The following is a 57,671-nucleotide window of genomic DNA, read 5'->3' as shown; positions in this document are numbered from 1 at the left end:
ATCCCGGCGCTCGCAGGCTACGGTGAGACCACGGTCGTCACTGTCACGGTCCAGGCCACCGCGGATCTCGTCAACAGCGACTATCGCGCCGAAGCCGATGACAGTGTCAAGGCACAGGGGGACATCACAGTCACGACACGGCTCGTCAATGCACAGATCCTGCTCACCGCCGTCACGACCGCAACCCTGCGCTATGCGAACGAGGATCAGCAGAGCCAGATCGTCGTACCGGGCGGGGCCGTCGTTGACGACACGGTGCTGACCTATGTGGAGCGTGCGGCCCCACTTGACCTGGGCGAACTCACTTATGCCGGGCGCGCCTTCCGCCTCGCTGGGTATCAAAACAATCACCCGGTACATGACCCTCGCCTCTACGAAACCATCGTTGTCAGCCTCAGCTATGATCCGACCGCCATCGCAGGGCTTGACCCGGCGACCTTGACCCTGCGCGCCTGGAACGGCGATCGTTGGCAGCACGACGGCATCAGTTGCACCGTCAAGAGCGAGGCCCAGCAGCTCGACTGCACGCTCGCAACCCCGCTGCTGACCGACTATGTCCTAGTGAGCGCCTCAACGGGGGGCAGTCGCACCGTCTATCTCCCAATCATCCTTGATCGTGCAGGCACACTCAGCAAAACGGCGGCCATAACGAGCATCACGCAGAGCGGCAGTCAATACAACGTGGTCTTTCAAACCTTCGGCTTCACTGCCCAGTTGCCAGGGGATCATGTGCACTTCTTCTTCGACACCGTACCACCAGAAGAGGCCGGCATGCCTGGTAGCGGACCGTGGTATGTCTATGGCGGACCGAGCCCCTTCACCGGATATGGCATCGCCGATCGTCCCGTAGGCGCAACGCAAATGTGCATCCTCGTTGCCAACCCCGATCACAGCGTCATCCTTGGGTCAGGCAACTGTGTTGACCTACCATAATCATGATGGCTGCAAAGCCATGATCAGACGAAGAACCGTGCGATGCCCTGGGAGCGCGGGCAGGCCGCATCCGCTCTGGTTAATCAGCTTTTGAGGGAGGAGAGCGCTCGTATGCACAACGCGGAGTCAGGGCGCATCAGACACAGCTTGCTCATCCGCCTCTGGCGTGAAGAGACCGCCCAAGGCGAAGCTGAATGGCGAGGCCAGATTCAACATCTGCATAGCGGCGAAGTGCATTATGTGCGCGGGTTGCACGCCCTCACGCAGATTGTACAGACTATGATCGCAATGCCAGAACAGGATGAGAAAGCGGGAGAGAAATAAGATGGGAGTCGGTATGTTCAAACGTATAGTGCGTCATCCAGGTACGCTGCTCGCGATCTTAGCTAGTTGCTTGCTGCTCTTCGTCTGGCCCGTTCAGGCAGCGGAATGCACCTGGTCTCAAGCTACGGGCGACTGGAGCGACCCGGCCAACTGGAGCGGCTGCGGCGGCGGCGTACCGGGTGTGGGGGACACGGCCGTTATCAGCGCCGGTCAGGTCAATATCAGCAGCGACATCACCGTGTCTGGTCTCCACTTCTCCGGCGGCGTTCTCAACGGCCCCGGCGTCACCACGACCCTGACGGCGACCGATTCGCTGCTGCTGGACGGCGGCGAAAAATCAGTGGCGCATTTAACTCTGGTCAACGCGGGCAGCGGCCAATGGACGTCCGGTTCGTGGCGGCTGCGTCTGCCTAGCGGCGGCAGTACCTGGGGGCAGTTCCACAACGCCAGCGGCGCTACCTTCACGGTCTCCGGCGGGGTGGGATTGATCAACAGCAGCAACGAAACGCTCCGCATCGTCAATGACGGCACGCTAATCAAGATTGGCGGCGGCCTGGCTGACTTCAACAGCAGTTTCGTGCCGATGGTCAATCGCGGCGTCGTGGAGGTGCAGCAGGGGCAACTGCGCCTGCCGGGAGGCAATGCGACCGATCCCCATGAAGGCAGCTTTACAGTCACCGCCGGCGCCCGAATTGAATTTGCCGGTCATCGCCATCATTTCCACCCGGACTCGTCGGTAACGGGCGCGGGCGAAGTACGCTTCCCCGGCAATGGCGCCTGGACGTTGCAAGCTGGCATGACCTATGAGGTAGAAGGGTTGACCCGCGTCAGCGACGCCACCAGTTGCCCCTGCCGCTTGCGCATCAATACCGACGCTTTTACCGGCAGCTTGCATATGCAGAGCGGATCGGGCAAGTTCATTGAAGGGATAAACGGCAGCCTGACGGTCGCCGATACCTTCGACTGGCATACCGGCGCTATCGGCCAGCAATTTGCGACCGGAAACTTCACGCTGAACGTTTTAGGCGGTATCACGCTCCATTCTGGCCCATCGGTTATTGCCCAGAGGGGGATCGTCAACCATTATGGCACGGCCGTTTACGAAAGCGGCACCTTCTACATACGCCATCCCACCGCCCGCTTTGTCAACCATCCCGATGCGAACTTCGAGATTCAGGGCGAGCGGCTGCTGAGTTACCGGCTGGGCGGCTCAGATCCGGTGCATGGCGTCTTTGACAACCAGGGCAGCCTGATCAAAACCGGCACCGAAGCGGCGATCATCGAGGGCATCGCCATCGAAAACAGCGGCGTCATTGACGTCCAGGAAGGTAGCCTGCGCTTTACTCGCCACGCCAGCCTGAGCCAGCCCTGGGAGGGGGCGCGCCTGATCCTGAACGACGGCGTTGTCCACTCCCAGGCGCCGCTGATGTTTGAAAACAGCCGTATCTATGGGCACGGTGTGATCAACGCCGATGTTGAGATTGACAACGCCATTTTCCTCGGCTTTGGCGCAGACGGCAGCTACGAGGCCGGTATCGTCCAGATCAACGGCAACCTGACCCTGACCGATACCAGCCAGCTCTACGCCAGGCTGGTCAGCGCCGATCCGCAGCCGGGCGTGGGGTATGGCCAGTTGCGGATCAATGGCGATAGTCCGACCGAGCTGCGCGGCTACCTGGCCATTCATATTGACAGCGAGTTTGTGGATGCCATCCAGGTCGGCGACGAATTCGTCGTCATGACGTGCAGCCAGGGCTGCACCCGCTTTTTCGATCAGGTGCAGGTCACAGTTCCCGACCCCTCCGACATCTACTTTCAACCCTTCTACCAGGGCAACCAGGTGATGATTCGCGCCCTGGACGAGCCGCCGCCGCCCGAAGACGGCATTGTTGGCTTGCAGGCGGCCAACAGCGGCCCCGTATTTGCCGGGGAATCGATTCTCTTTTCGGCAGCCGTCAGCGAGGGCAGCAACGTCTTCTACTTCTGGCAGTTTGGCGACGGCGGCACCGCTAATGGCTCGCACGTGGATCATATCTACGCTGCGGCCGGGGTGTATACGGCGACGGTCACGGCCGTTAACCCCGCTAGCAGCGCCACCTTCAACATGCCCGTCACTATCTGGGAACGGCCGAATTTTGCCGGTCTGGTCTGGTACGACGGCGACGGCGACGGCCGTTTGGGGCTGGGTGAAACCGGTCTGGCGGGCGTATCGGTGACGGCCGTTGGCCCCGGCGGTAATTTACAAGATAGCAGCGATGGGGACGGCCGTTACCGCATTGATACCGAGACGTCCGGTTGGTACGATCTGAACGCCACGCTGGCCGGTCACCGCGCCACCAGCGAAGCGCCCCTCAGTCTACCGCTGCCCGCGCAGGGCAGCGCGGTGGCCGACTTCGGCCTGATTACCGCCCCCGCCGCCGGACAGGGACGCATCGTGGGCCGCGCCTGGGCCGACGCCGACGCCGACGACTTCCCCGACCTGGACGAAACCTCCTTCAACGGTCTGACCGTCACTCTCTGGCAAAATGGGGCGCAAATCGGTACAACCACAACGGATAGCAACGGCCTCTACGCCTTCAACAACCTGGCCCCCGGCAGCTACGCCGTGCAGTCCAACGCCCCCGGCGGCTACTTTCCAGCCACGCTGGTGGTAGATGCTGTGGCCGTCAGCGCCAACCAGGTCAGCAGCGCTCTGCTCGGCTTCCTGCCCGGCGGAACCATTGGCGGCAGCGTCGTCAACAGCAGCGGCCAGGGCCTCAACAACGTCGTCTTGCAGTTGGAGCAGCCGAACGGCACAGCGTTGACCACCACAACGACCAGCAGCAGCGGCGGCTACCAGTTCGGCCCCCTGCCGCCCGGCGATTATACGGTGCGCCTGCTGCCCCCAGCTCTCTATTTCCCAGCCGACGGCGAACTGACTCGTCAGCTAACAGTCGGCAGCGGCTTCCATACGCAAGATTGGACGCTCTACTTTCTGGGACGCTTGACGATCAACGCCCGCCACAGCTATTTCAGCCAGGCCACCGGCTTTCTGGAGACACCGGTCGGCGGCGTGGAATTCACCGTCAGCCACGAGAGTGGCAGCAGCGAAACCCACACCACCGGCCCCGATGGCTTGATCCAACTGGATGCGTTGACGCCCGGCCTATACACCATCACCCCCAACCTGACCACCCTGCCGCCGGAAACGACGGTCAACCCAGGCGAAAGAACGGCCGTTATCGCCGACAACACCGCCGCCTCGGTCATCTTTGGCATCAATCCGGATCAGGCTATGCGCACCATCTGCATTCGCGGCCTGCTCAACAACTTCAGCGACCGGTTCGACTGCGTGATTGAGATCCGCGTGTTGGAAGACGACCAGGGCACAGCGCCCGGCACGCTCGTTTATGAAGCGGCGGCTCGCGGCTACCATACCGTGATCGGTTTGGCGGCGGGTAGCTACGAAGTCCGCCTGATTCCCGACGAGGCCAGTTGGCCGGTCTATCAGGAAAATGTGATCTTGGCCGCTGAGACAACGACCGTTGTCAACTATCCCTACAACCCCACGCCCAACGTGTCCGACATGCGCGGCTACGCCTTTCTGGACGCCAACAGCAGCGGCACGCGCCAATGCAGCCTGGGCGAATGTAACGACCCGGAAGCCAACGGGCTGACCGTTACTTTGTACGATGCTGATTACAATCTGGTGGCCTCCACCGAAACAGAGCAGTTGAACAGCGCGGTCAGCGGCTATTTCCGCTTCCCCAACCTGGCGGCGGGCAACTACCGGGCCGTCATTGAGATGCCGTCCGGCTACTTCCCCACCACCGCTACCACGCAGGAGCGGCAGGTGACGCTGCAAGTAGGCGTGGAGGAGGTGCTCTTTGGCTACCGCCGTTTTGGCGACGCCTCGATTTCCGGCCGTGTTTATCTCGATTTGGATGGCGACGGCCGTTACAACCCCGAAATTGACACCCCCGTCGGCGGCCTGAGCGTGAGCCTGGAAACGCTGAACGGCGAGCCGGTGGCGACCAAAACCAGTTCGCCCCAGGGCAACTATCTCTTCTCTGAATTAAACAGCGGCCAATACCGGCTCATCCTCTCCCCGCCGCCCACCGGCTATACCGTCAATCTGGAGCAAATTGTCTCTGTGCCATTTAGCGATGTCAGCGTCACGGCCAATTATCCCCTGCTGCCCAACGACCAGCAGCCGCGCGTCCTCGTTTTCCTAGACAGCAACAGCAATGACGCGCCGGATGTGGCCGAACAACGACTCGGCGGCGTTACCGTGACTCTGTATGATGCGCCTTGCGGCGCGGCCCAAACGCCGGTGGCGACAGCCGTTACCAACAGCAGCGGTCTGGCAACGTTCCATTCTGTTCTGAATAACGCCGTCGGCTGCGCCAGGGTGAGCCAGTTGGCCCAGGGCACAGCGGCAGTGCATCCTAACGGTGTCTCTGTCTTACGCAGCGGCATCCCCGCCTGGTTGCCGGTACAAACGCTGGGCAGCCTCATCGTCCAACCCTTCCACGACCTCAACGGCAACGGGGGTTGGGATACGGGCGAGCCAATCTTGAGCAGTTTCACCGTGACCGCCAACGGGCAGCAGTTGACCACCGGGCCAAATGGGGCCGCCTTCAACCTGGGCGCGGGCACTGTTACGGTTAACGTGACCCCGGCCGCCGGTTATCAGGTGATGGTGGGGCTGCCGGTAACGACCGTTGTCAATCAGGGGGCGGCCACCACGCTGCGCCTGCCGGTACAGGTGAGCGGCGGCATTCACGGCCAAGTACAAACCAGCGGCAGCAGCGCCGGTTGGGCCGGCCTCACCGTTGAACTGCGCCACCTGACCAGCAACGAAACGCGGCTGGCCATTACCAGCAGCACCGGCTGCCAAAGCAGTACTTGCTGGACGGCTGGAAACTTCAGCTTCCACAATGTCAGTCCCGGCCCCTACCGGCTGCGCCTGCTCGATGTCCCGCCCGGCTATTTGCCCGGTGCAGAGCCGCTGGTCAACTACAGCGCGGGGCAAAGCGTGCAGCAAAATCTGGTCGTCTATCCGGCGGGCGCGGTCAACGGACTGGTCTATTACGACGCCAACTTCAACGGCGTAAAGGGCAGCGCTGAACAAGGGTCGAACGAATTCAGCCTGACCCTGATCAATGACGCCGGGCTGCCCACCGCAACCATCCAACCGGCCGCCAACGGCACGTTCAGCCTGTCCGGTTTACAGGCAAACGTGCAGTATGCCCTGGCTCTGAACAGCACCGCCGCCAGCGGCAACGTGGGCGTAGCCATCACCCAGTCACCGGGCTGGTTTACCCTCTCTAGTCAGCCGCTGAATCTACAAATTGGCTACTATCATGTGCCTGTCACCTCTGGCACCGAGACGAAAAACCGCTATTACGGCCAGGTCTTCACCGGCCCGCTCTACAACCGAACGCCGTTAGCCGGGGCGACGATCATCGCCTATCCATGGCAAAATACGACCCCGGCGGCCGCCGGCTGCAACCAGAGCAATCCGCCCATTTTTGGCGAAGGCTACAGCGACAACAGTGGCAACTATTGGCTCTTTGCCGGGCCGATTAGCTACAACACCTATTTCTGCCTGCGCGTGGTGGATACTCCCGGCGTGACGCAAGACCAGGTCTACATTGTGCCGGGCTACGGCGGCTGGCCGACCGCCGGTGGCTTTTTCCTGCAATCGGGGGTGGTGCAGAAAGACCTCCAACTAACCGTCAACAGTCAACCGTCAATGGTTAATCGTCAACAGCCAATCCCTCACGTTTCACTTACCTGGACCGCTTTCCGCGATGATAACGGCAATGGAACCTGGGACGCGGGCGAACTGGCGTTGAGCGGGGCCGAGCTTCGGATACATGGGTTAACGGCCGTTTCCGGCCCCAACGGTTTTGGCGAATTGAGCGGTCTGCCCGACGGCACGCATCTGCTGACGATTACGCCACCGCCAGGATATGCGGTGGTCGGATCGACTGAACGGACGCTGTTCGTGAATGGCGCGGACGTGATCCTGCCACCCATCGCTTTCCGTGTGAGCGGGGCCTTTATCGGGACAGTCTTTGCCGACAACGACGGCGACGGACGTCAAGGAAGCAGCGGCAACGAACGCGGCATCGGCGGGGTGACCGTCCAGATAAATGGCCCGGTTCTTGAAACTGTGGTCAGCGACCTGAGCGGTCGTTTCCACCTCCACGGCCTACCCGATGGTACATATACGCTCACCGTGACGCCATCAGACGGCTACGCCCCCCTGCCGCCGCAAACGGTCACCCTGACTGACGGTGGCCTCATCGGTCTGCCACTCCAGCCGGTTGGCCCAGTGGTGGGCGTTATCTACGAGGATTGGGATGGCGACGGCCGTCGCGGAGCCGACGAACCCCTGCTGCAAAGCGCCATCAGCGTCACCCTAGGCACTGCCGCTGAAACGGTTCTAACTGCCGGGCAGTTCCTCTTCTGGGAGCCAAACCCCGGCAGCTACGAAGTAGACGCCATCTGGACGGGCATTGCCCCGCAAACGATCACCGTTGGGCCAGACACTGGCAATGGGTTGGCTCTGGCCGCAGTTGACATCGGCACTGTGCGCGGCACCATCTGGCACGACACCAACGGCGACGGCATCCGTCAGCCGTGGGAAACACCCTTGACCGGCGTGACCGTGACCATCGAGGCGCAAACGGTTACCACCGACCCCCATGGACGCTTCCTGTTCATCAACGTGGCCCCAGGTCGTTACAGCTTCACCGTTACCCTGCCAGACGGTTTGACAACCGACGTGGCGACGGTTGTCGTTGAAGAAGATCGCGGAACAGCCGTTGGCATCGGTGCCATCGCTGAACTGAGTCAGCAAGACTTCAGGGTCTTGCTCCCACTGATCGCCCGATAAGCGGGGAAGGTTATCGTATAATATGAAGATGCTGTGTGGTTGCTCGCGGCTACGCCGCGAGCAACCACACCAACGCTTTGCCAAACCTATGAGGGTTTGCGCTAGGACGAGCCTTCCGTATGTCACGTCATCAATGGAGATCCTGGTCGTCTGATGAGCTTGCAGGCTGGCAACGTGCCGCCCCCACCGTCGCCGACGATCCCGCTGCACGCATTGTGCTCGTTGGGCCTGAGTTAACTTTTGCCGGTGCGCGTGAGCTGATTCCGTCGTGGGCCGCTGATACGCCTGAGCAGAGCTGGATTGAGGTGCAACTCGAGGTGACAGCAGCGCACGAGCCGCCCTCACTGTATCGCATGGGCCGCTGGGATGACGCACGCGCAGGTTCGCAACGCACCAGCTTTGCGGCCCAACGCACCCCCGTTGCTTCCGTTGCAACCGATACCTTGGTCATCACGGCCCCCGCAGTGACCGTGCGCCCGCGGATCGTGCTCGGTGGCAAGCCCGGGGCCGACATGCCCGACCTTGAGGCCCTGACGCTCTGTGTGACCTCGAACGCAACGCCTCCTTCGTCGCTTCCCGAGGCGCTCCCCGAGACTGCGCTGCCGATGCCGTTGCTTTTGCCGCAGTACGCCTACGTCGGCGGCGAAGGCTGGTGTAGCCCGGTTGCCCTTGCGATGGCCCTGGCATATTGGCACGAACAGACCGGTGACCCGCGCCTTGCACCCTTCCGCGACCCAGCCTGTGTCACCGAGTTGGTGGTACCAATGGTCAACGATCCCGCCTGGCAGGGTACCGGTAACTGGGCGTTCAATACCGCTTTTGCCGCCGCACACGGGCTGACCGCCTATGTCACCCGCCTCGAGAGCCTGGCGCAACTTGCCCGCTGGATCACCGCAGGTGTCCCGGTGATCGTCAGCCTCGGCTGGCACGAGGGCGAGCTCGAAGGTGCCCTCGTGCCGAGTAGTGGGCATCTCACGCTCGTACGCGGTTTTGCCCAGGGGCGCGTCTTGACCGCTGAACCAGCAAGTTATGAAGAAGGGCAAGTCTTGCGTTCCTACCGCGCCGATCAGTTCTTGACGTGCTGGCAACGGGCTTCAGCGGGAACCGTCTATCTTATCTATCCGCCGGGGTGGCCGCGGCCCGAGCCAGCGGCAGATGATGCCTGGGTGTAAGATCTGTGAGCCAAGAGTCACCTGATAAAATTATCGAACTGGCGCGTGAGCGCATTGCCGAACGCGAGCGCAGTGCGCAACAGCAGGCCCGTGAGGCGCGTGTCGAGCGCATCCAGGCGGGTGAACGCTTCTGGCAGGTGCTCTTTCTTGCCATGGTTGCGGCACTCTTGCTGGTGCTCTTCTTCTGGCCAGGCGCGACGCTCGAATGGAAGCTCTATGCGACGGTGCATGGCTTGGTTGCCCAGAAGCATACGATCGTCATCGACGGGCGTGCACTGCCCGTCTGTGCGCGCAATCTTGGCATCTACAGTACCTACCTCATCTCGCTCGCGTACCTCTTCGGACGAGGCCTCGGGCGCGCGGCGGCCCTACCCTCACGCCCGATCATGCTCATCCTGGGTCTCTTTATGCTGACCATGGTCGGCGATGGGGTCAACTCGCTGCTCGAAGATACCGGGCGCGTCTATTTCTATCCCCCCCGCAACGACCTGCGCACGATCACCGGGGCACTTTTTGGGCTGGCCCTGACGCCGATCATCCTCTTTGTCTTCAACCGGGTCTTGCGTGCGAATGCCGAGCCAACCCGTGCTGTACTTGACTGGAGTGATCTCATCGCCCTGCTTGGCCTCAACGGGATCTTTGTCGTCGCTGCCCACAGCGGGCTCAATTGGCTCTTCTGGCCGCTCGCGTTCCTTGGCGTCATCGGCATCCTCAGCGAACTCTTCACGATGCACCTGCTCGTCGCTGCCAGCGTGATGGGCTACCGCAATGCGATCACGCGGCTCACCCAACTCGCCCGCCCGGCCTGTGTCGCCTTGATTACCACCGGGCTCTTTACCGGCGGCCTCGCCTGGCTCCGTTTTGCCGGGGGCTAGGCACAATTGCACCATCACGCAATTGCGGGTACAATCAGCTTAGCCCTGAAGAACAATCGGCGGAATGAGCCACTTCACAGCGGCAGTGGTCTCAGGTCACTCACGGTTGACCTGGCATCCGTCGGTAGCATGGTGGCAGATCACTGGTGTGTCACAATGGAAGGGAAATTATGCGCGTCGTTGCAATGATCATGGCTGGCGGGGAAGGCACCCGGCTCAGTGTGCTTTCTGAGAAGCGAGCCAAACCTTCAGTCCCCTTTGCTGGCAAATATCGGATCATTGATTTCACCCTCTCAAACTGTGTCAATTCGGGCATTTTTGATGTTGGTGTCTTGACCCAGTATCGCCCTCATTCGCTCAACGACCATATTGGGATCGGCAAGCCCTGGGATCTCGACCGCGCCCGCGGTGGTGTCCGGTTGCTCCAACCCTACCAGGGACGCAATGAGCAGAGTTGGTACCGCGGAACGTCGGACGCGATCTATCAGAATCTGAACTTTATTACCGAGTGCCGCGCCGATCTGGTGCTCATCCTGTCGGGCGACCATATCTACAAGATGGACTACAATGCGATTCTTGAGACTCACCGCCGTCATCGCGCCGATCTGACCGTTGGGGTCATGGATGTGCCCCTCGACGAAACCGATCGTTTTGGCATTATGACGGTGGATGAAGAGGATTGCATTGTTGAGTTTAGTGAAAAACCGAAAGACCGCGATAAGGGCACGCTCGCCTCGATGGGCATCTATGTCTTCAATGCCGATGTCTTGATCAGCCGCCTCTCGGAAGGCCAGGAGAATCAGCCGCGCATTGATTTTGGCAAAAATGTTATCCCTGCGATGCTCGCCGAAGATCGCGTCTATGCCCACCGCTTCGATGGCTATTGGGTTGATGTCGGTACCATTCAGTCCTATTGGGAGACAAGTCTCCAGTTGCTTGATCCCGCCCTCGATTTCGATCTCTACGATCTCGACTGGCTGATCCGTACCCGCAGCGAAGAACGCCCGCCCGCCAAAATTGGGCCACAGGCCCAGGTCAACCAGGCCATTATCTGCAATGGGTGTACCATCCGCGGGACGGTGGAACGCTCGGTGCTCTCGCCAGGGGTCTATGTGTCACCAGGCGCGATTGTGCGCGATAGCGTCGTGATGAATGATACCTGGATTGGCCCCGGTGCGGTGCTTGACCGCGTGATTGTTGATAAGCAGGTCGTCGTGGGGGCCGGGGTGCATCTCGGAAGCGGGGACGATCTGACCGTGCCGAACCGCGCTCAACCCGATAAGATCAATACGGGCATTACCGTGGTTGGCAAGTCGTCCCATATCCCCCCAGGGACGATCGTCGGGCGCAATGTGGTGATCAATGCGGATCGCGACGAGGCTCACTTCCCCGGGCGCGAGGTGGCATCCGGCGAAACGATTTAGGAGGTAACTCTATGCTGCGCACACTCGCGCTGATCCTCGCTGGCGGTGACTCGCCCGCGCTTTCGATCTTGACCGCCGAGCGTACCGAGGCTGCGGTGCCGTTCGCGGGCAAGTATCGCATTATTGATTTTACGCTCTCGAATTGTATCAATTCGGGTATCTATAATGTCGGGGTGCTCACTCAGTATCGCCCCCGTTCGCTCCACGCCCACCTCGGCGTTGGACGCCCCTGGGATCTCGACCGCGCCCACGGTGGGCTCCGCGTGCTCCATCCTTCGCCTACCCCCGATGGCGGTGGCTGGCAACGCGGGACAGCTGATGCCGTTCGGTATAATCTCGATCTCATCGAAGATCAACAGGTTGATGCCGTCCTCTTGCTCGCCGGGGATCACATCTACAAGATGGATTACCGTCCGTTGCTCGAACTCCATAAAGAGCGTGAGGCCGATGTGACGATGGCTGTCCGTGGCGTCAGTCCTCACGAGGCCCGTCGCTATGGCATCGTTGCCGTCGGTGGCGATGGTCGCGTCGATCGCTTTGAAGAAAAGCCCCGCCGCGCTCAGTCAAACCTCGCTTCGATGGGTATCTATGTCTTCCGTAAGCAGTTTCTGCTCGATCTACTCAAGAATAGCCGTGATAATGATTTTGGGCGCCATATTTTGCCCAATATTGTCACTCGCTGCAATGCCTATGCCTACCATTTCCAGGGTTACTGGGCTGATGTCGGGACGCTCCAGGCTTTCTATGAGGCGAATATGGCCCTGCTCGCCGAGTCGCCCGCCCTCGATCTCTATGATCCCGAGTGGGTCATTCATACCGCCAGTACCTATCGCCCTGGCGTCGAGTTAGGCGCAACCGCGCAGGTCGAAAATGCCCTCTTGAGTGACGGCGCCCGTGTCTATGGCACCGTCGTGCGCTCGGTGCTCTCGCCTGGCGTCTATGTCGCCCCCGGTGCGATCGTACGCGATTCGGTTATTATGGGCGATGCCTGGATCGGCGAAGGCGCTGTGGTCGATCGCTGCATTATTGATGAGGAAGTTCGGATTAGCAAGGGCACGGTGGTTGGTGAAGGCAATGCGACAACGCCGAATCAACAGGCCCCCGAACGGTTGAATACCGGCCTGACGTTGATTGGTACCCATACGCACGTGCCCGAAGGTCTCACGATTGGACGCAATGTCGCGATCAGCCCGCGCTTAACGGCGCAGGCGTTTCCCAAAAACGGCACGGTGCCCAGTGGCGCGACCCTCTGAGATGAATCTACCTGAGGTTACGGTTGAAGCGAGCCTCCGGGCGCGCCTCGCCCAGGGCCATCCCTGGGTCTATCGCAATCATGTGCGCGGCGGCGACCGCTTGCCTTCGGGTACCTGGGTGCAGGTACGCTGTGGCAATCTGCTGGCCTATGGCCTCTGGGATGCGCAGAGCGCAATTGCTCTGCGCATCTTTAGCCTCGCTTCGTGCCCCGATGCTGCCTGGGTCGCCGATCGCGTCTGGGACGCCTGGACGCTGCGTGCGCCGCTCCGCGAGCAGAGCGCAACCACCGCCTATCGCTGGATCTATGGCGAAGGCGATGGCTTGCCCGGCCTCGTTGCCGATCGCTATGGCGATTATGTCGTGCTCCAAACCTATGCCGAAAGCGTGCAGACACTTGTTCCGCTCGTCGTATCGGCCCTCCTCACCTGCGATCGTGACCTGCGTGGCATTGTGTTACGTGAACGTGTGACCGAGGAAGGTACTGATGAGCCTTCTTCGGTACCCGATCACCCCCACCGGGTACGCCTACTCTGGGGCGAGATGCCACCAGATGAACTGGTGGTGCAAGAACACGGCCTCTTTCTCTCCGCCAATCTCTTGCGTGGGCAGAAGACCGGGCTCTTTCTCGATCATCGCGAAAATCGCCGTCTGGTCGAGAGCCTCGCCAGTGGACGCGAGGTCTTGAACTGTTTTGCCTATACCGGGGCTTTCTCGCTCTATGCTCTGCGTGGAGGGGCCGCCAGGGTCGTCAGTGTCGATAGTGGTCACGGCCTTGCCCAGGCTACCGATGCCAATCTTGCGCTGAATGGGATGGCCGCCGCAAACCATCGTTTTGTTACCGAAGATTGCTTTGCCCTCCTCGATCGCTATGCCAAAACGCGCCAGTTGTTCCAGGTGCTTATTCTTGACCCTCCCAGTTTCGCCCGCCAAAAGAGTAGCTCGCACGCAGCCTCACGCGCCTATACGCGCCTCAATAGTCTGGCCCTCCGCTGCCTTGAACCCGGAGGCTTGCTGGTCTCGGCCAGTTGTACGAGCCAGATGAGCCCTGAACATTTCCGGAGCATGCTCGCCGAAGCGGCGACCCAAACCCGCACACGCCTGCAAATCCTCCACGAGACCGGCCAACCGCTCGACCATCCCGTCCCGGCTGGGTTTCCAGAAGGGCGTTACCTGAAGTTTGTCGTGGCTCGCGCCTTGCCTGTATCCTGAAAAGGTTCGCTCACTCCTTGTGATACCGACACGGGGGTGCTATAATTCCCTATGCTATGCACGTGCTCCAGATTGCATGGGAGTATCCTCCCTACATCATCGGCGGCCTCGGGCGCCACGTCGCTGAACTCGTACCTGCCCTTGCCGCTCATGGGGTTCAGGTCACAGTGCTTGCCCCACGGTTGAGTGGGGGGGCACTCAACGAGACAAATCAGGGGATTACGATTCATCGGGTTGAGGTTCCCGAGATGCCGCGGGCTGATTTCCCTGGCTTTGTCGCCCATACCAATCAGTTGCTGATCCAGGCGGCGCTCGCGTTGCAGCCCTCCGCCGGACGCTTTGATCTCATTCATGCCCACGATTGGTTGGGGGCCGACGTCGGGACAGCCCTTAAACATCACTGGAAGATCCCTCTTGTCGCCACGATCCACGCGACGGAACGCGGTCGTGGGCGCGGCGGGCTCCATAGTCTCGCAGCCCATCGGATCAATGACCTGGAATGGCATCTCTCGTATGAGGCATGGCGGCTGATTGTCTGTTCTCATTTTATGGCTCGTCAGGTGCAAGACTATTTTCAGACCCCTGCCGATAAAATTGACATTGTGCCAAATGGGGTAAATATCGGTCGTTCTCCGTTTAATGATGCGGAACACTGGCTTGAATTTCGTCGCCGCTATGTTGCCGATGATGAACGAATGGTGTTTCATGTCGGGCGCATTGTCTTTGAAAAGGGTCTCCATACCCTGCTTGATGCCTGGCCCAATATTAGCCGTCGGATGCTGGCACGGCTCGTCATTGCAGGTACCGGTGATTATCTTGAAGCGTTGAAGGCCCGTGCCGCTGCCCTCGGCATCGGATCGACCGTACGCTTTGCCGGATTTATTACCAATGAAGATCGCGACCGGCTCTATCATGCAGCCGATCTGGCGATCTTTCCGTCACTCTATGAACCGTTTGGGATTGTGGCGCTTGAGGCACTCGCCAATGCCTGTCCGCTGATTGTCAGTGATGCAGGTGGCCTCGCCGAAGTGGTACAACACGGCATTACCGGCCTGATCGTGCCCGCTGACAACCCCGGTGCGCTGGCTGATGCGGTGATTGCGACCCTCGATCGACCTGAGATCGCACGTGCGCGTGCGGGGGCTGCACTCAATGAGATCCGCGACTATTATACCTGGTCACGCATTGCATGGCTGACCCTTGCGGTCTATCAGCAGGTTTTGAACGAATGGGATACCACGTCATGGGGAAAGGAGTTGCCTGTGACGTAAAGGATATTTGCAATGAAGCATACTGAACTCCTTGCGCAGGCTATTCTGGCGGCCCACGACGGCCAGATCGATGAAGCGAAAGCTCGCTTCCTCACTCTGCTTGAGACCGATGAACAGAACGAACAGGCATGGCTCTGGCTCGCAAAACTGGTTGATGAACCAGAAGAACGCCGGATTTGCCTCGAAAATGTTTTGATGATCAATCCAGCCAATGCCTATGCCCAGCGCAATCTGGCCGCTCTCCAGGGCACGTCGGCCATTCCTTCCTGGATTGAAGCTGAACCAGATGCCTCCTCTGCGCAATGGCTTGATCTCATGCTCTCTGATGTCAATCAGCGCTTGCCTGATTGGCTTGTTGACCAGAAGCTTGCGCCTCACTCAGTTCAGGTTGATCAGGGGCCGCGCCTTCCCAGCGCACGGGGCGAGGAGCCGACATTCCCCTTAAAGGCGCACCCTGTACCTCACCCCGACCACGATGAAACGCAGCCTTTTCAGCCTGACCGTGAGTTACTCGAGGTGTTCCCCGCTTGGTTGACGAGCGAGCAACTTACGACAACACCAATGGGTCAACGAACGACCCGTGATCATTCAGCACCCTTGGCCAGCCAGCAAGAACAGCTCGCCACATGGCTAGAAACCCTTGTCCCTGAGCCGCAAGACCCTGTTGAAGCCGATCCAGAGCCCGAGCCTGCACCGCAAGCCCAGCCACCTCGCGAACCAAAGACGCTCGCTGGAGCAGATCCGTTTGCCTCACGTCTAAGGAACGGTCACGCCGACGATATCTTTGTCTCCACCCCGGTCTCGTCCGAGCGTCCGCCAGCCGCTGCCTCCCCGGTGACGAATGATAATCGTCCAATTGTACTACTGCCAGCACCATCTTCGTTCTTGAGCATCCCCTCCAGCCATGCGGCAACCGACAAGGCCGATGCGGAAGAACCATGTCCCTTTTGTGGGGCAACTACCCGACTTGCGGATCGCGCTTGTCCATCATGCAACACGAACCTGATGATTCGGGAACGGCCCGAGACACGACGCTCAGTGGCGCTCAATCTTTTGATTGCACTGTATAGTATGAATACCCTGCTTGTGGTTGGTCAGGTCGTCTTGACGATTTTCTCAATTCTGATCATTGTGCTGCAGGCAAGTTTGGCTGAACGGGAACTTCCGGTGATCAATACGATCCCAATGGTTGCCAGGTTTCTCTTTACTGCGCTTACCCTTGGTATCATGATCGGGTTGTGGCGCAAACGCGCCTGGGCCTATCTGTTGCATATGGTTGGTACCGGCCTGGTTATTGCGAGCATCCTCGGCATGCTCGTCAGTCCCAATATGCGCTTCATGAGCGATGTGCTCCCACTCCTTGGGCTGGCACGTGCTGAAGTAGCCGGCTCATTCGGCGGGCTTAGCTTCATCGTGGCCCTCGTCGCGCTGACCCTCATCAGTTATGGCGATTTTTTTGGACGGCGTGTACGCATGACCACCGCAGGTTTGATGACGAGTAGCGATGCCTATAACCTCGGTCTGCTCTATCGCGATAATGGAATGTGGTTTATGGCGGCCCACGCCTGGGAACGTGCCGTGATGCAGAGCCCCCGTGATCCACAGGTGCGTCGCGCGCTTGGACTTGCCTATGCCCAGATTAAGCTTTATGATGCAGCTATTGATATCCTCAAGACAGCCATTGCGCTTGATCCTGAGAATAAACAGGTACGTGAAGATCTTGCTCTGGTGACGCGTCTGGCAAACAAGGCTAGGCGTGATCATTCGTTGTCACCCCACTAGCCTTGCCTCGCGATCCTTATGTAAGGAAGTGCCTCGATGAACATGCCCGATCTGTTGAACCAAGCAATTGAGGCAGCCCGCCATGGGCAAGCTCGTGAAGCTGAAGCGATGCTTCTGGAGATTGTTGAAGCGGACGAAACGAATGAGCTCGCGTGGCTCTGGCTGGCCGAAGTGGTGGCAGAGCCGGAAGAGCGCCGTACCTGTCTCGAAAATGTGCTGGCCCTTAATCCGGCGAATGCGGCAGCGCGCCATGATCTCCAGCGCCTCAATGCGGCCTATCCCCCAGATGCAGTGCTTCCCGCTTCGCCCATCAAGCCGGCAAGCAAAGCGCTTCGCCCCTCCCAACGTCCGGGTCTGCCGAAATGGCTTGTGAATGTCCCCTTGCCAACCGACCCTGCCATTTTTCGCGAGGCCCATACCCCCGCAGGTTCGGAACGGTTGGCACGCTGGCTTAATACGCCGCTCTCGACAAACAAGGGCTCGATGCCTCAGTCACCCGACGAAGAAGTGATGCCTGTCTCCTCACAGGATGAACTGCCCCTTCCTGGTTGGCTTGACATTGATACCCCTCCGGGTCTTCATGAACAGTCCCACGCACCGGCTGATGTCCCGGTGCCCGACTGGCTCAGCCTTGACCCACCCGCCACGCCCGCCGACCCTGAGCCGCCCCGCGAGCGCACGGACGACTCCCTTCCCGACTGGCTCAGCCTCGACCCGCCGGCCACACCCGCCGAGCCGGAGACGCCCCGTGAGCCCTCCGATGTCCCGGTGCCCGACTGGCTCAGTCTGGACCCGCCAACCACGCCCGTCGAACCTGAGCCGCCCCGTGAGCGCACGGAGGACTCCCTTCCCGACTGGCTCAGCCTGGACCCACCAGCCACACCCGCCGAGCCGGAGACGCCCCGTGAGCCCTCCGATGTCCCGGTGCCCGACTGGCTCAGTCTGGACCCACCCACTACCCCCGCCGAGCCGGAGACGCCCCGTGAGCGCACGGAGGACTCCCTTCCCGACTGGCTCAATCTTGGCCCGCCGGCCACGCCCGTCGAGCCGGAGACGCCCCGTGAGCCCTCCGATGTCCCGGTGCCCGACTGGCTCAGCCTTGACCCACCCACTACCCCCGCCGAGCCGGAGACGCCCCGTGAGCCCTCCGATGTCCCGGTGCCCGACTGGCTCAGTCTGGACCCGCCAACCACGCCCGTCGAACCTGAGCCGCCCCGTGAGCGCACGGAGGACTCCCTTCCCGACTGGCTCAGCCTTGACCCACCAGCCACGCCCGCCGAGCCGGAGACGCCCCGTGAGCCCTCCGATGTCCCGGTGCCCGACTGGCTCAGTCTGGACCCGCCGGCCACGCCCGTCGAACCTGAGCCGCCCCGCGCACCGGCCAATGTCCCGCCGCCCGACTGGCTCAATCTGGACCCGCCGGCCACGCCCGTCGAACCTGAGACGCCCCGCGCACCGGCTGATGTCCCGGTGCCCGACTGGCTCAATCTGGACCCGCCGGCCACGCCCACCGCGCCGGAAGCACCCCGCGAGCGCACGGAGGACTCCCTTCTCGACTGGCTCAGCCTGGAAGCCCAACCCATCCGTGATGAGCCTCGTGCATCTGAGATAGCGAACCAAGCCGAACCCATTCGCGATGAAGCCCCATCAAACACGTCTGATTGGCTCAGCCTTGATGCGATGACAGCGCAAGGCTCCTCAGCTTCTGAATGGCTCAGTCTTCCTCCCTCTTCATCGGATCAAGCCGCAGACTCAGCACAAGCCACCCCAGAGGATAGCGCGTGGCCGAGTATCGATGAGCGCATTGCAAGGGTTCAGCAACTACGAGCCGCCGCACCGAGCCCCGAAACGCTCAGCGACGCTGATGCTCCTGTACCTGAGGCAACCACGCCAGAACCCGTAGCCAAAGCATCGCCGAAAAAACGAGCGTTTGGGGTACCCTTAGCGCCAAAGCTTATTGATGATCCGTGCCCATTTTGTGGTACGCAAACCTACATTTCTGACCGAACATGTCGCCAATGCCAGAAGGATCTTGTACTCCGCAAAAGCCCACGCACAAAACGCTCGCTAGCGCTGAATATCCTCCTCGGGCTCTATGGCATCAATGGATTATTTGCGCTTGGCATCAGCCTCTTTGGTGGGCTCGCCCTGCTTGGCATTCCAGGCAATGGCGGTGAAGCAAGCGCTGCGATGCTATCACCAGCAAGCCTGGTCGGGCTGATCCTGGTAACAGGCATGTCACTGGTGATCATGGCTGGCCTCTGGCAACGACGCCCGTGGGCCTATATCGCGCATGGCATCGGGTTACTCTTCAGCATCATCACGGTCATGGTCGCGATCTTTGCCCCCACCCTCACTGGCATCGCGATCCTCGTTCCGCTGCTAGGCATGATCATCACGACCCTCGCAGGGGGCATCGGGGCGCTCGTGTTGCTCGTGCTAAGTGTCATGCTGAGCGTGCTCAGCATGGACGATTTTTTCGCACGGATGGTGCGGATCACAAGCACGGGTCTGACCATGCCGGGAGAGGGCTATCAACGTGGCCTTGAGTACCGCAAGCGAGGGATGTGGCACCTGGCGGCCCAAACCTGGGAAGAAGCCATCGTCGAAGAGCCGCGTGATGTAACGATCCGCCGTGCGCTCGGGTTCGTCTATGCCAAGATGCAACGCTATGACGACGCACGAGAATGCCTCCGCGTCGCGCTTGCCATTGAACCTGACAATGCCCGGTTACGCGAAGACCTCGCCGTCATCGAGCGTCTGCGCGTCTTAGAGCAACAGCGCTAACAACGCCTCTTCACTGAGAATGGGGATGCCGAGTTGTTCCGCACGGCTCAGTTTACTACCGGCACTCGCCCCGGCGACCACATAACTGGTCTTTTTGCTGACACTTTCACTGATCTTACCACCATGATTTTTGATCAACTCAGCCGCTGCTTCACGCGTCAGCGTCGGCAGCGTCCCGGTCAAGACGAAGGTTTTGCCAACAAGGCTATCGCTGGCGCGTTCACGTGGGGCAGCACCAGTCAATTGCAACCCGGCGCTCCGCAGTCGGTCAACAAGTTCCCGGTTTTCGGGGCGCTGAAAGAATTCGCTCACGCTGGCGGCAACCACTGGCCCCATCCCTTCAATGGCTTCAATCTCAGCCGGTTGCGCCTCCATCAAGGCCGCGAGACTCCCAAAATGGGTCGCAAGCGTCGTCGCGGCAACAATGCCCACAAAACGAATGCCGAGACCAACAATCACCCGCTCAAGCGGGCGTTGCTTTGAGGTTTCAATCGCCTGCAAGAGATTCGCGACCCGCTTCGCTCCATACCCCTCCACACCCGCAAAATGTTCGGGCGTCAGACGATAGAGGTCGGCGACATCACGAATCCAGCCGAGACTCACAAACTGTTCGGCCTGGCGCTCACCAATGCCGACGATATCCATCGCGCTCCGGCTGACAAAATGCTCGATCCGTCGCACCAGTTGCGCCGGACAAATGCCAAAATTCGGGCACCGCCACGCCGCTTCACCCTCCAGACGCTCAAGCGGGGTGCCGCAGGCCGGACAAACCTCAGGGAAGGCCCAGACCTGCTCATCGCCAGTTCGACTCGCCGTGACCGGGCCAACCACATACGGAATCACATCGCCAGCCCGTTTGACCATCACCTGATCGCCAAGCCGGATATCACGCTCACGAAGATACGCCTCGTTGTGCAGGCTCGCATTGCGCACCGTGACCCCACCAAGCTCAATCGGTTCAAGCTCGGCATTTGGCGTCACAACCCCGGTACGACCGACATTGACCACAATGTTAAGCAACCGCGTCACCGCCTCGCGGGCCGGAAATTTGAAGGCAATCGCCCACCGGGGATCGCGTTGCACCACCCCGAGTTCGCGCTGCTGAGCAAAATCATCTACCTTGACCACCACACCATCGGCTTCGTACGCCAGCTGATCGCGACGCTCCATCCAGGCGTTGCAATAGGTCACCACATCGGTAAAGCGTTCAAAATAGCGCACATCCTGGTTCACCGGAAAGCCAAGCCGACGCAAATACGACAATGTCTGCCACTGGCTCGCGAGTTCGACCCCTGTAAAGGGGCCAACGGCATAGGCAAAGAAACGCAACGGGCGGTCAGCCGTGATCGACGGATCTTTCTGGCGCAACGAACCAGCGGCGGCATTGCGGGCATTCGCAAACAGCTTCTCGCGACGACTCGCCAGCCGCTCATTCAACGCCTCAAAAGCGGCTGTACGCATATAGATCTCGCCGCGTACCTCGATCCGCGCGGGGATAGCGGAAGGGAGTCCCAGTGCATCACGCTCAGGCCCGCTTTGGCCAGGCTCATCCAGCAACGAGAGTTGGGTCGTCCCGCTCGCCGGGGGGCGCAAGTGCAACGGGATGCCTCTGACGGTGCGCAGATTCGCGGTGACATCCTCACCAATCTCGCCATCGCCACGGGTTGCCCCCTGCACAAACTGGCCGTGCTCATACGTTAGCGCAATCGCCAAGCCATCAATCTTTGGCTCAACCACAAACGAAACCGGTGTCTCGGGGCCAAGCAACTTCTGTACCCGATTGACATGCCACTCGTGCAACTCGTGCTCATTCATCGCATTTTCGAGCGAGAGCATCAACTGCGGATGGCGCACCTTGGCAAACTGGCTAGACGCCGGTGCGCCCACCCGCTGGGTCGGTGACGTCGGCGTCAACAGCTCAGGATACGTCGCTTCAAGCCCGCGCAACTCGCGCATCAGCGCATCATACGCTGCATCACTGAGCGTCGGATCGTCAAGCACATGGTAACGATAATTTGCCTCATCAAGCACCGAGCGTAACTCTTCAACCCGGTGGCGAGCTTCTGTGATCGTCATACTTGATCTTCCTGGTTATTGGTATATAGCAACCCTAACTCATTTGTGAAGGTGCTGTATGCTTGCTCGCGGCTACGCCGCGAGCAAGCATACAACCGCTTTTGCAAACCCGTTAGGGTTGCTATAGCACTCCTCAGCCGCACATTGTCTAGGACTGCTCTATTATAGTGCGAAAGCCCTTTGCGCCTTTGCGTCAAATCATCGAGAAACTTTGCCGCAGGCACTCCCCTCTAGTCTACACCAAAACCTGTACCCTGGATTGGGGCAAACTGGTGCGTAGGACTGATGCCATTGATTGTCTGTATGGTCTATCATACATCTAGTATGAACTGAAAGTGAAGGGATACCATACCTCATGCAAACCGCAAAATACCCGCTTGATTTGAAAGGGATCGTGAGCTTTCTTCTCCTCGCCAACGGCCTCGGCTGGCTCGTGGTTAGCCCACTCTGGTTGAGTGGGCAGGGCTTGCAGCATCCACTTGTCGGGCTGCTTCTCCCGCTCCTAATGTTCACGCCGGCCCTTGCGACCTTCGTTGTCACCAGGTGGATCAGTCGCCCCCCTCAAGGTATACGCACTGCCACCGGTTTGCGCCTAGGCAAAGGCTATCGCTGGGGCTGGTACTGGCTCTTTGCGTGGGTTGGCATTACCCTGATGGTCTTTGCCAGCCCCTTTGTTGCGGCGCTCTTTGGCGTCTATCAACTCGATCTGCGCGAGTTGTCTGGGTTTGCGACGAATGCCGAGCAGGCCGGCGGGCTACCCGCAGGCATGTCGGTGCAGACGATCGTGCTGATCCAGCTGGCGACCGTATTGATTGCGCCGATCCTCAATGGGCTCTTCACCTTTGGCGAAGAGTGGGGCTGGCGCGGCTATCTGCTCCCCCAACTCTTGCCCCTCGGCCAGTGGCCTGCCCTGTTGATCAGCGGGGTGATCTGGGGGCTCTGGCATGCCCCGGTGATCCTGCTTGGCTACAACTACCCTGATCATCTCGCCACCGGCTGGCTCATGATGGTCGTGATGACCACGGTCTGGGGCATTCTGCTCGGCTGGACCCGCCTAGCAACCGGGAGCGTCTGGCCTGCGGTGATTGGCCACGGTGCGCTGAACGGGGCGGCTGGCATTGTCTTTTTGCTGCACGCTGAAGGCACGACCTTTGATACCGCCCTCGTTGGCGTCACCGGGGTCACCGGCTGGATCATCCCCCTGCTCTTCATCGGGTTGTTGATCCTGACCCGACAACTCCCGGTACGCCATGCGCCGGATGAGGCGCTTATGGCCGCAGAACCGGCCCCCACGACGGCTCAGGCCGCCGCGTAGATCGCTTCGTGCTGGGCGGCAATGGTCGACCAATCGAAACTGGTTGCCAGTTGCCGCCCGGCCGCAGCCAGGCTGGCCTGTAAGGGTGCATCGCTCGCCAGGCGACGCAAAGCGTCAGCGAGCGCCGGCGCATCGCCAGGCGGAACAAAGAGCACTGCTTCGCGCAGCAGGGTTGCCGTCGCTGCGTCGGTTGGCGTCGTCGTAATGACAGGGCACGCATGCGCCAACGCCGCCAGCAAGCTCCCCCGGCGGAACGAAGCCCCATCGGCAAAAGGCAGCGCCATGCAATCAGCACTCAACAGGTGCGCCGAGACAAACTCGTTGCTGACATGACCGGTGAGAATGGTTCGCCGCGCAAACTCTTTCTGGCTCACCCGGATGCGGAGCGTCGAAGCATAGGTCACATCCTGAGGAGTCGTCGCCGCACCGCCGATCATGATCAAGCGCCAGGGAAGGTCAAACCCTTCCAGTGCATCGAGGAGCAGATGCGCTCCTTTGCTGGGCGAGAGCAACCCAAAAAAGGCGACGACAAATTCATCGGGCCTGATGCCCAACATCGCACGCCACTCTTCACGCAGGAACTCCGGCGGCGGAGCAACTGCGATATTCGAGCCAATTGGAACATGCACGGCCCGATAGCGGGCCAGCGCCTGTGCATCGGCACTGGTGGTGGCAAGAACCGCGTCGGCATCAGTCGCGAGCCGGTGATGAACCCAATCACGCAACGGGCCAGCTTTGGGCAGCAGATAGGGGCGCAAGAGATCGTGAAAGGTGACCGCGACGCGCAACCGGGGGCGCAAACCTCGCAGACGCCAGGGCAACAGGTTGATCCCGGCTTGCATCCCATAGGCCCCCGTCTGATACTGAATGTGCAACCAGTCGGGACGTAGAACATCAAGCGTCGCAATGAGGGCAGGCCAACAGCGGATCGACCAGTCGAGCCCTGTTCCCGCCGCCGTCAAGACTTCACGCTGATGGCCCTCTCCGCCCCGATAGAGCACGAGGAAGCCTCCTTCAATGGTAAGCACCGTGACCGTATAGCCACGGGCCTCAAGGGCCTGCGCAAGGCACCGGGTATAATCACCAACGCCCCCCGGTACCGGTGGATACTCGCCAGTCAACAAGAGAATGCTGCGCGCCTGCATACCTATCGTCCTCTCAATGTGCCATTCATTCAACAACCACGCTCAACGGCGTCGCCTACGACGCGCCTTCCTTAGTCGGTGAACTACGTTTTCTTATCTGCCTCTGGCAAAGCCAATCCGTCGCACGCTTGGCGTCCAGATGCGGTCTCAATACCCTTTGCGCCTTTGCGTCAAATCATCAGACAACGTCGTTGAGAGGCTATTCATGCCTGGCGTCCGATCAAGCCCTCGGCAAGGGCACGCAAATGGGCATGAGCGATCTCGGCGGGTGTTCCTGCGGCTGGTTCGATCTGCGCGAGGGCCGCAAAGGCAGCAGCATGATGGTCACGGGCCTGCGCCGCGCAAAAGGCTCGCGCATCAACCCCATCAAGCATCGCCAGCGCCTGCGCAACCGCAGCGTCGTCCATCGTTTCACCACGATAGATCCGAGCCAGTTCGTCGCGGTGCGGGCTATGCGCCAGCGCATACACGACCGGCAGACTGACCTTTTTCCTGACCAGATCCGCCGCAGGCGGCTTGCCAGTCAACGCTGGTGCCCCCCAGATCCCCAGGATATCATCCTCGATCTGGAAGGCGAGGCCGACGCTCCGCCCAAAATCATGCAGTGCCGCGACCGTCGTAGGCGAAGCTCCAGCCACCATCGCCCCGAGTTCACACGCGCCAGCAATTAAAATCGCTGTCTTGCGTGCAATCATCATCAAATACGCCTCGGGATCAATGCTCAGATCACCCTCGAAGCTCAGATCAAGAAACTGACCTTCGCAGATCTGCAAAATAACTTCATCAAAGCGATGCAAGATCGCAAGCACACGTTCGGGGGGCACCCCGGTCGCGGTCAGACCATGGATTGCCAGGTGCGCCAGGACAAACATCCCATCGCCGGCATTGATACCCTGGGCGAGCCCCCACAACGACCAGAGCGTGGGACGGCCACGCCGAGTCGCACTGTCGTCCTCGATATCATCGTGGATCAGCGTAAAGTCGTGCAGCAACTGAATCCCGGCCGCCAGCGGCAACGCCTGCGCCGGATCACCACCCGCCGCCTGGCATGCCAGCAAAACAAGGTGAGGACGGATCAGCTTGCCAGGATCAGACTCGGTGAGGGCCAGATGCTCATCGCGCCAACCAAGGTGATACTCCTGCATCTGATAAAACCGTGCTAGCCGGGCCTCGACCGATGGAAAGACGGCACGCATGGCCGCCTGAATGGCTCCTCGTGTATCAGGTTGCATCAGGTTTCTCTCAGCTAAAGCCCTTACAGGCTACCGTTTTCTATAGTACGAGTAACACTAGTAGATACCGCATTCTAACGCATTGGATAGCTCATAACGACCGCGACAAAGATGATGGGTGACTGTAATGTGGGCGTAATGCATTTGCATTGTCTGCGCAGAGCGCGACTAGTACACTGCATCATATGTAAGGCGGTAGGAGCACGGGCCAACGAGATCAAACAAGCGAATGTTGACCCCAAGATAACCAGCCTTGAGCCACAAATTTTGCTCTAGGGAAAGGATTGCGTTCATGCCACTGAATATGCGCTTTCGTTTCAGCCCAGCCAAAGATGGTCTGGTCAAAGTCCTCGGCCCACTTGAAACTGACATTATGCAAATTGTCTGGCAAGAAGACCGTAGTACTGTCAAGCATGTTCACCGAAGCTTATCACAGAACCGTGAGATTGCCTATACAACGGTGATGACCACGATGAGCCGCCTCGCTGAAAAAGGGGTGCTCAACCGTCATCGTGAAGGGCTGGCCTATGTCTATTCGCCCGCTATTACCGAAGATGATTTTGTACAAATGGTCGTCCATCAGGTGCTCGATGGCCTGATGGACGAGTATAGCGATACCGCCATTGATTATATGGTTGACTATCTTGCGCGCAACAATCCTGCCGAACTCGAGCGCCTGCACCAGACTATCAGAGCACGTACCAATATCTGAACCCCGTCTGCGCTGTCCACCCTCACTTCTTTGCTAGCAACACATGCCAGTTCGGCTGGCGTGTGTTGCCAGCAAAGGACGGGTTTGCTGTACAGAAGCTTACCCCGCTACCTCACCCCACAGATCGTATGCCGTTGCTTGCGTGACCTGAACCCGAACGAACTCGCCAACTGGCGGGTTACCCCACACAAAAACCTGACCATCAACTTCAGGCGCATCGCGGAACGAACGTCCTACCGCAAGGGGACGCTCGTCATCGCCCGTGCCATGCCCTTCAATCAAGACGGGAAGTGTGCGACCGACCCAGCGGGTCATGCGCTGCTGCGAAATACCCTGTTGCAACTGCATCAGCGTATGCCAGCGTCGCTCGATCACCTGCGGGCGCACCTGATCAGGCAGCGTCGCGGCATGGGTTCCCGGCTCTTGCGAATAACGAAACGCCCCAACGCGGTCAAGTTGCATCGTTTCGAGGAACATGAGCAACGCCCGAAACTCTTCAGGGGTCTCACCAGGAAACCCGACAATAAAGGTCGAGCGCAGCGCCAAATCGGGCATCGCGGCCCGCATCGTCGTCAACAACGCCATCGTACGTTCGGTATCGGGGGGGCGTCGCATCCGGCGCAGCGTCGCAGGATGGGCATGCTGAAGTGGCATGTCAAGGTATTTGACAATCTGTGGGTGGTCAGCCATCACCCGAATGAGGCGCTCGGAAATCCCGTGCGGATAGGCATACATCAGCCGGATCCAGGTCGTTTCAGGCACCACCTGACAAAGTTCCTCGAGCAAAAGCGCGAGGCCATCGCGCAGGCCAAGATCACGGCCATAATCAGTCAAATGCTGCGCCACCAGCACTAATTCACGCACACCATGCTGCACCAGTTCACGCGCTTCGGCGAGCACAGCCCCGACCGGTTTCGAGGCCATATCACCCTTGAAACTCGGGATGGTACAGAAGGCGCACCGCAAATTGCAGCCATCAGAGATCTTGAGGTAGGCGGAAGGTGTGCTACGCGTACGCCGGATCTGAGTCGTGCGCCAATCAGCGTAGCCCGGCAAGGGTGGTGCCTCGGCCACTGGCGCAGGAGCAGGTTGCAGACTGAGCACCGGGATAGCCTGACCCTGTTTCGTTGTACGCGGGGTCGTGCCCCCAACTAGATCGGCAATCTGCATCCACTGCTGGGTCGAAAGCGTCTGATCGACCCCTGGCACTGCCGCCACCAACTCACCGTGCGACTGGGCCATACAACCCGCCGCAATCAACTGCTGACCTTCACGCTTGCCACTGGCGAGTTCACGCAGCACCCCGAGCGTCTCTTCACGCGCCGCAGCAATGAAGCTACACGTATTGACAATAATCACATCGGCTTCATCCGCCGTGGTTGCCTGCGTATGACCCGCCTCAGTGAGCAGACCGTCCATCCCCTCGCTATCAACTGCATTCTTGGGACAACCCAGGGTAACAAGATGGTATTTCACAGTATGTCTTTGCTCTAGCGATAGTTAGTAAACTGGAGGGGAACCTCAATCGTATCCTGGGCTTCACGGAGGAACTGCATAATCGCCTGCAGCTCATCACGGCTTTTCGACGTAACGCGCAGGATCTCGCCCTGAATGCGTGGTTGAACCTTGGGAAACGCATCACGGATCATTTTGGCAAGCTTCTTCGCAAGCTCGCTATTGATCCCCTTGCGCAATGTCGCCGTCTGCGCGACCCTTCCCCCACTGACATCCTGCATCTTGCCATAGTCGAGAATCTTGAGGGACAACTGACGACGCAGCATTTTCGTCTCAAGAATATCACGCACACTTCGCAGGCTCAGTTCATTATCGGTCGTGATCGCCAGATCAGTCTTGCTCAACTCAAGCGTCGTACGCGTGTCCTTGAGATCATAGCGCGTATTGATCTCGCGGAGCGCCTGATCGACCGCATTGACCAGTTCCTGGTGATCAAAATCAGAGACAACATCAAAGCTATTTTCTGCAGCCATACCTCTACCTTATAAAATCACAGCTTAATTCGACGGCCAAGCCCAGTTGACCGGTTGACCGGTGACCTGCCCAAGTGGACCCTGTTGCAGACCATTGACCGTCACCAGCACATCAGGCGGATTGCCCGCCCGCACAAGCACACGGCGCTGTGCCGTAAAACTCAAGCGCTCGCCAGCGCGCATAATGCCTTCAAACGCGACATTGCCATCAGTCTGCACCCGCACCCACGAATTCTCATTGCCACGGACGCTTGGAACAACCACTTCAAGCGCAATTGGCGCCGAAGACGTCGGTGTCGGCGTTTCCGGGGAAGACACCCCAGCGCCACCTGGCCTGGAGACAGGTGGAACGGCTGTTGGCGCAGGACGTGGTTCATCGGGGTCAGCTGCAGCGCCCCCTGCAACCGGTGGGATGATCATCACCGGAGGAGCAGGCGGCGAAGTTGGCAGCGCCACCGTGGGCATCACGGGGAGCGGCGAAGGCGTCGAAACCACCACTGGCTCAACCTGAGCAACCGTGGCGCGATCACCAATGCGTCCCACCGCATTCAAGGCAATATAGCTCAGCCCGATCAGTGCTACCGTCACAAAAAAGACCCCAAAGAAACTTGGCAACACGTATGAGCGCTTCCGTGGTGGCTTGGCCAGAGGCAAGACCCGTATCGGATCAGTAACCCCACGCTCGTGGCGATAGAGTTCAATCATCTCATCGGGAACCAACCCGAGATACTGCGCATAATTACGGATAAAGCCGCGGATTGTCACATCGCCAGGTAAGCGCTGGAAAGCACCTTCTTCAAGGGCAAGTAGCGACTGCTGCAAAATCCTTGTATCCATTGACGCCTGGGCCAACGAAAGCCCTTGACCCTCACGGGCCTGGCGAAACCGCGCCCCGAGTTCACTCATCTGTATCCTCACGATGCAAGGCGACTATGTACGAGCATGTACCTACCTGTATAAACGTGGCAGCAAAGGAGAATAGGCCAGACTAGGCTAGGAAGAGGTGTTGAGAAGTGGCGGCCAAAGCAATTCTATTATACCATGCCAGGTATAGCCCCCTGACATACTGAGTTGCTAGGAATCGCGCTGATGCTGGTGCAAACGACCAATTTCGTTGGTCGTTTGCACCAGCATCAGCAAGTGGTTTATAGTAACCGAAGGTAGAGAACAATGAACCCTTTCACAAGCATCAACACCGGCGGCATCGATTGGCTCGCACGATGGCGCGAGATGTATGATGCCGAACGCGCCCAGGGCGAGGCGGCCACCGATCCAGCCTTTCGCCGTCAGAATGATTGTTGGACTGGCCGCGCCGAACGGTTCGCAGCAACGAGTCGCCGCATCGAACAACCTGATGCCTTTATGCAACTGCTGGCCCCACGCCTGCGGCCAACTGACCGCGTACTTGATGTCGGGGCAGGGACGGGGCGCTATGTGCCGTTCCTCGCGCAGCACGTAGCCGAGGTGATTGCAGTTGAACCGTCACCCGCGATGCGGACGGAACTTGAATTGACGCTTGCCCGCGAACAGGTCACGAACGTGCAGGTCTGCCCTGAAAACTGGCCGTTGCGCGAGCCGATCCAGGCTGAGGTAGTGCTCTCGGCCCACGTGGTCTATGGTGTGCGCGAGATTGGCCCGTTTCTTGCCGCCCTTGATGCAGCAGCGACCCGTCTCTGTGTGCTCTTTCTTGGGCTGAAACATCCCACGGCAGTGCTGGCCCCCTTCTGGGAACGGGTGCATGGCGAGCCGCGGTTGCCGTTGCCGGCTGCGCTCGAAACGCTCGCTGTCTGTCACCAACTTGGGCTACCCGCCAACCTTGAACTCGTTTCGGCGGTGCGACCGTTCCGTTTTGCCGGGGTTGAAGAAGCGCGCGAAGAATTGCAGGTACGTCTGCGCCTCGGGCCAGATCCGCAACGGGAAGCCATGCTTCGCGAGGCGATCGCCGACTTGCTCGTGACGACCCCCGAGGGTGCGCTGGCCCCACGCCACGGCCCGAGCCACGCCGCCGTGATCTGGTGGACACCGACATCACGGTAGCCACGCGCAGTAAAGTCGGCACTCCCACTCCGTAGGCCGCACACTGCCAGGTGCCTACGAACCTTGTCTCAGCCCAATACCTTGCAAATAAGGCGGCTGTTTTGACGCAAAGGCGCAAAGGCGCAAAGGTTTTTGCGTAGGTGAGCTTAAACCTTCGCGTCTTCGCGTCTTCGCGTGAGCTTATTTGAAAAGTATTGTGCCTAAGCCAGGCCTTTATTCGGTTGGGTAGCGGGCAACCTGCGTATTGGCCCGACGGATAACCATATGGCCCGCTCGCTGACGAACTTCATCGATCACACGCTGGCGGTCAATGGTGAGCAACTGGCGGCCCTGCATCAAGATGCGCCCGGCGACAATGACGGTGTCAACATCGGTCGCACGTGCGCTGTAGAGCAACGTAGCAACCGGGTTGTGCATCGGTTGCAGATGCGGTGCATCGTGCCCAATCAAGACTACGTCGGCCTGGTACCCGACGCGCAATTCGCCCGTCACCCCAGCAAGGCCAAGTGCGCGGGCACCTTCACGGGTCGCGAGGGCAAGGGCTTCGCCAAGGGGCAGAATATGGGCATCCCGACGCGTATGTTTCTCAAGCAGGGCGATCAAGCGGGCGGCTTCCAACAAATCATAGCTATTGTTACTCGCGGCCCCATCACTGCCAAGCCCGACAGTCAGGCCAAGCTGACGCATCTGCACCACCGGCGTGACCCCAAGCGCCATCTTGAGTTCAGTCTTGGGGGTACTGACCACCCGCACATCAGCGGCCGCCAGGATCGCCAGATCTTCCTGGGTGGGATGCGCCAGGTGCGCCGCTAACGTAGGCACCTCAAAGAGGCCCACATCGCGCACCAGCGCCACCGGCGTCTTGCCGTGATGCGCCAAGCTCTGCGCTACTTGGTCAGCCGTCTCAGCCAAGTGCAGGTGAACCCCAAGCCCGTGCTGGCGAGCCACTTCAGCGGTACGTTGCAGCAGGGATGGCGTACAGGTATAGGGCGAATGTGGCCCGAGGCCCGTCGTGATGCGCCCCGCAGCCGATCCTTGCCAGCGCTCAGCAAAGGCCACACTGGTCGCCAACTGGTCGTTCTCTTGTGGCCCACTAAAAAAGACCTGCGCAAGATAGGCCCGCATGCCCGCTACGTCAACGGCGCGCGCGACTTCGTCCATCGCAAAATAGTGATCAGCCACACAGGTCACGCCGGCCTCGATCATCTCGGCAAACCCAAGGAGGCTCCCCCAATAGACATCCTCCGCCGACAGGTTCATCTCCATCGGCCAGATATAGTCGTTAAACCAGGACTCAACGGCCACATCTTCGGCGACCCCGCGCAGCAGGCTCATCGCGGTATGGGCATGGGCATTGATCAGGCCGGGGATGGCGAGTTTGCCCTGGGCATCGAGCACCTCACGGGCGAGCCCGGGGCTAATGGTAGGCGCAATGGCGGCGATACGACCATCAGTGATTGCCAGCGCATGCCGGGGCAAAAAACTGGCGGAAGGCCCCTCAATTTGAAGAATGTCGGCATTGATCACCAGAAGATCGTACATGAACCTTGCTGCTTCCTCTCAAACAATGATACTGGATTGTAGAACAGAATCGGCAAAGGGGCAAGTGGATGGCTCGCACACAAATCAGCATAGCTGATTTGTGTGCGAGCGAAGCGGGGAACTGGGGCCTGCGGCCCGCAATCCGCAGCCCGAGGCAGTCTATGTTACAATATTCACGACTCCGAAGAGGAGGAGGAAGCTGATGAATAGTGAAGTGTTGCGACTGCTTTTGACGGTTGCGCTGATGTTTTTGTTGCTCAAACAAGCCGGGCGAGCAATGCCTGGTTCGCGGCGGCGGCTTGCGTTTGGGCTTGGGGCAGGAGGCATTGGCACCATTGCCGTGATGAATGCCTTGGTGGCAATGCAGTTTGGCGCGACATGGCTTTATACGTTGCTGGGCCTGGCTGGCTTTGCGTTGCTGGCGGGCAGTGTGCTGGCGCTGGTCTTTGCGTATCGCGGGGGCGAGCTTGATGAACAATTTCGCCAGGTGCGCGCCTCAACCCTCGCCGAGCGTGAACGGCGCGAGCAGAAAGAACGTGGTGAATAGTAGGTGAAAGCGCTATGAAGCTAGAGCTTGAGTTGATCGGTCAAGAGGCACGCCAGGCGGCGCGACACCTGGGCTTGCTGAGCACCGCAGCCAAAAATGAGGCGCTGCTGGTCATTGCCGATGCCCTTCAGGACGCCCACGAGCCCATTCTGGCGGCCAATGCCGCTGATCTTACCGCTGCCCGTGCGGCCGGGACAAGCGCGGCGTTGCTTGATCGCATGCTGTTGACCCCCGCCCGCCTCACCGCGATTGCCGAAGATACGCGTCGCCTGGCAGCGTTACCTGATCCGGTTGGGCGGCGCTATGATGAACAGCACTTGACGAACGGGCTCACGCTCGGCAAGCAGCGTGTCCCTTTCGGGGTGATCGGGGTGATCTATGAGGCCCGCCCGAATGTGACGGTTGATATTGCGGCGATCTGCCTCAAGACTGGCAATGCGACGATTATGCGTGGCGGCAGCGATATTGCCCGCAGCGTCGCGGCGCTGACTGCGGTGATCAGCGGGGCTCTTGAACGGGTTGGGTTGCCTACCGCAGCCGTGCAGAGCCTGACTGATCCTGATCGCGACCTGGTGCGTGCTCTGTTACGCCTCGATCGTTATGTAGACATGATCATTCCGCGGGGCGGGGCGGGGCTCCACCGTTTCTGCCTGGAAAACGCGACCGTGCCGGTCATCACCGGGGGTATCGGGGTGGTGCATCTCTTTGTCGAGGCCAGCGCCGATCTTGAACGGGCGGTGCCGCTGATCCACAATGCCAAGGTGCAACGCCCGAGTGTCTGCAATGCGCTCGATACGCTGCTGGTGCAGCGCTCGATCGCCCCGGCATTGTTGCCCCGTGTAGCTGCGGCGCTCTGCGCTGATGGCGTTGAGTTGCGCTGCGATCCGGCAAGCCTGGCGATCCTGACGCCCCATCCTGATGCCGCATCATGGTCGCTCGTCGCGGCTGAACCGGGTGATTTTGGAACCGAGTTCGTCGATCTGATCCTGTCGATCAAGGTTGTTGAGGACATCGATGCGGCTCTTCAACATATCCATACCTATAGTTCAGGCCATACCGAAGCGATCCTGACCGAGGACGCAGTAATGGCAAAACGCTTTACCGACGAGGTTGACGCCGGGGCGGTTTTTGTCAATGCGAGTACCCGTTTTAATGATGGAGGTCAGTTTGGCCTCGGGGCCGAGGTGGCAGTTTCGACCCAGAAGTTGCACTGGCGTGGGCCGATGGGGCTTGAGGCGTTGACGACCTTTAAGTGGGTCGGTTCAGGTGACTACCTGAGCCGTGATTGATGGTCGATCAACGACGTTTTCTAATATGCTCCCGAAGGGAGTGCCGGCTTCAGCCGGCTGATGAATATTCAATCGTACATCGGGTCTGTGGTAGTGCCGACTTCAGTCGGCTGAGCCGGAAGCCGACTGAAGTCGGCACTCCCTGATGTCATTCTTAAAACTCATCAGCCGGCACGCCCTGATTTCTTCATAAGCACGAGCTTGCTCTGGATGATACGATGACTTATTGCTTGCATTTAGCCCATTGTTATCCATCACATATGTCGATCTACGGCGACCGGGGCAATGTCATTGCGCTGGTGCAACGCTGCGCATGGCGCGGCATTGCGCTTGATGTGACGCCGATCGAGCCAGGCGATGCGGTTGATTGGTCGTCCTTCGATCTAGCGTTTTTTGGTGGCGGTCAAGATAGCGGCCAGGCGCTGATTGTGCAGGATCTCTTTGAACGCCAGCGGGTAGGCTTCTGTGCTGCGATCGAAGCGGATCTGGTTTTACTGGCAATCTGTGGGGGCTATCAGTTGCTCGGGAACTACTTTTTGACCCACACCGGCGAACGACTCCCCGGGCTCGGGATCCTCGATCTGCATACCGTTGGCGGCAAACAACGCCTCATTGGCAATGTCGTTGTCGAAGCAACCTTTGGCCATGGCCCGCCCGTGCACCTGGTTGGCTTTGAGAACCACAGTGGCCGTACCTATCACGGCCCTGGCGTACGTTCGCTCGGGCGGGTCGTGGTGGGTCACGGTGATAACGGCGAAGACGGAGTGGGCGGCTCGGTCTATCGCAATACCTACGGCTGTTATCTCCACGGCTCGCTTCTGCCCAAAAATCCGCAACTGACCGATCATTTGATCCGACTGGCCCTGCAGCGACGCTATGGCTCTGAGGCGAAACTACCGCCATTAGAGGCCCGGCTCGAAATGCATGCGCAACAGACGATGCTCAAGCGTCTGCTGCCGCGCAGACTTTTTCGGCGCTCGTAGTTGAAGGAAAAACCCATGCACACAATCGTGACCGGTGGAACAATCGATGAGGAAGAGGTCGCAGCAGCACTGGCGGTGGTTGCAGCCGTGCTTGAAAGCGAGGCGGCAGCGCTAACGCAGCCAGGTGAGCCGACGATGCCGGGGTGGGTCGTTGGCGCACGCCTGATTACCCAGGGCCTACGGCCTACCCGGGTGCCCACGGTGCCGCGCTGGCATACCATCGAGCGCCTTCGGCGGGCCGAGCGTGCCAGCACAGGCATTGTTGGGCAATAGGCATCACCCTTGCAAGACCCACGCCTTCCACGCGGCTTCAAGCTCGTCAAAATTGCGCCCATAGATCCCAACATAATCGGCTGAGCCAGGTCGCCCCTGGCCCGTCACATAGAGCGCATCAAACGCCTCACGCCCGTAGGTCTCGATCAGATATTCAACAAAGCTCGCCCACTGGTAGTAGAGCTTGTTCATATCGCTGATCGGCAACCCGACATAGCTGAGGCCAAGCGGCAGTTCTTCGCCCCGACGGAGCCACGGCGCAACAAAGGCACGAAAATGGGGCGCGTCGCCAAGCCAATAGCGCCCAGCGCCCCAGGTCGCAATGCCCTCGGCTAAGACCAGATCGGCCTGCAAGTGACGGTCGCCATAACGGTCATGGCAGAGTTGATGCACAAACTCGTGCGCCAGAATATTCACGGCACGGTTGAGTGGGAGCGTCGGGCACGTAAAGACTTGCACCCGGCGCACATCGGTATACGCAATGCCGTGGAGCCCACAGCCTGGTTCGAGCCCCACATAGACGTCAAGCGGACTGTGCGGGGCCATCGCGGTGCGCTGCACAACATAGGCCAGCGCCTGATCCAGATCCGTGACGAGGTTCTCTTGCGCTTGAGGGTCAAGCAAACCCTCGGCAACGGCAAGCCTGAGCATCCCCATCTGACCGGTATAGGTGCCACTAAGTGGCCATGGCGTTGGCGTTGCGCCTGGTGGTATCGGACGTTCAACACCCGCCGGGAGTTGCACCGCCGAGTTGGGGGCAAAGCGAGTGGTTGTCCGTCCACCGGCAAAAAGGGCGGCCAGGAGAATCAAGAGCGAGCCAAGGGCGAGCGGGCCGAGGGCCGATTGAGGAATTCTGGGCCAGGAAGACATCGATCCCGCTCCTTCATTATCGCTCTGTGCGCGATAGTGTCATTACTCGACGATCACCTGGTAACTCGCCCGCTCGGTCGTATGCGGCGTTGTTGGCACAACAACAAGCACGATCTCTTCTTCAGGATGAAGTGACGTTGCCACTGAGCCATTCTGATCAACGGCAAGGTTCTCTACCCGATACGTCCCGTCAGTCAACTTCCGCACCAGCCGCAATTGCCACAGCTGCGGCAACTCACCCGCCACCCGCACAAAACCCTCGGCCTGCCAGGAACTCGGCCCAGCATCGACCGGATCAAAGAAACCCAGTTCAGGAATCTGCAGATTATCGAGCAACATTCCCGGGGCATTGAAGCCTTGATCGTTGATCTGCCAGAAACGCAGCAATATCGACTGCCCCACATACGGCGTCAAATCCATCGTCTCTTCAACCCAGCGCCCACGCATGCCCTCTTCCAGACGAAACCCTGGCTGACCACTGATACCCGTGATCCCATGCCCATAGTTGAGCCCCTGCGGATCATCGGTTGTCGTCAACCGTCCTGGCAATGTCTCCCAGGTACGCCCATCATCAGTAGAAACCGTCACAAAAGCATAGTCGTAATCATGCTCGATTTCGTACCAGGTCGTAAACCGGAGGGTCGCGCGGGTCAGATCGCGCAGATCAAACGCACGGGTAAGCGTCGCGACTGAATCATCACTGCGGCCACTCCACCAGGCATACTGCCCGGGGATCGAAACTGCGGTCAGGGGGATGGTCGTCGCGCCATCGAAGGTGAGGCTCGTGCTTCCAGGGGGCACAAAGAGGTACGCAGCCCCGAACTGGGCCAGCGTCATCGCAAAACGGCTCTTGATCGTCGTGATCTGGGTACGTGAAGGCAACAGATCGGGCAACTCGTGGCCGGTCGCGTAGGTATAACGACCATCACCGACGGTCGGATCGTCAATTAGATTCGCGACGGCCCAATCGGCCACGATTTCGCCGAAACTGGTATACCCCGGGCGCGTCTCGTTCGCCAGATCAACGAAGGCCTGCAGATTGTTGCCCGCATTCGCCTGCACCAGTGGGCGGATCTGAGCTTCGCCGGCATACTGGGCATAGATATAGCGCATCCAGAGATGGGCGGCCCCATAGTGCGCCCCTGATGCACCAGGGCTCACCCGCCACGCCGTCAACTGCGTATCGGTATTGTAGAGATAGAGTGGAATAAAACCGGCATCAACAAAGCCATTCAGATCCTCGGCAAGTTGCGAAGCACCCTCGTTAAACCAGGTCGCACTGCCAGGTTGCTCGTGTTGATGGATCATATGCTGAAACTCGTGGGCCAGCACCGTCAAATAATTGGGATCATCAAACGGCATCAACGCAAGATTCATAAAGAACATCTCGCGTTCATTGCTAAACCGATTGATCTTCCGTGGCAACGAATCTTGCGAAGAATAGTAGCCAAGCACCCGTCCACTCGGGTCACGCGCATTGAGGATCGTAATACGCAGATCACCATCGACCCCTGGTTGAAGCTCTGAACCAAAAATTTCACGGGTACGTGGATAGATCTCTTCTTCAAAGGCCCGTGCGGCTCGCTCGAGATCTTCTTGGACATAGGGCAGACCGGTCTCGACATACATCAAGAGCACCGGCCCGACATACCGCAACTCGGCGTCAAGCGAAAGATGCGTATTATCGCGGAGATCGGTGACAAAAAAAGGCTCAACCTGTCCAACCTCAACCTCAAGCGGTGACGTCCGGGCAACCTGCGGGCAGGCATCAAGCGTTGCACGGCACGCCCCCAGCGCAAGCGCAAGCTCGATCTGATCACGCAACCGTCGCGGCGACGCCTCAATGAGAGCAATGGGATCGCGATCAGCGTCTTTCGCGGGGAGCGACGAGGCGGGCGTTGGTACAACGGGCCCAGCGGTTGACGAGGGTTCAGCGGAAGGCAGCGCAGCAGCAGTCGGCGCTGAAGCGGTGCCTTCCGTTGGCCCCAACGTCAGCGTTGCCCCAACGAAAGGCGCTTCCGTTGCTATCGGCGTACCGGCAAGGCTTGTCGGATCGGGGCTGGTTGCAACGCGATCACCAGCAAATCCGCAGGCAACGAGCAGAACCAGCGCAAGCGGCAGCCAAAACAGACGTTTCTTCATAGCCTTATTGTAGCGCTATCTACTACCTGGATGCAACTTCGTGCGGCTCTAGCGGTGATGAGCGTTTTTGGTTCGTTGTGGCGGCTTCGCCGCCACAACGAACCAAAAACTGGGCGTTGCCGAATGGTCATCAGCCCTAAAAATCCAAACTTGAGGCACAATACACAGTATGATGCCTCAAAAACCCTTCCACGCTCGTCTTCCGTTTTTTTATGGCTGGTTCATCGTCGGTGCCGCAGCATTGATCACGTTCAGCTCGGGACCTGGTCAATCCTACACGTTCTCCGTCATTATTGACCCAATTCTCGATGAAACCGGTTACTCACGGACACTGCTCTCCTCGCTCTACGCGGCGGGAACTGTGGTCAGTGCCTTGATGACTCTGGTCATCGGGCGCCTCGTTGATCGCTATGGTGCCCGTCGTATGCTTGGGGTAGTGGCCGTACTCTTTGCCCTCGCAAGCCTTGGCCTGGCGCAGGCACGTGGCGTAGTGGGGCTATTTCTTGGCTTCGCCGGGCTGCGTGCCCTGGGGCAAGGTTCGCTTCCCGTCATTGCGACCCTGCTAACAGCCCAGTGGTTTGTCCGGTACCGTGGACGCGCAATGGCCCTGGTAACCATGGGCTTTGCGCTTTCCAATGCCTTCTTTCCCCCTTTCACTCAACTCCTCGTTAGCAACCTGGGCTGGCGTGGTTCCTATGTGGCCCTCGCTGCGCTCCTCGCCGCTGTCTTATTGCCAGCCATGCTCATTGCTCGCGATCGCCCAGAGACACTAGGGCTCTTTCCCGATGGGGCAGCAAGTCCTCCGGCCCACGAGACCGCCAGCGACTCGGGCGCAAGCGCAGCGGCACCAACCTTGCGTTCGCCATCCTTCTGGTTGCTCGCACTACCGCTGGCGGTCGGGCCATTTGTCGTGACGGCCCTGGTCTTTCATCAAGTCTCGATCTTCGCCGAACGTGGGCTTAGCCCAGCCATTGCTGCGGGGGTCTTTGTCCCGTTCTCGGCTGCTGCCGCCGGAGCAACACTGCTTGGCGGATTTCTGGTCGAACGCTTCAAACCGAAACGAGTCTTGCTTGGCAATCTGCTCTTGATGACAAGCGCCATTGCTATGCTACGTTTGGTGCAAGATCCGGCAAGCGCAACCAGCTATGTCATTTTGCTTGGGGCGAGTTCCGGCCTACAGAGTGTGGTTCAAGGGGTTGCCTGGGCCACCTATTACGGGCGTCAGGGTCTAGGCCGACTCCAGGGCAATGCGGCCATGGTGACCATCAGTGCCGCCGCACTGGCCCCGTTGCCCCTGGCAGCCTGGCAACAGAGCGCAGGTAGTTACATCCCCGGTCTTACCGCAATGATCGCCCTCCCACTCCTGGGCGCGTTGCTCTTACTACGCTTTCAACCACGTCATGGGTGAGGGTTGCGCGAGAACCTTTGTATGCTACAATTCGTTGTATGAACAGTAGCCAATAGCCTTGGGTGGAGGAACAGACATATGCCTTCTCCGTTTCCTGGCATGGATCCATATCTTGAAGGATACCTTTGGCCTGATGTGCATAATGCTCTTTCCGCAAAGATTCGTCAACTCTTAACCCCACTTATTCGTCCTCGTTATACTGCGCGCCTGAATATCTATGTTGTGGAAGATGTATCGCCTGAAGGAGATATTGGAATCCTCTATCCTGATGTGGAAATTATGCGGGCTCAGCAACATGCAAGAGAGCATCCGCCAGGAACGCTTCGACAAGAAACAGGATTTGGAGCCGTGACGCCTGCAGCACTTACAATACCTGTGATATTGCCGATTGATATTCAGCTTACGTCTGTTGAAATCCGTGATACAGCACAAAATCAACTTATTACTTCGATTGAGTTGTTGTCGCCGGTCAATAAACGTGAACCTGGCTTGCAGCAGTATCGTTTAAAGCGACAAAGATTGTATCAAGCCGGGGTTCATTTGTTGGAGCTCGATCTTCTCAGGCGGGGGACACGACCTATTTCCCACCCAACCTTACCTGATGTGCCATATCTAATCACGCTTACGCGCGCACATACGGGGAAGACCAATGTATGGCCCTTGCACTTAAAAGATGCTTGGCCAAATATACCCGTTCCATTGCGCCAGCCTGATGATGACGTAGTCCTCCATTTAGGAAGCGCGTTTCGCGAGATATATGACGAGGCGGCCTATGATTTGTCGATTAATTACCAGGAACCGCCGCCTGCACCAGCCCTATCAGATGAAGATAAAGCGTGGGTTCGAGCGTTGCTCGATCGCCGCTAAAGCGAACATGTGGATGGGCGGGTATGGGTGGCTTTGCCACCCATACCCGCCCATCAGATAAAAGCCGGGGCGAAACGCAGGCCTACGCCATCATCGGGTTCCGCGAGGCCATTGCCCGCAGGCGCGCAATGCGCTCTTCGGTCTGCGGGTGGGTGCGGAACAGGTTGCCGAAGCCACCGACAAGCGGGTTGATGATGTAGAGGTGCGAGGTCGCCGGGCTCGCTTGCATTGGGACGCGACCAGCCGCCCACTCGAGTTTTTCGAGCGCACTCGCCAGCGGCAGGGCATCGCCAAGAATATTGGCCCCACCCTCGTCGGCCAGGTATTCACGCGAACGTGAAATCGCCATCTGGATGATCATAGCGGCAATTGGCGCAAGCACCATCATCAACACGCCACTGAACATCTCGGCCAACCCACCGCTCTCCTCACCATCATCGCTACTAAAGCTTGAGAAGATCATGCTCCACATCGCCATATCGGCGATCATCGTCACCGCACCGGCAATCGAGGCCGCGATGCTCGAAATGAGCGTATCGCGGTGCTTGATGTGCGCAAGCTCGTGGGCAATCACGCCAGCAAGCTCATCACGGGTCAACAAGCGCTCGATGCCCGTCGTCACCGCCACCGCACCGTGCGCCGGGTCACGCCCGGTCGCAAACGCATTCGGCGTATCGGTCTCGATCACATAGACCCGCGGCTTGGGGATCTCGGCACGGAGCGAGAGGTTCGCAACCATCTCGTGCAACTCCGGGGCCTCTTCGGGGGTCACTTCGCGGGCCCCGCTCATCTTGAGCGCCAGCTTATCCGAGAACCACCAGGCCCCCATATTCATAGCCACCGCAAAGACCAGCGCGATGATCATGCCAAACTGCCCGCCGAGCAGCCCACCAATCACAACAAAGAGACCGGTCAAACCGGCCAGCAATATCCCAGTTTTGAACGTATTCCACATTTGCATATGTTTTGTTTGGCTCCTTTTTGATGGATGAAAAACTTTTGCTTGCGTTGGCACAAAGGCCAGCTTTGCTGGCCGTTTGCGCCAACGCAAGCAAGATTCTTGCGGGCCACAGGCCGCAGATTTACAGCAATCATACCGTTTTGCAAAGCATCTGCACAGAGAGTGAATACCCCTTGAGGAGGGGAAAATTACATTAGGGTAGGGGTTGACCATCAATCAAGACCCGGCGAAGCTGTTCGCGCAGGGCGAGAAAACGCGGGTGGTTGGTCACGGCAAAGTCGCGTGGACGGGGCAGATCGACCGTCAGGTCAAGCAATACGCGCCCGGGACGGGGCGAAAAGGCATAGATCCGATCCGAGAGCAGAAGCGCCTCGTCAATATCATGCGTCACCATGAGGATCGTGCGGTCAAGCGTTGTCCAGAGCTGCAGGAGCCACTGTTGCAGCGTGGCCCGGGTAAGGGCGTCAAGCGCCCCAAAGGGCTCGTCGAGCAACATCACCGGGCGATGCCAGAGCACGGTGCGTAGCAGGGCTACGCGTTGGCGCATCCCGCCCGAGAGGGCCGCAGGGCGCGTGTCGGCAAAACCAGCCAGGCCAAAGGGGGCGAGCAACGCTTCGGCTTCGCGGCGCGCTGCGGCGACATCGCCCCCATGGACAACCGTCGCGAGCACGGCATTCTCGATCACACTGCGCCAAGGCAACAGGGCGTCGCGTTGCGGCATATACGCGACCAAACCCCGCTGCCCGGTAATCTCTTTGCCCTCAAGCAAAATATGCCCGGCGTCGGGGCGCTCGAGCCCGGCCACCAGATTAAAGAGCGTGCTTTTGCCACAGCCACTCGGCCCAACAAGACTGACAAATTCACCCGCCTGAACTGCTACATGGACATCTTCAAGCGCATGGACAGGTGTATGTTTACCAGGATAGGTTTTGGTAATGGAAGCAAGGGTCAGCGTTGTCATACCACATCGTGCATACAAGTCAGATCAGCGAAAAACAATCGGCACATAGAGCAACGCACGCAAGGCATTGCTCTGATTGCCGAGCAAGAGTGGCGCATAGGCGGCATTATTTGCCGTATGCACCTCGGCAAGAGACGCCGCACCGGTCTCGATCAATGCATAGACAGTATACTCGCCTTCGCCTGGCGGCGTTGTCCAGTTGACGGTCGCTGTCGTCGAACTGCGTGCGTCAAGCCGATCAATACGGTCACGTCCGATCAGCCGATCAGGATCAGGGATCAACTGCGGGATCGTAGTGCCAGGAGGGGCAAGATAAAAGGCTACATGGAAGGGTTCAGCCTGGTGCTGAAGGCCATAATTGTGGATCGTCGCCACCAATTCAACCGGATCGCCAGGCTCAGGAAGCGGTGGGTTCAGTCGGATCTGGCGCGTACGCTGGCGCAGACTCTGGCCCTGTTCGCCATACCGCCAGGGCAAATTGAAGGCAAGATCGGGACGATTGTAGTAGACATCCCAGCCATTGCCTGGTTCGATGATTGGTTCGGCAGCATAGTCAATCACAAAGGCATTGAACCCGGGCGACCAGTAGACAAACGGTTCAACCCGATAGGGAAACTGACGGGCTGCACCGGTCAAAGCCCCAATTCTGATCCGCACAACGGTATCTTGCTGCAGCCGGAATTCATGGTTCGAGATCCGCTCTGAACCATATTCGTCACTGTAGCGCTCCACAAAATAGGGGCGTTTGTAGTCTGACGAGGTGGCAGCACCAATCTGAAAGACCTCGAAATCGAGACCAGCATTGATTTCAATCGAGCCTTCGGCTCCCCCTGTCTGAACCTCGCGCCCGTTGACAATGCTCTGCGACCGGCTATTGCTGCCACGATCTTCACGGATCTTGCTCAAGGTCAACTCGAATTCGGTCACCTGCTCACCAACATTGACGCGGCGGAACTGCGCAATCTGGTTGTAGAGACGAAACGTCGGGGGCGCCTCACGCGGGTACGAGAGCAGATTCAGTGGCTCGTGGCTCGGGATATAGCCCGAAGCAAGCTGTTTGCCCGGGACAATCGTCTCGGCACTCACGCTACACCGGTTGTTATCACACACCGGCCAGACAACCAGCAGATGCCCGGCGACGGTGCCGCTTTCGTCGGTATAAATCGGGTATTCCCAGGTGTCATAGTCGCTCTCGGTACGGATGATCACATCGTCGCGCCCGGCCAGGATCGACTGTTGCAGACGGACACTCTCGATGCTTGTCGTCGCTTTCTCAAAGTTCGTCCCATAGCTGCGCTCAATGCTTGTAGCGACATGCGACCCAAGCACATTGTTGCCGCTGTTGAGCAGATCGATCAAGCGGGTAACTATTTCGGGGCCGTTCAAATTGATCACATTTTGCTCAATGTAATTGATCAGATCTTCTATTGACGGATCACTCGGTGGCACAAGCGCGGCGTTGATGCGCTTGATTTCGTTGATCACCTCGTCAATCACCGAGGGACCTTGCACATCTTCCGAGCTGTTCTTGCCCAGAGTCCAACTGCGCTGAATATCAACCGCGATCTCACTCGTCGTGGTACTGGTTTCATAATACACACTGGTCGTACACTCGGCGGGGATATTCGGATTTTCGCAGACATTGACGCTGATCTCGGTACCATCAGGCAGGATGTCGAAGTGACTTGGCGGCGCATTGATGATCGCGAGCACCTGGCCAACATTGCTTTCACGGCGATAGACCGGCGGCCCAAGGCGAACGCTGTCCCCATCAAAATCACCAGCGGCCAGTGCATAGTTGGTGGTACAGCATGGGCTCTCGATCAGATCATGCGTGACTTCCGTCCGCTGCACAAGCCTGCGGATGTTGCCACCCTCATCGAGATCTGCTCCATAGACTCGCATCTGGGTCTGTTGTTGTCGTCGGTCGCCATTGTAGAGGTAGTTTACAAAGATGATTTCAGCCCGCAGATCACGATTGAGATCGGCCATGACGACCGGCCGTTGACTCGATCCCCGGGTTTCAAGATCACCCAGGTTGCCCCGCGGCGCAAGCTTGCCCTGATCGTCAACATGATAGACCATGAGGCTTTCGGTCGCAAAAACGAGTTCATCTTTACCATCGAGATTCATATCGCCAACCGCGATCGTGCGGAAATCGGCACTACTCTGATCAATCTGTTGACGGTCGAGCTCGGTGACGGCCAGTAGATCGGCCCGCACATCCATAAGGCCAGCAAAGCTCTCGTACTTGCTCCTACTCGGCTGACGAATGCCATAGCCAAACACAAGTTCCAACGCCACATCGTCATCGAAATTGGCGGCAGCGACTGATAGATCGCCGGGAGAAGCATTTGAGACGAGCGTGGCAACTTCTTCTGGCCCAACCAGATAGGTCTTCAAGCGTGGTTGGAGAAGACCGTCGACAAGCTCGAAGATCTGAAGATAAATGCCCCAATAGCCGCTGGCCTCAACATTCTCGTCGGCGGCAATCACGGCCACTTCGCTCTTCCCATTGCCATTGAAGTCGCCAACTGCAACGTCAAAGTTGCGAATGCCCCAGCGATCAAGCGTGGGCGCAACCAGCGATGTGGTACTGACCCGACGGATTTGATGGCCCCCATCGCCATCAAAGACCTCGAGATGCAATTGCCCATCCACCCCCTGATAGGCGAGCACAACCTCATCGTAACGATCTCCATCAACATCACCAGCCGCTAGCCGTATCTGGCGTGTATAGTTGCTCTGGAAATCAAGGGGCATCCTTGACGTCGCCGTGTACGCCTGCGCCCAGGTGAAAACCTGCTCGCCACCTTCGAGTTGCGGGGCAAACAAGAGCACCCGGCGCTCCTTGTCGATTCCAGCCCCAACAAGATCGCTCCGCAGATCACCATTCAGGTTCAAGGTAACCACATCCATCGGACTACCCTGAACAAAAGCTGGGTTGGCGGTGCCGCTGAGATCTGCCGTGGGGGTGATCGCCCACCCGGCACTGACTGTCGCAGTCAGAGGACTGGTGACAGGCAGCAATGGGCCAGAAGCATCGTAGAAACGATGGTAGACCACTTGGTCGCCGCCACTTGAATCGGTTGGCGTCGGGCCATTCCAAAAGAGCACCAGATCGGCGGCATCAAGCAGCGTAGTGGTGCCGGCAAGCGGGTCAAGGTCAGGGTTTTCGGCCAGCACCTGTTCGAGATCGGTGATTTTCGAGGGCCGACCAGGGGCGTGCTGCGGGATCACGGGTTCCTGCGCCCCAACACGAGGCGGGGCTACGAGGTTGGGTTGAGCATAAGGAGCAAGCAGCAACAGACTCACGAAGGAAAAAACCAGGAGGAGATTCCAGCGCATGAGGCGAGGCTCACTTTCGCAGAACGTACGCAGTCACATTGAATGGTACCCACATCCTGCATAAGGGAACTGACAGATCGCCGTAGCAGTGGCTCCCTAGGTTGGAAAAAGGAAGCTATTCAGTGAAGGGGGACAGTTCTATGCTACCACACGCTCCTCGATAAAACAAGCTCTTGCTTGCGCAAAGGCCATGGTTTGTGGTATGCTTTATTACGCAGTGCGTCATAACGACTGTGGGAGCCTGCTCCTTGATCGCGAAAGCATTTCCACAGCGGCTTCGCGCACGGCGATCTTTGGAACGATCTTGTCTTACATGGAGAAACCCTCAATGGCAATGGCGACATTCGAGCGCGAGTTGGATTTTTTTCATCTTGACGGGCTGTTGACGCCTGATGAGCGTGCGGTACGTGAGCGCGTCCGTGCCTTCTGCGATGAGTCGGTCATTCCGATCATTGCTGATTATTGGGAGCGGGCCGAGTTTCCGTTTGAACTGGTTCCAGGCCTAGCCGCGCTGGGCCTCGCCGGGGGCACCATCAAGGGCTACGGCTGCCCCGGGCTGAGCCATGTGGCCGTTGGCATCGGCGCGATGGAGCTTTCGCGGGGTGATGGCAGCGTCGAGACCTTTCTCGGCGTCACGAGCGGTCTGGCGATGCAAGCGCTGGCCTTCTGTGGTTCCGAAGAACAGAAGCAGCGCTGGTTGCCGTCAATGGCGCGCCTCGAACTGATCGGGGCCTTTGCGTTGACCGAGCCCGAGGTTGGTTCAGATGCGAGCCACATTCGGAGTACAGCGCGCCGCGTCGGGGATCGCTATGTCTTGAACGGGGCCAAACGCTGGATCGGCAACGCCTCGTTTGCCGATGTCGTTGTCGTCTGGGCCAACGATGAGGAGACCGGCAAAGTAGGTGGTTTTCTGGTGGAGCATGGAACGCCCGGCTTTGAGACCGAAGTAATCGGCGGCAAAATTGCCAAGCGCCCCCTGAAAAATGCTGCGATCACCATGACGAACGTCGAAATCCCCGCAGCGAATCGTCTGCCGGGGGCGCGTTCGTTCCGCGACACGGCGCAGATCCTCAAGGCAACACGCTACGGAGTCGCCTGGGAAGCCGTCGGGCACGCCTTGGCCGCCTTTGAACTGGCCCGAGCCTATGCGTTGCAACGTGAGCAATTTGGCCGCCCGATTGCCTCATTCCAACTCGTCCAGCAAAAACTGGTGGTAATGCTCGGCGATCTGACTGCGGCCCAGTTGATGGCCTGGCGGCTCAGCCGCCTACTTGATGAAGACCTCAACCAGGTCACCGAAGGCATGGCCTCGCTTGCCAAACAGCAGTGCGCCGCCCGCGCCCGCAACGTCGTCGCCCTGGGACGCGAATTGCTTGGTGGCAACGGCATCTTGCTTGAACACCACCTCGCCCGCCACTTCGCCGACATGGAAGCCGTCTACACCTACGAGGGCACCAACGAAATCAACACGCTTGTCGTTGGCCGCGAGATCACCGGCCTGCAAGCCTTTGTATAAGCAGCGCCTCTGGCGCGGTGGGACGGCTTCGCCGTCCCACCGCGCCAGGTCGTAGGTGGGGCAATTGCATCTTCTTCCGTGCATGCACCCCGCAAGGGCACCCGCAAGGGGTGCCCGTATACCGGATTCGGCCCCCGCCCCTGTTGGGTGGGGTGGGGCTTGACCATATATTTGACGACTTGCACGGCTACGAGTATAGTGGAAGGGATGTGCCACTGATATGCATTGATCAAGGTAGTCTATGTTGCTCTTGACGGCTGAGACGTTACCGATTGACTATTTGCTCAAGAATACTCACCCCACGACGGTCAAGGCAGGGCGTGAATTATATGAGCGTGGGGCTGCGCGGGTTATTGAGAGTACCCACCTTGCCGCGAAGTTAGAGGTGGAAGAGCCGGGCAAAGAGTTGGTCTATGTGACGGTAACTCTTGCAGGCAACCAGATTTATGTCAATACAAGCGCACGTACCCAGTATGGCTGGGGGCTTTGCAAGCATCGCGTAGCCGGCGTGCTGACCCTGCGCGACTATCTGCAGGCTAATCCTCCTTCCGTCTGGCGCGCCGTGCTTGACCGCGCTATTCACGCGCCCCCCCGTCGGACAACTACCGCTGCCTTGAACAATGTGATCCTCTTTAGTCTGCAAGAACGCGGCCAGAGCTGGGCCCTGCTGCCATATAGCCTCAATGGGCGCTTCCTTCCCCCTGATCACGAAGGCAACCCTGATCGTGTTGCCCAGGCGATCGAGCAAGACAAACTGGCCGAGCAGGTCAAGATGATCCGTAGTCAGATCAATCCCGATAGCTACCCTCTGGTGCCAGTTCCGATCATTGCCGCCGCGAATACCGCGATTACGGCGAGCAATAGTTACGGCTACTGGTACACGGGCACCAAAACGCTCGGAACCCTCTTAGCGATGCTCGGGGGGGGCCTGATCTATGCCGGTACTGATTTGGCCCCGCTGAGCCTCGGACGCCTCTATGTTCAAGAGCATCCGGCTACCGTTGAGCTTGAGGTATCCAGGCAGAGCGACGCCATCGAGGCAACGTTTCGCGCCTCGCTTGATGAGAAGAGCATCGTTTTGCGTCCGGGCCATGCCCATATTTTGACCCGTGATCCGCAGTGGATGCTCGCTGATGAGTATATCTTCCGGATCAATGAATTTGGCCCTACCCCCGATTTAATGACCGAGCATCCCCGCCTGCGCATTCCAGCCAAAGATGAGGCCGAGTTCCTCGACCATTACCTTGTCCCGCTCAGTCGGACGGTGCCCGTGCGTGGCGATGTGGTGCAGTGGGAAGAGATCGAGGCTGAACCTGAGCCGCGGATCTATCTCGCGGAACGTGAGGGTGAATTGGTCGCCGAGCTGCGCTTTGGCTATGGCACGTGCGAGGTTCCCTTCGAGAAGCAGACGCCGATCGAGACGGTGACACGCGTTGAGCAGACGACAACCTTCGCCCGCATTCGCCGCAATGCGATTGCTGAACATATGGCCCAGCAACAACTCGGGGCTAGCTTTGGGCTCAAACGCGGGACGAGTGCACACGAGTTTGCGCTGCGCAAGTCGGTCGCCCCGGTTGATTTTTTGCTGCGTGACGTGCCCAAACTCGCCGCCGCCGGTTTTACCGTCTTTGGTGAAGATGCTCTCACCTCGGCCCGCGTCAATCGCCATCGCCCTTCGATTAGCTTCAATGTTAGCTCGGGCATCGATTGGTTCGATGTCGAGGCCGTGATTACTTTTGGCGATCAGGAGCTCTCGCTCAAAGAGTTCAAACGGGCGATGAAACGTCGTGATCGTTATGTCAAGCTCGCCGACGGTTCGCTCGGGGCGATTCCCGAGGAGTGGATCGAGCGTTATCGGCACCTCTTTGCGTTCGCCGAAGAGCGCGACGACGGGATGCGGCTCTCATCACATCACCTCGGGTTGCTCGATCAGGTGCTCAGTGAGGCCGACCGTGCCCAGACTGATGCCGCGTTTGCCGAACGCCGCGAGCGCCTGCGGAGTTTCGAGCGCCTCGAGCCACGCGCCTTGCCCAGTGGCTTTGTGGGCGAACTGCGCCCCTATCAAAAAGCCGGCTATGATTGGCTCCACTTCCTGCGCGACTATGGCTTTGGCGGCTGTCTCGCCGATGATATGGGGATGGGCAAGACGATTATCACGCTCGCGTTCCTCCAGTCACTCTATGAGCAAGAGCCGCGCCCTGCGGCGACGCTGATCGTGATGCCACGTTCGCTGCTCTTCAACTGGCAACGCGAGGCTAGCCTGTTTGCCCCCGGTCTTCGCGTCTATGTCCACGCCGACCAGGGCCGCATCAGCGAGCCTGAGCGGTTTGGCGAGTATGATCTCGTGTTGACCACCTACGGTGTGATGCTCCGTGATGCGGAATTGCTCCGTTCATACATGTTTCACTATCTGATCCTGGACGAATCACAGGCGATCAAGAATCCGCTCGCCGAGACGTCACGCGCCGCACGGACGCTCAAGGCGGAACATCGCCTTGTCTTGACGGGAACGCCTGTCGAGAATAGCACCCTCGAACTCTGGTCGCAGTTTGCTTTTCTCAACCCAGGGTTGCTCGGCAATCTTGACTACTTTCGCGAGGAGTTTGCCAATCCGATCGAACGCAAACAGGATGGCGAGACGGCGACCTTCCTCCGCAAGATGGTCTATCCCTTCATCCTCCGCCGTACCAAAGAGCAAGTCGCGCTCGATCTGCCCCCGCGCACCGAGGAACTCGTCATCGTCGAGATGGAAACGGCGCAACGCAAGCTCTATAATAAGACCCGCGACCACTATCGCGCGATGTTGCTTGGCCTAATTGATAATGATGGGCTCAATGATGCCCGCATGAAGATCCTCGAGGGCCTCTTGCGGCTCCGTCAGATTTGCAACCATCCGCGCCTGGTTGATGCGAAGTTCCGCGGGCAGTCGGCCAAGTTTGAGGTGCTACTGCAAACGCTCGAAACGCTCAAGGCAGAGGGACACAAAGCGCTCGTCTTTTCGCAGTTTGTGCAGATGCTCACCCTGATCCGCCAGGGCCTCGATGACCGCAAGATCCCGTACGCTTATCTTGACGGCTCCACCCGCGATCGCCAGAGTGTCGTTGACCGCTTTCAGCAATCCGATGATCTGCCCTTCTTCCTGATCAGCCTCAAGGCCGGGGGCGTCGGGCTCAACCTAACCGCTGCCGATTATGTGATCCACGTTGATCCCTGGTGGAATCCGGCCGTCGAGATGCAAGCGACCGATCGCACCCATCGCATCGGGCAGACGCGCCCGGTCTTTGTCTACAAACTGATCACCCGCGACACGGTCGAAGAGAAGATCCTCAAGCTCCAAGAGCAGAAACGCGCCCTCGTCTCGCAGCTGATCTCTTCGGAAGGCGGCGTCTTCAAATCGCTCACCCGCGACGATGTGGAGATCTTGTTTACATAGCACTCGGCAAGCCGCCGGCCGAACGCGCCATCAAGACCGCGCGTTCGACGGCACAGGCGAGCACATCGGCGGCAAGGCTGCCCAGCATCACCATTGGTGGGGCGGGGCGTTGCGCCGTCGCCAGCGCAAAGACGGTATCGCCATCAAAAGGCGTATGGATTGGGCGAATCGTGCGGGCCAGGCCATCCTGGGCCATCTGGGCCAGTTTGCGTGCTTCGGCTTTGCTGAGGCAAGCATCAGTTGCAACGACGGCAAGCGTCGTATTGCCCAGCGCGTCCCGATTACTACTGCCAAACGCAGGTTGAAAGCGCGGATCGCGCAGCAGATCCATGGTGCTGAGCAGACCACCATTGGCACGATCACGTACACCGGCGAGCTGAACCGAGCCACCAGGCGTACGGGTTGCCACTGGATCGCGCCAGACATCGCCATAGGCATTGACGGCTACGAGTGCGCCGACGACGGTGCCATCGGGGAGGATTTCGCTCGCAGTGCCGAGGCCACTCTTCATCGCCGCAGGCATGCCAAGCGCCTTGCCCACCGAAGCCCCGGCCCCCGCCCCGACACAACCTTCGGCAACGAGCGTGCTCGCAGCGACACAGGCAGCATAGCCCATCGCAGCATCAGGGAAACGATCAGCGCGTCCGAGCGCCAGATCAAAGAGCACCGCAGCCGGCACAATCGGCACACGCGCAACGCCCGTCTCGAAACCATAGCCATGTTCAGCGAGCCACTGCATCACCCCGGTCACCGCCGCAAGACCAAAGGCACTCCCGCCGCACAAAGCAATGGCATGCACCTGATCAACCATCGCCTCGGGCACCAGCAGATCCGTTTCGCGGGTACCGGGGGCACCGCCGCGCACATCAACCCCCGCGACCGCCCCGGCGGGGGTCAGGATAACCGTCACCCCGGTCAACGCCTCAAGATCGTGGGCATGGCCAACCGTCAACCCAGTGACAGCCGTAATCATCGACGCGGCACCTCATCGGACTGAGCAAGCACAGGATAGGAAGGGCCAACCAGGGTGGCCGCCTCACGCGAGGCAGCGGTCGAACCATCGTAGGTACAATAGGGACAGACACTCCAGGTCAGGTCAACCACCCGATCGCAGCCGGGGCAGCGACGGCGGAGATGCGCCTGACAATGGGGACACAGAATAAAATCGGGTTCAACGGGGCGTTGGCACTCGGGGCAGACATACTTCTCTTCAATATCGCGGCGCAGATACTCTTGCTCAAGTTCCCGTTCATACTTCTCGGCGATCGTCTGAGGAGGGCGGAGCACAAGGTGGAGCAGAAGGCCACCAAAAGGCAAGAGCAAGACAAGAGCCACCGCGAGCACCTGGACGGAGACATCATCGCTACGGCGGCGAATATCACGATACGCCCAGAGCACCGACGCGGCCCACAAGAGTGCGAGGTACGCGCCGAGCACGACCCCACCAACCTGCAACAAGGGCACAAGATTCGCAAAAAAATCCTGAATAACTTCCATCTATGCTTGCAGCCTATCTACTTCAGCGTTGAGAACAAAAATGGTCGCCCCACCAACCTGAACCTCAAGCGGCGCAGGGGGATAGAACTCACCCGACTCGGCAATAGGAGGCATGGGCGAGACATAGCGGGTGCGAGTGGAACAATGCTCACGCACGACCCCGATCACGTGATCAAGATGGGCATCCTCAACACTGAGCATCAACGTCACATTGCCTTCGCGCAAAAAACCACCCTGGCTACTGAGACGGGTCACTCGATAGCCCTCTTCGTTCAACGCATCAACAAGATTCGAAGCATCCTGATGTTGAATGATAGCAAGGATCAACTTCATCCGTATGACTCCAGACGCGCAACACCCTGGACAAGCGGCTCAACTTCAGCCGCAATCTGTTCAGCAAGTTGCTCAAGCGACTGTTCGGCATCAAGGCAGCGCCAGCGAGCCGGTTCACGGCGCATCAACTCGGCAAAGCCAGCGGCCACACGCTGATGATACGCCAGATCGCGTGCATCGAGACGATTCCACTCAGGAGGGGTTGCAAAAGTTGAGCCTGGATGCGCCACTTCAAGCGTACGGTCACGGGCAAGGCGTTTGCGTTGCAACCCCGCTTCAACATCAAGGTCAAGATACAACGTCAGATCGGGCAGCAAACCACCAGTCGCAACCCCCGTAATCAAATGCAACTCTTCGAGATCACGCCCAAGGCCGTACCCCTGATAGGCAAACGTCGAGTCAGCATAACGGTCGCACAGAACAATGCCCCCGGTCTTCAAATAGGGCCGAATAAGCTCACTGACCAGTTGCGCCCGTGCTGCCGAAAAGAGCAACGTCTCGGTTGTCGGGGCCATCTCGGTATGGCGCAGATCAATCAAAATGCGACGGATCATCTCACCAATGCGTGTGCCACCTGGTTCACGAGTCAGGATCACGGGATAGCCCTGCGCCTGGAGGCGCTCGTAAAGCAACCGTGCCTGGGTACTCTTGCCACTTCCTTCAGGCCCCTCAAAGGTGATAAAGACACCCATCTTGCTGCACCATCTCACTCAAAGCTTGCCCACGCCCCTATTATACCCTACGCCTGAGCAATAAGAAACAAAATCCGGCTCAGACCAAGACCGTTCAAAGAAGCTCACGCGAAGGCGCGAGCGGAAGATCAGCGAAAGATCTTCACCCGCCGATTCGCCTCCTCACCGCGGCTCTCCGAGCGCAAATTGTACCGATCAGCCATCTGGTGTTGCAGTTTGCGAATATAGCTACTCCGCGGTGCGAGTTCCACCATCATCTCTTCGCCATTCATCACCTGGGTAATCGCGTGCTCAACCTCAAGTAACGCTTCCTCAACGATGCTGTTTTCATCACCGCGTCGTCCAGCACCTACGGTGTCATCGTAGTCGCCATCGCGGAGATTGAAGACGAGCGCCAACTGGCGTTCCATCTGCGTAATCGTATTATTGCGCAAGACATAGACGGGCACACCCTGTTCTTCAGCCTGCCGAAGGCGTTGCGCACTCTGGCGATAATAGTTTTTGAGGGTCATCACCAGGGTGGCATCGTGCATATCACGCACAATCACCGCCGGCACCCGCAGGCGTTCAATCGCGCTCTCGAGGCGATTCCGGCTGACCCCAAAAGGAAAGATGCGCTGGGTTGGGATCTGGCTCGCCGCAGAGGTTCCCGGATTGTTGACTGCACCAGGCATACTCGGCGAGGCCCCGGTACGCTCACGCAGGCGCGGGCCAGCGGTACCCATCAATTCACCGAAGCCTCCTCGCCCCCCACGGCCCCCCATACGCTCACTGCCACGCTCTCCGCCACGCTCACGCATGCCCCCGGTTCGTCGGCCAAGCGCTGGCGCATCGATCACCTCACGGCGCACGGCAACGGACTTGACTTCGCCATCGGCATCACGTGAGCGAGCCTCGGCGGGCGGATCTTCGCCGCGCAGAATCGCATCGACAGCCGCAGCCACATCATCATACACCGTCACCTGATCCCAGCTCTGGATCTCCACAAGCACATCGAAGGTCGGGGGGGCCTTGCGCTCGAGCACTGTCTTCTGGGTACCGCGTCGCCGGGCCTCATCGTCGCCGAGGGTCACGGCCTGAATACCACCAACGAGATCCGAGAGCGTCGGGTTGACCATCAGATTATCGAGCGTATTGCCGTGGGCAGTGCCAACAAGTTGGACACCGCGCTCAGCGATGGTACGGGCAGCCATCGCCTCAAGCTCGGTACCAATCTCATCAATGACGATCACCTCGGGCATATGATTTTCGACCGCCTCGATCATCACCCCATGCTGACGCGCCGGGCTAGGCACCTGCATCCGTCGAGCGCGCCCGATGCCCGGATGGGGAATATCGCCATCGCCAGCGATCTCATTCGAGGTATCAACAATCACGACCCGCTTCCGGAACTCATCGGCGAGCACCCGAGCCGTCTCGCGGAGCAACGTCGTCTTACCGGTACCGGGCTTACCGAGCAACAGAATGCTCTTCCCACTTTCAACCAGATCACGAATAATCGCCACCGTCCCAAACACCGCGCGTCCAACGCGGCAGGTCAGACCAATGACGCGCTCTTGGCGATTACGAATCGCCGAAATACGATGGAGGGTACGCGGAATACCGGCACGATTATCTTCACCAAAGGTACCAATCTGGGCAATAACCGCATCAATCTCTTCCTGAGTCACCTCACGGTCATTCAGAAACAGTTCTTTCTGACGATACCGAGCCTCGGGCAAGCGCCCGAGATCCATCACAATTTCGAGCAAATCAGCGGAAGCCTCTTCACTTTGCAACAACGCCTCGGTAATATGGGGGGGCAACGTCGCAAGCAACAGGTCAATATCGTTCGTCACCTCGTGGTGCTGTGACATAAGTATCTTCAGTCCTCTCTGGGTGCAGCAATGCGGGGCACAGGCATCTGTGCCTCAAGACCAGGCTCTAACGACGGCACCAGCAACGGGCGCCGCACAGGGATCACGGTATGTTTCACAAGCAAGGTCTGCTCATCAAATACTTCAAAGCCAAGCCCTTCGACGGGAACAAGCAATTCGCCCTGATACTCACGCAGCAGCAGATAGACCGGGCGATTATCAATCAACTGAGCGAGCCCAAAACGCAAGACATCAACCGCCAGATTGCGGGCATCAGGGCGAATCAAGAGACTGAAGACATGGGCTGCGGGGCCACTGACCATGCGCAGATACGCCGCCAAATCATCATCAGGCCCAAGCACCCAGGCTCGTACACGGACGCTACTCCACCGTTGCGCCAGCGCCCAATTCCGCGCATTGCGCACCTCGGCCTGTTGAACCGCCGGGGGCGTCGTCGCGCCATAGAGCTTATGGATCGCCCAGTGATCGCGGCGCGACTGGACGCGCATAGGGGCAAGGCTCGTGCCCTGGTTCCAATCAGGCCCCGAGAGTTGCAGAATGGTCGCATGCGCATAGGCCTGAAAGCCAATCTGGCGAAAGATTTCGCGCAACTCACCAAAGTGAGCTGGCGGAGCCGCATAGAGGCGCTGGATCTGATGGTAGCCTGCGTGCACACAGATACGTTCGAGCAAACGATACCAGAGCTCGTAATCACTAGGCAAGCGGGCCATACGGGGACCATTCGTCGCAAGATAGACAATATCCTGCTCGGGTCGGCCACGTCGCCCACTCGCCTGCAACACCGCATTACCACCCCGCTCCTGGTAGGTAACGGTGCTCATATCACGGCCATTCCCCTGAAGCATGCACCGCAAGGCAAACCAGGCAGGCCGATGTGACTGCGCAAGCAAGTGTTCAGTAAAGAGCAACACCTGATGGCGTGGCTTGCGCCTCAGTGACCAGAGATCGGCTGGCGCGACTGAGCGTATCATAGAATACTACAGTGTGAGCACGTAGAGTGGTGAGCAACACGCACTGGCTACAACTCCAGAAAATAGCGATGCACACGATCATCAGCGGCCAATTCGGGATGAAACGTCGTCACCAGCAAGCGACCCTGGCGAGCCGCGACAATCGCACCTTCTTCCAAACGAGCGAGCACCTCCACCCCTTTGCCAACCGTCTCGATCTGAGGCGCACGGATAAAGACCCCGCGAAGCGGCGGCTCACCGAGCAAAGGAATAGGCAAAAGTGTCTCAAAACTATCAAGCTGACTACCGTAGGCATTACGACGAACCGTAATATCCATCACGGCAAGGGTAGGCTGGCCCCCCTTTTTAACATCGAGCACCTGGCGAGCGAGCAGAATCGCCCCGGCGCACGTCCCCCAGATCGCCAGATCGCGCCCAGCGCGTGCCCGAATCGGCTCGAGCATCCCATAGCGGTCGAGCAACCGACCGATGGTTGTACTCTCGCCACCGGGGATAATCAAATGACTAACCCCGGCAAGTTGGCGAGGCAAGCGAACCTCAACCGGTGCTGCACCAAGCTGATGCAGCACCGCAGCGTGTTCACGAAAATCGCCCTGAAGGGCGAGCACCCCTACTGCCATACACAACCCACTACCCTGTGCAAAGCGACTACCACCCGCGCTGCGCCATCAACTGCTCGGCAGGGATCTTGCTGATCTCGATCCCAACCATCGCCTCACCGAGGCCCTTGCTCACATGCGCAATAATCTCGGGATCATTGTAATGGGTGGTTGCCTCAACAATTGCGCGTGCCCGCTGCATCGGATTGCCACTCTTGAAGATACCCGATCCAACAAAGACGCCATCAACCCCGAGTTGCATCATCAAGGCTGCATCAGCAGGCGTCGCAATGCCACCGGCGGCAAAATTGACCACCGGCATCCTGCCCAACTCAGCGACCTGGCGCACGAGCTCATAGGGGGCCTGGATCTCTTTGGCATAGACAAAGAGCTCATCTTCGCCCATACTCTGCAAGCGACGGATCTCGCCATAGACCGCCCGAGCGTGGCGCACGGCTTCGACAACATTGCCGGTGCCGGCTTCACCCTTGGTACGGAGCATCGCGGCACCCTCGGCCACACGCCGCAAACCCTCACCAATATTGCGGCAGCCACAGACAAAGGGGATGTTGAACTTATGTTTATTAATATGATGCTCTTCATCGGCGGGGGTCAGCACTTCGCTCTCATCAATATAATCAATCCCGAGCGCTTCGAGCACCTGTGCTTCAACAAAATGCCCAATCCGTGCCTTCGCCATCACCGGAATAGTCACCGCTTCTTTGATCGCCACGATCAACTCGGGGTCACTCATCCGCGCAACGCCACCCTGGGCACGAATATCAGCGGGGACGCGCTCGAGCGCCATCACCGCAACTGCACCAGCCTCTTCGGCAATGCGCGCCTGTTCAGGCGTGACCACATCCATAATCACGCCGCCCTTCAGCATCTGGGCCAGGCCTACCTTGGTCGTCCAGGTAGACTTTTCCATTCCGCTCACCTCTGTCTTTATTTCGGGCGGACTATCAGCACACTCTTGCCCTGACTCGTCACGCCTATGCTTTGTTGCATAGAATATTTTACCATAAGCCAACATGTGGGGCAATGGGAGGCAAAAAATAGGTAGGGCTACGTCAAAGTGGTAGCCCATCGTGTATCCTTCTGAAGGAATGATCGAACGCTTCAGGAGGACACGATGGA

42 protein-coding genes (1 of these 42 running past the window's edge) are annotated in these 57,671 nt (G+C 59.0%); 22 read left to right on the top strand and 20 right to left on the bottom strand.

Translation table 11 applies throughout. The features are described 5' to 3' along the window. From A9Q02_RS10165 to A9Q02_RS10115, 11 genes are all read left to right on the top strand, one after another. Nucleotides 1-933 carry the end of a S8 family serine peptidase gene (locus A9Q02_RS10165; protein WP_097652551.1) on the top strand. Its footprint begins 2,976 nt before the window's first position, so the window shows 933 of its 3,909 coding nt (coding positions 2,977-3,909); its start codon lies off the left edge, out of view; it ends in the stop codon at nucleotides 931-933. Between the two features lie 111 nt (nucleotides 934-1,044). Further along, on the top strand, nucleotides 1,045-1,257 hold the full coding sequence (locus A9Q02_RS10160; protein ID WP_097652549.1) for a hypothetical protein: 213 nt from the start codon (nucleotides 1,045-1,047) through the stop codon (nucleotides 1,255-1,257). 13 nt (nucleotides 1,258-1,270) lie between these two features. Beyond that, nucleotides 1,271-8,143, top strand: a complete 6,873-nt coding sequence (locus A9Q02_RS10155) for an SdrD B-like domain-containing protein (RefSeq protein WP_172450852.1) — start codon at nucleotides 1,271-1,273, stop codon at nucleotides 8,141-8,143. A gap of 119 nt (nucleotides 8,144-8,262) precedes the next feature. Next, entirely contained in the window at nucleotides 8,263-9,315 is a 1,053-nt protein-coding gene (locus A9Q02_RS10150) for a C39 family peptidase (RefSeq protein WP_097652545.1), read from the top strand. 5 nt (nucleotides 9,316-9,320) lie between these two features. Next, on the top strand, nucleotides 9,321-10,190 hold the full coding sequence (locus A9Q02_RS10145) for a DUF2085 domain-containing protein (RefSeq protein WP_097652544.1): 870 nt from the start codon (nucleotides 9,321-9,323) through the stop codon (nucleotides 10,188-10,190). A gap of 170 nt (nucleotides 10,191-10,360) precedes the next feature. Beyond that, on the top strand, nucleotides 10,361-11,614 hold the full coding sequence (locus A9Q02_RS10140; RefSeq protein WP_097652542.1) for a glucose-1-phosphate adenylyltransferase: 1,254 nt from the start codon (nucleotides 10,361-10,363) through the stop codon (nucleotides 11,612-11,614). A gap of 11 nt (nucleotides 11,615-11,625) precedes the next feature. Continuing rightward, nucleotides 11,626-12,867: a glucose-1-phosphate adenylyltransferase family protein gene (locus A9Q02_RS10135; protein WP_097652540.1), complete on the top strand. Its 1,242-nt coding sequence runs from the start codon at nucleotides 11,626-11,628 to the stop codon at nucleotides 12,865-12,867. A gap of 1 nt (nucleotide 12,868) precedes the next feature. After that, a complete protein-coding gene (locus A9Q02_RS10130; RefSeq protein ID WP_097652538.1) occupies nucleotides 12,869-14,077 on the top strand; it encodes a class I SAM-dependent rRNA methyltransferase in 1,209 nt (402 codons plus the stop codon). 56 nt (nucleotides 14,078-14,133) lie between these two features. After that, nucleotides 14,134-15,348: a glycosyltransferase family 4 protein gene (locus A9Q02_RS10125; RefSeq protein ID WP_097652537.1), complete on the top strand. Its 1,215-nt coding sequence runs from the start codon at nucleotides 14,134-14,136 to the stop codon at nucleotides 15,346-15,348. Nucleotides 15,349-15,360: 12 nt separating this feature from the next. Further along, nucleotides 15,361-17,130: a tetratricopeptide repeat protein gene (locus A9Q02_RS10120; protein ID WP_097652535.1), complete on the top strand. Its 1,770-nt coding sequence runs from the start codon at nucleotides 15,361-15,363 to the stop codon at nucleotides 17,128-17,130. Nucleotides 17,131-17,166: 36 nt separating this feature from the next. Beyond that, complete coding sequence (locus tag A9Q02_RS10115) at nucleotides 17,167-19,917, top strand: tetratricopeptide repeat protein (RefSeq protein WP_097652533.1); 2,751 nt, start codon at nucleotides 17,167-17,169, stop codon at nucleotides 19,915-19,917. Here A9Q02_RS10115 and ligA read toward each other — a convergent pair. Then, complete coding sequence (gene ligA / locus A9Q02_RS10110; protein ID WP_097652531.1) at nucleotides 19,900-21,993, bottom strand: NAD-dependent DNA ligase LigA; 2,094 nt, start codon at nucleotides 21,991-21,993, stop codon at nucleotides 19,900-19,902. The genes A9Q02_RS10115 and ligA overlap by 18 nt on opposite strands. 355 nt (nucleotides 21,994-22,348) lie before the next feature. Between ligA and A9Q02_RS10105 the strand changes: the two genes are divergently transcribed. Further along, nucleotides 22,349-23,308: a CPBP family intramembrane glutamic endopeptidase gene (locus tag A9Q02_RS10105; protein ID WP_097652529.1), complete on the top strand. Its 960-nt coding sequence runs from the start codon at nucleotides 22,349-22,351 to the stop codon at nucleotides 23,306-23,308. Here A9Q02_RS10105 and A9Q02_RS10100 read toward each other — a convergent pair. Beyond that, a complete protein-coding gene (locus tag A9Q02_RS10100; RefSeq protein WP_097652528.1) occupies nucleotides 23,293-24,453 on the bottom strand; it encodes a glycosyltransferase family 4 protein in 1,161 nt (386 codons plus the stop codon). The genes A9Q02_RS10105 and A9Q02_RS10100 overlap by 16 nt on opposite strands. Nucleotides 24,454-24,656: 203 nt before the next feature. Then, a complete protein-coding gene (locus A9Q02_RS10095) occupies nucleotides 24,657-25,685 on the bottom strand; it encodes a polyprenyl synthetase family protein (protein ID WP_097652527.1) in 1,029 nt (342 codons plus the stop codon). 292 nt (nucleotides 25,686-25,977) lie between these two features. On the opposite strand from A9Q02_RS10095, the gene A9Q02_RS10090 reads away from it, so the two are divergent. Next, entirely contained in the window at nucleotides 25,978-26,397 is a 420-nt protein-coding gene (locus A9Q02_RS10090; protein ID WP_097652525.1) for a BlaI/MecI/CopY family transcriptional regulator, read from the top strand. A 99-nt stretch (nucleotides 26,398-26,496) separates the two neighbouring features. On the opposite strand, the gene rimO is transcribed toward A9Q02_RS10090, so the two are convergent. Genes rimO through A9Q02_RS10075 form a run of 3 tightly spaced genes read right to left on the bottom strand, consistent with a single transcriptional unit; the run spans nucleotide 26,497 to nucleotide 29,291 of the window. After that, on the bottom strand, nucleotides 26,497-27,873 hold the full coding sequence (rimO, locus tag A9Q02_RS10085; RefSeq protein ID WP_097652524.1) for a 30S ribosomal protein S12 methylthiotransferase RimO: 1,377 nt from the start codon (nucleotides 27,871-27,873) through the stop codon (nucleotides 26,497-26,499). A gap of 14 nt (nucleotides 27,874-27,887) precedes the next feature. Next, nucleotides 27,888-28,385, bottom strand: coding sequence for a YajQ family cyclic di-GMP-binding protein (locus A9Q02_RS10080; protein ID WP_097652523.1), 498 nt, complete (start codon nucleotides 28,383-28,385; stop codon nucleotides 27,888-27,890). 24 nt (nucleotides 28,386-28,409) lie between these two features. Further along, nucleotides 28,410-29,291 (bottom strand): helix-turn-helix domain-containing protein, encoded by an 882-nt coding sequence (locus A9Q02_RS10075; protein WP_097652521.1) that lies wholly within the window; start codon nucleotides 29,289-29,291, stop codon nucleotides 28,410-28,412. Nucleotides 29,292-29,555: 264 nt separating this feature from the next. Between A9Q02_RS10075 and A9Q02_RS10070 the strand changes: the two genes are divergently transcribed. Beyond that, nucleotides 29,556-30,422: a class I SAM-dependent methyltransferase gene (locus A9Q02_RS10070; protein ID WP_097652520.1), complete on the top strand. Its 867-nt coding sequence runs from the start codon at nucleotides 29,556-29,558 to the stop codon at nucleotides 30,420-30,422. Nucleotides 30,423-30,635: 213 nt separating this feature from the next. On the opposite strand, the gene A9Q02_RS10065 is transcribed toward A9Q02_RS10070, so the two are convergent. After that, entirely contained in the window at nucleotides 30,636-31,964 is a 1,329-nt protein-coding gene (locus A9Q02_RS10065; protein WP_097652518.1) for an amidohydrolase family protein, read from the bottom strand. Between the two features lie 202 nt (nucleotides 31,965-32,166). On the opposite strand from A9Q02_RS10065, the gene A9Q02_RS10060 reads away from it, so the two are divergent. The 4 genes from A9Q02_RS10060 to A9Q02_RS10045 all read left to right on the top strand — a co-directional run bounded on the left by A9Q02_RS10060 (nucleotide 32,167) and on the right by A9Q02_RS10045 (nucleotide 35,056). After that, the gene (locus A9Q02_RS10060; protein WP_097652517.1) at nucleotides 32,167-32,511 is read left to right on the top strand and encodes a hypothetical protein; all 345 of its coding nucleotides are present in this window, start codon (nucleotides 32,167-32,169) and stop codon (nucleotides 32,509-32,511) included. A 14-nt stretch (nucleotides 32,512-32,525) separates the two neighbouring features. Beyond that, complete coding sequence (locus tag A9Q02_RS10055) at nucleotides 32,526-33,800, top strand: glutamate-5-semialdehyde dehydrogenase (RefSeq protein WP_097652516.1); 1,275 nt, start codon at nucleotides 32,526-32,528, stop codon at nucleotides 33,798-33,800. A gap of 218 nt (nucleotides 33,801-34,018) precedes the next feature. Further along, nucleotides 34,019-34,783: a type 1 glutamine amidotransferase gene (locus tag A9Q02_RS10050; RefSeq protein ID WP_097652514.1), complete on the top strand. Its 765-nt coding sequence runs from the start codon at nucleotides 34,019-34,021 to the stop codon at nucleotides 34,781-34,783. Between the two features lie 15 nt (nucleotides 34,784-34,798). After that, nucleotides 34,799-35,056, top strand: a complete 258-nt coding sequence (locus A9Q02_RS10045; protein WP_097652513.1) for an acyl-CoA carboxylase epsilon subunit — start codon at nucleotides 34,799-34,801, stop codon at nucleotides 35,054-35,056. 3 nt (nucleotides 35,057-35,059) lie between these two features. Here the strand turns inward: A9Q02_RS10045 and A9Q02_RS10040 are convergent, their stop codons facing one another. Then, nucleotides 35,060-35,926, bottom strand: coding sequence for a hypothetical protein (locus A9Q02_RS10040; RefSeq protein WP_097652512.1), 867 nt, complete (start codon nucleotides 35,924-35,926; stop codon nucleotides 35,060-35,062). Nucleotides 35,927-35,968: 42 nt separating this feature from the next. Continuing rightward, nucleotides 35,969-38,068 (bottom strand): immune inhibitor A domain-containing protein, encoded by a 2,100-nt coding sequence (locus A9Q02_RS10035; protein ID WP_097652511.1) that lies wholly within the window; start codon nucleotides 38,066-38,068, stop codon nucleotides 35,969-35,971. A 169-nt stretch (nucleotides 38,069-38,237) separates the two neighbouring features. On the opposite strand from A9Q02_RS10035, the gene A9Q02_RS10030 reads away from it, so the two are divergent. After that, on the top strand, nucleotides 38,238-39,476 hold the full coding sequence (locus tag A9Q02_RS10030) for an MFS transporter (protein ID WP_097652509.1): 1,239 nt from the start codon (nucleotides 38,238-38,240) through the stop codon (nucleotides 39,474-39,476). A gap of 78 nt (nucleotides 39,477-39,554) precedes the next feature. Continuing rightward, nucleotides 39,555-40,343 carry a DUF4058 family protein gene (locus A9Q02_RS10025; protein WP_097652508.1) on the top strand — a complete coding sequence of 263 codons (789 nt, stop codon included), beginning with the start codon at nucleotides 39,555-39,557 and terminating at the stop codon, nucleotides 40,341-40,343. 82 nt (nucleotides 40,344-40,425) lie between these two features. Here A9Q02_RS10025 and A9Q02_RS10020 read toward each other — a convergent pair whose 3' ends face one another. From A9Q02_RS10020 to A9Q02_RS10010, 3 genes are all read right to left on the bottom strand, one after another. Further along, complete coding sequence (locus A9Q02_RS10020) at nucleotides 40,426-41,304, bottom strand: zinc metalloprotease HtpX (RefSeq protein WP_097652507.1); 879 nt, start codon at nucleotides 41,302-41,304, stop codon at nucleotides 40,426-40,428. Between the two features lie 193 nt (nucleotides 41,305-41,497). Next, nucleotides 41,498-42,265 (bottom strand): ABC transporter ATP-binding protein, encoded by a 768-nt coding sequence (locus tag A9Q02_RS10015; RefSeq protein ID WP_097652505.1) that lies wholly within the window; start codon nucleotides 42,263-42,265, stop codon nucleotides 41,498-41,500. Between the two features lie 24 nt (nucleotides 42,266-42,289). Beyond that, nucleotides 42,290-45,613, bottom strand: coding sequence for a CARDB domain-containing protein (locus A9Q02_RS10010; RefSeq protein ID WP_097652504.1), 3,324 nt, complete (start codon nucleotides 45,611-45,613; stop codon nucleotides 42,290-42,292). Nucleotides 45,614-45,941: 328 nt separating this feature from the next. On the opposite strand from A9Q02_RS10010, the gene A9Q02_RS10005 reads away from it, so the two are divergent. Beyond that, nucleotides 45,942-47,129: an acyl-CoA dehydrogenase family protein gene (locus A9Q02_RS10005; RefSeq protein WP_097652581.1), complete on the top strand. Its 1,188-nt coding sequence runs from the start codon at nucleotides 45,942-45,944 to the stop codon at nucleotides 47,127-47,129. A gap of 241 nt (nucleotides 47,130-47,370) precedes the next feature. After that, nucleotides 47,371-50,562 (top strand): DEAD/DEAH box helicase, encoded by a 3,192-nt coding sequence (locus A9Q02_RS10000; protein WP_097652503.1) that lies wholly within the window; start codon nucleotides 47,371-47,373, stop codon nucleotides 50,560-50,562. On the opposite strand, the gene A9Q02_RS09995 is transcribed toward A9Q02_RS10000, so the two are convergent. From A9Q02_RS09995 to pdxS, 8 genes are all read right to left on the bottom strand, one after another. After that, nucleotides 50,555-51,535, bottom strand: a complete 981-nt coding sequence (locus A9Q02_RS09995) for a P1 family peptidase (protein WP_097652501.1) — start codon at nucleotides 51,533-51,535, stop codon at nucleotides 50,555-50,557. The genes A9Q02_RS10000 and A9Q02_RS09995 overlap by 8 nt on opposite strands. After that, nucleotides 51,532-52,059 (bottom strand): zinc ribbon domain-containing protein, encoded by a 528-nt coding sequence (locus tag A9Q02_RS09990; RefSeq protein ID WP_097652500.1) that lies wholly within the window; start codon nucleotides 52,057-52,059, stop codon nucleotides 51,532-51,534. Before A9Q02_RS09990 ends, A9Q02_RS09995 begins: the two co-directional genes overlap by 4 nt. Continuing rightward, entirely contained in the window at nucleotides 52,060-52,392 is a 333-nt protein-coding gene (locus tag A9Q02_RS09985) for a cyclic-di-AMP receptor (protein WP_097652499.1), read from the bottom strand. It abuts the gene before it with no gap. After that, a complete protein-coding gene (gene tmk, locus A9Q02_RS09980) occupies nucleotides 52,389-53,084 on the bottom strand; it encodes a dTMP kinase (protein ID WP_097652498.1) in 696 nt (231 codons plus the stop codon). Before tmk ends, A9Q02_RS09985 begins: the two co-directional genes overlap by 4 nt. 128 nt (nucleotides 53,085-53,212) lie before the next feature. After that, nucleotides 53,213-54,940, bottom strand: a complete 1,728-nt coding sequence (locus tag A9Q02_RS09975) for a R3H domain-containing nucleic acid-binding protein (protein WP_097652496.1) — start codon at nucleotides 54,938-54,940, stop codon at nucleotides 53,213-53,215. 8 nt (nucleotides 54,941-54,948) lie between these two features. Then, complete coding sequence (locus A9Q02_RS09970; protein WP_097652495.1) at nucleotides 54,949-55,932, bottom strand: hypothetical protein; 984 nt, start codon at nucleotides 55,930-55,932, stop codon at nucleotides 54,949-54,951. A gap of 47 nt (nucleotides 55,933-55,979) precedes the next feature. Next, on the bottom strand, nucleotides 55,980-56,552 hold the full coding sequence (pdxT, locus tag A9Q02_RS09965; RefSeq protein WP_097652494.1) for a pyridoxal 5'-phosphate synthase glutaminase subunit PdxT: 573 nt from the start codon (nucleotides 56,550-56,552) through the stop codon (nucleotides 55,980-55,982). 28 nt (nucleotides 56,553-56,580) lie between these two features. Continuing rightward, on the bottom strand, nucleotides 56,581-57,462 hold the full coding sequence (gene pdxS, locus A9Q02_RS09960; protein WP_097652492.1) for a pyridoxal 5'-phosphate synthase lyase subunit PdxS: 882 nt from the start codon (nucleotides 57,460-57,462) through the stop codon (nucleotides 56,581-56,583). Nucleotides 57,463-57,671: the final 209 nt, after the last annotated feature.

Origin of the sequence: Candidatus Chloroploca asiatica (genome assembly GCF_002532075.1) — a bacterium.
Classification (GTDB): Bacteria; Chloroflexota; Chloroflexia; order Chloroflexales; family Chloroflexaceae; genus Chloroploca; species Chloroploca asiatica.
The sequence above is the reverse complement of the archived record's forward strand: the minus strand, read 5'-3'. Positions and strand labels throughout refer to the sequence as shown.

Coding starts and splice junctions, on each gene's coding strand:
- A9Q02_RS10160 (WP_097652549.1), top strand. CDS start 1,045: ATGCACAACGCGGAGTCAGGGCGCATCAGACACAGCTTGCTCATCCGC.
- A9Q02_RS10155 (WP_172450852.1), top strand. CDS start 1,271: ATGTTCAAACGTATAGTGCGTCATCCAGGTACGCTGCTCGCGATCTTA.
- A9Q02_RS10150 (WP_097652545.1), top strand. CDS start 8,263: ATGTCACGTCATCAATGGAGATCCTGGTCGTCTGATGAGCTTGCAGGC.
- A9Q02_RS10140 (WP_097652542.1), top strand. CDS start 10,361: ATGCGCGTCGTTGCAATGATCATGGCTGGCGGGGAAGGCACCCGGCTC.
- A9Q02_RS10135 (WP_097652540.1), top strand. CDS start 11,626: ATGCTGCGCACACTCGCGCTGATCCTCGCTGGCGGTGACTCGCCCGCG.
- A9Q02_RS10130 (WP_097652538.1), top strand. CDS start 12,869: ATGAATCTACCTGAGGTTACGGTTGAAGCGAGCCTCCGGGCGCGCCTC.
- A9Q02_RS10125 (WP_097652537.1), top strand. CDS start 14,134: ATGCACGTGCTCCAGATTGCATGGGAGTATCCTCCCTACATCATCGGC.
- A9Q02_RS10120 (WP_097652535.1), top strand. CDS start 15,361: ATGAAGCATACTGAACTCCTTGCGCAGGCTATTCTGGCGGCCCACGAC.
- A9Q02_RS10115 (WP_097652533.1), top strand. CDS start 17,167: ATGAACATGCCCGATCTGTTGAACCAAGCAATTGAGGCAGCCCGCCAT.
- ligA (WP_097652531.1), bottom strand. CDS start 21,993: ATGACGATCACAGAAGCTCGCCACCGGGTTGAAGAGTTACGCTCGGTG.
- A9Q02_RS10105 (WP_097652529.1), top strand. CDS start 22,349: ATGCAAACCGCAAAATACCCGCTTGATTTGAAAGGGATCGTGAGCTTT.
- A9Q02_RS10100 (WP_097652528.1), bottom strand. CDS start 24,453: ATGCAGGCGCGCAGCATTCTCTTGTTGACTGGCGAGTATCCACCGGTA.
- A9Q02_RS10095 (WP_097652527.1), bottom strand. CDS start 25,685: ATGCAACCTGATACACGAGGAGCCATTCAGGCGGCCATGCGTGCCGTC.
- A9Q02_RS10090 (WP_097652525.1), top strand. CDS start 25,978: ATGCCACTGAATATGCGCTTTCGTTTCAGCCCAGCCAAAGATGGTCTG.
- A9Q02_RS10080 (WP_097652523.1), bottom strand. CDS start 28,385: ATGGCTGCAGAAAATAGCTTTGATGTTGTCTCTGATTTTGATCACCAG.
- A9Q02_RS10075 (WP_097652521.1), bottom strand. CDS start 29,291: ATGAGTGAACTCGGGGCGCGGTTTCGCCAGGCCCGTGAGGGTCAAGGG.
- A9Q02_RS10070 (WP_097652520.1), top strand. CDS start 29,556: ATGAACCCTTTCACAAGCATCAACACCGGCGGCATCGATTGGCTCGCA.
- A9Q02_RS10065 (WP_097652518.1), bottom strand. CDS start 31,964: ATGTACGATCTTCTGGTGATCAATGCCGACATTCTTCAAATTGAGGGG.
- A9Q02_RS10060 (WP_097652517.1), top strand. CDS start 32,167: ATGAATAGTGAAGTGTTGCGACTGCTTTTGACGGTTGCGCTGATGTTT.
- A9Q02_RS10055 (WP_097652516.1), top strand. CDS start 32,526: ATGAAGCTAGAGCTTGAGTTGATCGGTCAAGAGGCACGCCAGGCGGCG.
- A9Q02_RS10050 (WP_097652514.1), top strand. CDS start 34,019: ATGACTTATTGCTTGCATTTAGCCCATTGTTATCCATCACATATGTCG.
- A9Q02_RS10045 (WP_097652513.1), top strand. CDS start 34,799: ATGCACACAATCGTGACCGGTGGAACAATCGATGAGGAAGAGGTCGCA.
- A9Q02_RS10040 (WP_097652512.1), bottom strand. CDS start 35,926: ATGTCTTCCTGGCCCAGAATTCCTCAATCGGCCCTCGGCCCGCTCGCC.
- A9Q02_RS10035 (WP_097652511.1), bottom strand. CDS start 38,068: ATGAAGAAACGTCTGTTTTGGCTGCCGCTTGCGCTGGTTCTGCTCGTT.
- A9Q02_RS10030 (WP_097652509.1), top strand. CDS start 38,238: ATGATGCCTCAAAAACCCTTCCACGCTCGTCTTCCGTTTTTTTATGGC.
- A9Q02_RS10025 (WP_097652508.1), top strand. CDS start 39,555: ATGCCTTCTCCGTTTCCTGGCATGGATCCATATCTTGAAGGATACCTT.
- A9Q02_RS10020 (WP_097652507.1), bottom strand. CDS start 41,304: ATGCAAATGTGGAATACGTTCAAAACTGGGATATTGCTGGCCGGTTTG.
- A9Q02_RS10015 (WP_097652505.1), bottom strand. CDS start 42,265: ATGACAACGCTGACCCTTGCTTCCATTACCAAAACCTATCCTGGTAAA.
- A9Q02_RS10010 (WP_097652504.1), bottom strand. CDS start 45,613: ATGCGCTGGAATCTCCTCCTGGTTTTTTCCTTCGTGAGTCTGTTGCTG.
- A9Q02_RS10005 (WP_097652581.1), top strand. CDS start 45,942: ATGGCAATGGCGACATTCGAGCGCGAGTTGGATTTTTTTCATCTTGAC.
- A9Q02_RS10000 (WP_097652503.1), top strand. CDS start 47,371: ATGTTGCTCTTGACGGCTGAGACGTTACCGATTGACTATTTGCTCAAG.
- A9Q02_RS09995 (WP_097652501.1), bottom strand. CDS start 51,535: ATGATTACGGCTGTCACTGGGTTGACGGTTGGCCATGCCCACGATCTT.
- A9Q02_RS09990 (WP_097652500.1), bottom strand. CDS start 52,059: ATGGAAGTTATTCAGGATTTTTTTGCGAATCTTGTGCCCTTGTTGCAG.
- A9Q02_RS09985 (WP_097652499.1), bottom strand. CDS start 52,392: ATGAAGTTGATCCTTGCTATCATTCAACATCAGGATGCTTCGAATCTT.
- tmk (WP_097652498.1), bottom strand. CDS start 53,084: ATGGGTGTCTTTATCACCTTTGAGGGGCCTGAAGGAAGTGGCAAGAGT.
- A9Q02_RS09975 (WP_097652496.1), bottom strand. CDS start 54,940: ATGTCACAGCACCACGAGGTGACGAACGATATTGACCTGTTGCTTGCG.
- A9Q02_RS09970 (WP_097652495.1), bottom strand. CDS start 55,932: ATGATACGCTCAGTCGCGCCAGCCGATCTCTGGTCACTGAGGCGCAAG.
- pdxT (WP_097652494.1), bottom strand. CDS start 56,552: ATGGCAGTAGGGGTGCTCGCCCTTCAGGGCGATTTTCGTGAACACGCT.
- pdxS (WP_097652492.1), bottom strand. CDS start 57,462: ATGGAAAAGTCTACCTGGACGACCAAGGTAGGCCTGGCCCAGATGCTG.